Source organism: Sediminibacterium sp., assembly GCF_051861365.1.
GTDB lineage: Bacteria > Bacteroidota > Bacteroidia > Chitinophagales > Chitinophagaceae > Sediminibacterium.
Window position 1 is genome coordinate 1 of record NZ_JBHYCW010000013.1, and the last position, 57,671, is coordinate 57,671.

The following is a 57,671-nucleotide window of genomic DNA, read 5'->3' on the forward strand; positions in this document are numbered from 1 at the left end:
TCAATTCATTGGGTATTCCTGTGGAATTTGGGTTTGTGCCAGGCTGTGAAAGTGATGTGCAGGCTTTAAAAAAGCTCCCATTAGCAGTAGCTGCAGAAAGTCGAATTTATGGAGATTCAGCCTATACCGATTATCAGTTAGAGGAAGATATGAAAGAAGCTGATCTGGTCGAGCTAATGATTCAACGTAAAAGTAACTCGAAAAGACCAGATCAGCCATGGGTGAGATTTATCAAAGAACAAATGAGGAAAGGAATTGAAACAACTTTCAGTGAGATTAAGGCATTGTTTCTTAGAAAGATACATGCCGTAACCTTTAAAGGGTTTTTATTGAAATTGGTGATGTTTATTCTGGCTTTTACACTGAACAAACTCACGCCTTAACTAGCAACTTGAATTAATTAAAGGTAATCGTATGAAACTTACACAACTCAGTCTAATATTATTGTTACCATTGATTTTCTCTGCTTGTGGTAAATCTTCAAGTGAGTTACAAGATCAATGCTTTGAAGTAAAAATTTTGAATGAAATCTGTGGCACTGCTGTGGTACAAATACTGGATCCAAAGCTTTTTGAATACGGAGAAAATAGTTATCAACTAGATGGCGTTTCTTATGATCATGTTTTTACGACTAGATTTAGCTGTGCCGATATGTCAGAAATGTCTGCTACTGCTTCTTCATTAAAAGGCTTACAAATTAAGGTTAAAGCTACTGACAGACATGAAGATGATGCCTATTGTACCAGGTGTGCTGCTACAATAGCGAATGCACCACAAAAATTTGCGCTACTGAAAATAGCCTCAGATTGTAAATAGATCAATCACTTTGTTCCATGTGCAGTTTCTGGTGATGTGCGCCGGCAGCAATATGCAGCGCAAATCCGGCAATGGCAGTATCTTTTAAAAGATTTACAAATGCAATTGCCTTCATTTCTTTATCACCTGCGTTCAAATAGTTAGGCACATGTAACGTAAGAATAAACACGAAAAGAATAAAAGCAAGTAAATACGCCGATGTCTTCACCATTCTATTGGTAATAAATGAAATGGCTACCAAAATGAATGCGGCACCGGTAAGATATACCCACCATATTCCTCCAGGTAAAGAGGAAGGAATATAAACGACCAGATCCCTAGCATTTTGAAAATGATACAATCCGAAACTGATCATTACTACCGATAATAGATAGATCGCGATTTTAGATACGATGTGATAGTTTTTCATGGCCGGCTGTTTTGTTGTACTCAAAAATTACAAAACGAAATCGGTACTTGCAAGTAAACTTCCTTAAAATTCATGCTGCACCAGAGAAGTCCCCTCTGAAATCGTTACAGGATAAGCGCCCGGCAGTATACCAAACACCTCTAAATAAGCCTCTGAAGCCCTGTCGATGAAATCACTGACTCCCTCATTTTTAATCAAATTGAGGGTACAACCACCAAAACCTCCGCCCATCATTCTTGCGCCTAATACATCTTTATGTTTTGCAGCAAATTGCACCAGAAAATCTAACTCTGCACAACTTACCTGATACATCTCACTTAATCCCTTGTGTGTTTCAAACATTTTTTTTCCAAATGCCGTATAATTTTCGTTTGATAAATCAGTACAAGCTTCCTGTACCCTTTTAATCTCCTGAACAGCATACAAACAATGATGATAAACATCATTACTTAATCCTTTTAAGTGTTGTTCGATCATATCTTCTGTTGCATCTCTTAAACTCATTATTTCAGGAAATATTCTTTGAAGATGTGCTACTCCTGCCTCACAATCCAATCTGCGAAGATTATATTCCGAATCTGCCAAAGAATGTTTCACTTTTGTATTGAGTAGTAAGAGTTCATATTCTTTTGGTTGAAAATTGAAGTAAGTATAATCAAGTGAGCGACAATCTAACTGAATCACCTGATCCTGTTTGCCAAACATACTTGCAAACTGATCCATGATACCACATTTCACTCCAATAAACTCATTTTCGGCTTGCTGTGCCAATTTTACCATTTGCATTTTGGCAAGGCCTAATTCAAACAACTCATTCAATCCAAAGATGACTGCACATTCTACTGCTGCTGATGAAGACAAACCTGAACCAATCGGAATATCACCTCGCACTACGGCATTAAACCCACTCAATACATAACCTGACGCCTGTAAAGTCACAACTACGGATAATACATAATTCGCCCAGTGCACTTGTGTTTTTTGAAGACCAGACAATTCTATTTCAAAATGTTTCTGATAGTCTACTGAATACAAAGCGATTTTACCATCTATTCTCTTTCCGATAGATACATATACTGCATTGTCGATGGCAGCAGGTAATACAAAACCTCCGTTATAATCTGTATGTTCTCCAATCAGATTGATTCTTCCGGGTGACCGAACGATGAATTCCGGTTCCCCAAACTGCTCTCTGTAATAACGACCTGCATCCTGTATCAGTAAGTTCATGATTAGAGTTTTGTCTGATAATGTATTTCTGGAATCACAACTTCCCGGAATCCTTTTCGCAATAACCGATGTGCAAAATCTTGCTGTACATCATATTCGCCATGCACTAAAAATAAAGTGCGTATTTGTTTTGAATCCTGACAAGCCAGAAACTGACACAAATCATCATAATCGCCATGAGCACTCATGCTACGCATTTGTCCAACTTCCGCTTTCACCTCATACATTTCTCCGAAAATTTTTACTTGTTCAGCACCGTTCGCTAATCGACCCCCTAAAGAACGAGGCTCACAATATCCTACCAGTAGAATGGTATTTTTTTCGTCACTGATATTATTCATGATATGATGCTTCACCCTACCGGCATCTGCCATGCCACTGGCTGATATGATGACACAAGGTTGCGGTAACACATTCAGGTATTTACTTTCATCCACTGTTTTAATAAATTTCAACCCGGGAAAATCAAAAGGATCCTCATCCTTTTCCATCACTTTTCTGATGCGCTTATTAAAGTATTGAGGATAAGCTTTCAGCATTTCTGTTGCTTCTCTGCTCAATGGACTGTCTACATAAATCGGCACGTTGGGTAATCGATTTTCAAGATCCAATTGATTTAAAGCATAAAGCAATTCCTGTGTACGCCCAACACTAAATGCGGGAATGATCAGTTTACCTTTCTTTTGAATACAGGTTTTATCAATCCATTCATATAAAGTATCCGGAGTGCCATGTACTTCATCATGCAATTTATTTCCGTAAGTACTCTCAAGAATGATATAATCAGCCTGCGGAAAAACAGCAGGTGAACGAAGAATGGCATCATTGTATCTTCCTACATCTCCACTGAAAGTAAGTTGACGAGTAACTCCATTCTCTGAGATACGTAAATGAACAGCTGCACTTCCAATAATATGCCCCGCATCCGTAAACAGCAGTTCAACTCCTTTTGAGATATTGGTCCATTCATCGTAATTCACTTCAACAAAGAGGTCCAAAGCTTTTGCAGCATCATCCAGATCATACAAGGGTTCATAAGGCGGCAAGCCTTGTTTAGCTCTTCGTTTGTTGATGAATTTGGTATCATCTCTTTGAATAACAGCTGAATCTTCCAGTAAAATGGCACCTAACTCTTTGGTAGCAGGTGTTGCATAAATTTTGCCTTCAAATCCTTCTTTCACCAATTTAGGAATCAATCCGGAGTGATCGATATGTGCATGTGATAATACGAGCATATCAATTGACCGAGCATCAAAACCAAAATCTGCATTCAACAGATCCGTTTCTTTTCCCATGCCCTGAAACAATCCACAGTCTAAGAGAATTTTTGTACCATCATCTAAAGTTAGTAAGTGTTTAGATCCTGTTACTGTTCTTGCCGCTCCATGAAATGCTATTTTCATATGACTATTTTATAAGATTGCTTGTTTTGCTTTGAATGTCCATGTCACCCAAAACTCTGCTACCACTTCTTGTTGTTCATTGGTTCCGATTGAATGACAAATAACAGTTTGCCCTTCGCCGGTTTGTATTGTTTTTTCCACTGCTTCTTCAATCATTTGTCCATCCTTACAAATAAAACTGATAAATCCGGTTGCCTTTTTTGTAAAATGGCCTTCTACTTTTAATACCAGCATACTCACAGATGGCTTTCGCTGATAAATTTGTGCGAATCCCAAAATACCCGTACTCATTTCTGCAGCCATAGATTGCACCGCAAAATACATGGAACGAAAAGGGTTTTGAGAGAACCAGCTATAACGTACTCCAATCACAGATTGATTCTGATCGAAGGACCTGATTTTTAATCCGGAGAAAAAAGCAGATGGCAATCGTTGCAATAAAAAGAAACGAAACTTGAGCGGATTAGAAATCTGCTTTCGGAATGCGTTAAAAGATGAATTCATACAGCAAATACTTGTACTATAAATGTACCAAGAGCTGTTGGATTGACACCAAAAAGAATTTTAATTTCTCATTATAAAAGCAAAGATGCCAGCAGGTAGTCTGCGCAAAGAATCAAAATACAGCTTACCACTACTGCACTGGTACTAGCCCGACCTATTTCGAGAGCCCCACCCTTTACATTATAACCATAATAAGCTGAGATACTACTCACGATAAAAGCAAATGTGTAAGATTTATAGAGAGCAAAATTGATATTGTACAAATTCAAATTTTGTCTTAATCCGATATCAAAAATATCCGGTGCTAAAATACCGGTAAGATTACCGGCTGTTCTTCCGCCCCAAATACCCAATACTGCGGAAATAGTGATCAAACAAGGAATCACTAATAAAGAACCTAGTATCTTAGGCATTACGAGATAGCTTTTTGTATTGATACCCATGATCTCCAGAGCATCGATCTGTTCACTGATCCGCATATTTCCCAATTCACTGGCAATCTTACTACCCACTACACCCGCCAATACAATACTTACCACAGTAGGAGATAATTCCAGTATCATACTATCTCTAACAATTTGCGCAATGGTTGCCTGAGGTACCAATGGACTCACCAATTGATAAGCAGTTTGAACAGTTGTTACAGCACCTAGGAACAAAGAAATAATCACCACAATCGGCAAAGCACCCAATCCTATTTCCACACACTGATGCATAAACTCTTTCCAATACATGCGCCAATTCTCGGGCTTGGTAAACATGCCTTTTAACATGAGCAGGTAGGAACCTAAGTGGGTGAAGAATGACATGGTACGATTTTTTGCTTGCTGTGATTATGTCCATAGACCATGGTCCATGGACTATGGTCTATTTTTTTCTCTTCTTCAAACGCTTCCACCAACTGCTGCGTTGAACAACTTCGTTGGTGTCCATTCTGCATTTGAGTTGTGCATCAACCACAGCTACAAGCGCCATATTGATGATACTTCTAACTGTACTTCCCAATTGCAATACATGCACCGGCTTTTTCAATCCCAATAAAATGGGGCCGATAGCATCTGCGCCACCTACTTCTTTTAACAGATTGTACGCCACATTACCAGCAGTCAAATTAGGGAACATTAACACATTCACATCCTCATCTACTAGTTCACTGAATGGATAATTATCTCTCAATATTTCTTTGTTGAAAGCCATACTACCCTGCATTTCACCATCAACAATCAAAGATGGATTGCGTTGTTTTAAAATTCGGGTTGCATCTGCCACCAGTTTAGCTTCTCCTGAATCACTGCTGCCAAAATTGCTATAACTCAACATGGCAATGCGTGGTGTTAGATTGAAGTTGCGTACTTCTTTTGCAACCATCATCGTAATGTCTGCAAGCTCTTCTGCCGTTGGATTAAAATTCACGGTAGTATCAGCCAGGAATAAAGGTCCTTTTTTGGTTAACAACAGATACATACCCGCAATTTTCTTCACTCCTTCTTCGGTACCAATGATCTGTAATGCCGGACGAATGGCTTCTGCATAATTTTTAGTAAGTCCTGATAACATCGCATCCGCATCTCCTGTCTCCACCATCATACAACCAAAATGATTGCGATCCTTCATGATCTTAATGCTTTCATAATGGTTGAATCCTTTACGTTGTCTTTTCTTAAAGAATAGTTCACCGTAGAACTCTCGTTTAGACTCCATTTCATCACTACGTGGATCAATGATGGGTAAATCAGTAATATCAATATTGTGTTCTTCTGCAATTCGATTGATCTTAACAGGATCTCCCAATAAAATTGGATAAGCCACACCCTCATCATAAATGATACTGGCCGCTTTTAATATTTTTTGATTATCGGCTTCAGCAAATACCAATCGCTTAGGATCGCGACGGGCTTTGTTACCGATGACACGAATAAGTTGGTTATCTAAACCTAAGCGTCTGTTGAGTTCCAATACATACGCATCCCAATTATGGATCTTTTTCTGAGCTACACCACTTTCTACAGCAGCTTTAGCAACAGCAGGTGCTACAGTAGACAATAATCTTGGATCAAGCGGTTTGGGAATGATGTATTCCGGACCAAAAGACATATTGGTTTGGTTATAAGCCATATTCACAATATCCGGAACAGGGGTTTTCGCTAATTCAGCCAAAGCTTTTACTGCTGCCAGTTTCATCGCTTCATTGATCTGTTTAGCTCGTACATCTAAAGCACCTCTGAAGATATAAGGGAACCCTAATACATTATTGACCTGATTGGGATAATCGGTTCTTCCGGTTGCCATGATGATATCTTTACGAACCGCAATTGCGTCTTCGTAAGTAATTTCCGGATCAGGATTGGCCATTGCAAAAACAATAGGATTCTTCGCCATGCTTTTTACCATCTCTTGTGTAACCACATTACCTACACTCAAGCCTAAAAACACATCCGCATCTTTCATGGCTTTATCAAGGGTAATGTCAGATCGTTTTACCGCAAATTTTCTGCGTGTTACATCCAGATCTGTTCTTCCTTCATGGAGAACTCCATCTTTATCAAACAGAATAAAATTTTCATAACGTGCTCCTAATGCAACATAAAGTTGTGTACAAGCCATAGCAGCAGCACCGGCACCATTCACAACAAAACGAACTTTTTCAATTCTTTTTTTCTGCAATTCCAATGCATTCAACAATGCAGCCCCACTAATGATGGCTGTTCCGTGCTGATCATCATGCATTACGGGGATATTCATCTGTTGTTTGAGCTGTTGTTCAATGTAAAAACATTCCGGAGCCTTGATATCTTCTAAGTTGATACCTCCAAATGTGGGTTCAAGGGCTTTTACAATCTGAACGAACTTCTCCGGATCTTTTTCATTGATCTCAATATCAAATACATCGATGTCTGCAAATATTTTGAATAATACCCCCTTCCCTTCCATCACAGGCTTACTGGCTTCCGGACCAATATCACCCAATCCCAATACTGCTGTTCCATTACTAATTACCGCTACCAAATTTCCTTTTGCAGTATACTTATATACTTCTTCTACATTGTTATGAATCTCTTTGCAGGGCTCTGCCACACCCGGACTATACGCTAAGGAAAGGTCTCTTTGGGTTTTGGCTTCTTTAGTGGGAATTACTTCAATTTTACCGGGTCTGCCACTGGAATGATATTCTAGTGCCTGTTCTTTCCGCAGATCATTATTTTTAGCCATATTGTTTTTTTACGTTACCAGCAACAGATCCCTATTCAGCTGCTGTTGTGTCACTCACTTCAAGTTTCGGTTCGCTGGCCGGACTTGGGAGGAAATTGGGGTGCAAAATACAATATAAATAAAAAACAGAGGCTTATTTCATAAAGCCTATCCTGTTACGGTTTTGTAGTGCTTTATACTCAGCTTGTTCATCCAGAATGTTTTCAATGGCTTCATAGATTAACCCCAGTTGCTCTCCATGATTGGAAACTGATGTTCTGATTAGTTCTACCTCGGCAGCCAGTTCACTATACTGCATCATCATTTTACGAACCGCAATAAATGCCCGCATAATGGCTATGTTCATTTGAATAGCATGCTCAGAGCTTAGAACGCCACTAAGCATAGCAATACCTTGTTCGGTGAATGCAAATGGAGGGTATTTGCTATGCTTTCCCTTACCATTTTCTAAGGACGCAAATTGCGTCCTTAGAAAATGGTATTCTTGTTGGGTTAACTCAAACATGAAATCAGGAGGAAAACGATCGATATTACGTCTAACAGATTCTTTCAAGCGCTTTGTTTGTACTCCATACAATAATGCCAGATCAAAATCAAGCATGACTTTCTGTTCTCGTAGAGTATAGATTTTATGTTGGATATGTATAGCGTCCAAAATAAATTTTTTGCTAAACTACCAACACCTACTATACCCACCATCATTGGTTTTGTATTCACGTATTAATTCACGAAAAACAACTGTATTTACCGCAGATTTAAGTAACAGTCGCTCCCAACCAGGCCATATTGCCTATACCGATTTCTATGGCTCGCTCATCAATATCGAAAAGTGGGGTATGAACATTATGAACAATTCCCTTGGCTTCATTGCGCACACCCAATCTAAAAAAGCAACCCGGAATTACTTGTGTGTAATAACCAAAATCTTCAGCTCCCATTCTCATTTCTGTTTCCAGCACATTTTCTTTACCCATGAACATATCAGCCTGTTTCCAGGCTGTTTCTGTGAAAACAGGATCATTATCAACTGTAGGATATCCAATATCAATATGCAAATCAATTTCTCCTCCCATGGATTCCACCAAACCAATTGCATTTTTACGAATCAAATCATGCGCTTTAAAACGCCACTCTTCATCCATTGCCCTAAATGTTCCCATCAGTTTCACTTCACTTGGAATAACATTGGTGGTATGTCCACCCTGAATAGAGCAGATGGATAAGACAGATGGAGACAATGGATTTTTATTCCGTGATATGATCTGTTGCAAACTCACAATTAAATGTGATGCAATCAATACGGTATCAGCTGTTAAATTCGGAGAAGCGGCATGTCCGCCTTTACCTTTAATGGTGATATAGATCTCATCTGCACTCGCCATTACCCTACCCTTTCGAAAACTCAACTTGCCCGTGTCCAATCCCGGATGCACATGTAATCCAATGATACCTTGTGGTATTGGATTTTGTAAAGCACCATCACGTATCATATAGCTGGCGCCACCCGGATTTTTTTCTTCTCCCGGCTGGAACAACAGTTTTACAGTTCCTTCCCAGCTATCACGCAACTCATATAAAATTTTAGCTGCCCCCAATAAAATGGAGGTATGGACATCGTGACCACAAGCATGCATGACACCCGTCTTTTGTGAACGATAGGGTACGTCATTTTCTTCTTGTATCGGTAATGCATCCATATCCGCACGCAAGGCAATGACACGGCTATCAGGATTTTTACCACGAATAATGCCAAGCACCCCTGTTGTGGCCATTACTTCAAATTCAATTCCGATTTCCTGCAGTTTCGACTGTACAAATTTGGATGTCTCGAATTCCTGATAACTCAGTTCAGGGTTTGCATGCAGATACGAACGAATGGCTACGGTATCTGCTGCATATTTGGACGCTAAATTTTTTATCTGTTGTAATAACATAATCCTATTTATTGTGTCAGTTCCTCCTCTACAGCATTGTATTCAATCACATCCTCTACTACATACACACCTTGAGGATAGAACCTGCTCAATGTTTTCCGGAACTGTTCTGCATCTTCTTTTCTGATAAAATTTCCTATACGCACTTTGAATAAGGGCGATTGATAGGATGTATAGGTTTTATGATCGGGGAAACGACTTAATAATTCTGTTTTAATACTTAAAGCTCGGTCGCGGCTATTTGTGCTGATAACTTGTATGCGATACCCTTTATACTGCCCACTACTGGTCATCATAGCAGACCGCTTATTGATCTGTGCTTGTTTCGCAGTAAGCAAGTCCAAACGAGGATCTTTTCTTACAATGATAGAATCAGAAGCCTGCAGGAAATGCATACACCCTATTCCCATCAAAAACAAAACGATACGCATAGTGGATGTTTTCAGAAAGTTAGTGAAATTCTTTTGCAAAGATACAAAGGTCCGTCTGTTGGTAAGAAGTTCATGGTTCGTTTAACAAATCAATAGCCACCTTCAGCTTTTGCGCCTTGCAAAATAGCTACACTGGCACTACAGCCCAATCTGGTAGCTCCTGCATCGATCAATTGCTGTGCAAAAACATGATCTCGAATTCCTCCTGATGCCTTGATTTGTACCTGTTCCGGAAGATGTAAACGAAATAACTTCACCGCTTCAATTGTCGCCCCTTTTTCCGCATAACCGGTTGAGGTCTTAAGATAATCAATACCTGCAACACCATACAATTCGCAACACTTAATGATCTCATCATCAGTCAGCACACCACTTTCTATGATCACTTTGATGACTCTATTTTTGCTTTTTATTACCGGCATGATATGATTGATCTCATTTGCAAGATATACCCAGTCTCCATTTTTAATCGCCGAGATATTAATGACAAGATCTAATTCGTCTGCCCCATCTACCATCGCCAAAACAATCTCAGCAATTTTAGCTTCTACTGCAGCGTAACCAAAAGGAAAGCCGATCACAGTAGCTACTTTAACACCTGAGCCTTCCACTAATGATTTTGCTTTTTTTACAAAATTCGGTGGTACACATACAGCAGCAAATGCATATTGTTTTGCTTCAGCACAAAGTTTTTCAATATCCGAAATTAGTGTTGTAGGCTTAAGAATCGTATGATCGATGTATGTATTAATCTTTCTCATATGCTTTAAGAACTTGATAGTCTTTTAATAAACGGAAGATCGCAATGAATACCATAAAAGCTGATAATAGAAGCACACTCCAATACAAGATGATTTTGGTTTTGGTTCTTTCCAATGACCATTTTCCAATAACAATATCATATACAAGGACTTGACTACCAGTTCTCGTTATTCTCACTTTATCGTAATAAACATAGACAAATGGTTTTACACTCAATTCCTGTCTCAATTGATCACTTTCTTTTTTTGTAAGATCCTCAATATTAAATGTATGTATCTCCTCTTCCAGCTTGAATTTATATCCATAACGAGTAGTAATGCCTCCGAATTTGCCTGATTTCTTTTTTTTATAAGATCCGTAAGAAAAATCAGCGATACGACCAGTAATAAATGGAAAAGATGAAAGCGGTCGATTGCTTTGCTTTCGAAAAATTACCAACACTAATAAGAACATGATTCCAAAAAAAATAAACTCCAGTTTATATAATGTTGTCTGAAAAAATTCGGTTGCATAATCAAATATAAAAGAAAAACCTCCCGTATTTGGGAGGTTTTTCTTTATAGATCTTTTCCGTGACAGGCTTTGTACTTCTTGCCGCTTCCACAAGGACAAGGGTCATTACGTCCTATTTTGGGCCCTGCAACGATCGGCTGTTGTTTCACTGGTGTAGGATCATAATAATCGTTCTCTGTAGGTGGAGCATCAATATCTTCTTTGCTCGTACTCAGCTTACTAAGATCAGTTTTTTGTTGACGTCCTTCACGAACTTCTTCGCCATCATTCAAAGGAATGCCTGCATGACAAAGGAACTGAACGATATTTACGTTCACTTCACTATCCATTTTTTTGAAGATGTTATAGGCTTCCATTTTATAAATCACCAATGGATCTTTCTGCTCATAAGTAGCTGTTTGAACACTTTGTTTCAGATCATCCATCGCGCGTAAATGCTCTTTCCATGCATCATCAATCAATGCCAGTGTTACTGTTTTTTCCAAAGCATTTACCAATTCAGCACCACTACTGTTAAGCGTCTTTTCCATATTCGCCAGCACCTGCATACCTTTTCTTCCATCTGTAAATGGCACGATCACATTTTCAATATGATTACCTTGTTGTTGACGAATATTTTTGAACACCGGAATGGCCTGAGCCATAATATCCTGCTTTTTTCTATCGTAATTGTTAACGGCTTCGAGGTACAACTTTTCAGACAACTGCTGTTCAGATAATTTCGATAATTCTTCCGCAGAAATAGAAGGATCAATTCCAAAATTCACAATCACTGCTAATCTAAAGCCTTCATGATCATTTTGTTCTTTGAATGAATTCACGAGATCTTCTGCCACTGCATAAAAAGCATTATCCAGATCCAATGCAAGCCTATCTCCAAACAATGCATGACTTCTCTTCGTATAAACAACTGTTCTTTGTTTATTCATCACATCATCATACTCCAATAATCGCTTACGTATACCGAAGTTATTTTCTTCTACTTTTTTCTGAGCACGCTCAATGGATTTAGTGATCATGCTATGCTGTATCACTTCCCCCTCTTTATATCCGGCAAAATCCATGATCTTGGCGATACGATCACTTCCAAACATACGCATCAAATCATCTTCCAATGACACAAAAAATTGAGAAGAACCCGGATCACCCTGACGACCCGCACGACCTCTCAACTGTCTGTCTACACGACGAGACTCATGTCGCTCTGTACCCAAAATCGCCAAACCACCCGCTTCTTTTACACCAGGTCCCAACTTGATATCTGTACCACGACCCGCCATATTGGTGGCAATGGTAATAGCACCCGCCAAACCGGCTTCTGCTACTACTTGTGCTTCACGAGCGTGTTGTTTTGCGTTCAAGACATTGTGTGGGATTTGTTTTTGACGCAACATTCTGCTCAACAATTCACTCACTTCCACCGATGTAGTACCTACCAGTACCGGACGACCTGCATCGCGCAGTTTTACAACCTCATCGATTACTGCACCAAATTTTTCACGTTTAGTTTTGTATACCAGGTCTTGTTCGTCTTTTCTGATGGCCGTTACATTGGTTGGAATCGCTACCACATCCAACTTATAGATATCCCAGAATTCTGCTGCTTCTGTTTCAGCTGTACCGGTCATACCACCTAACTTATGGTACATCCTGAAATAATTCTGGAGTGTAACTGTTGCATAAGTTTGTGTGGCTGCTTCAATCTTTACATTTTCTTTTGCTTCAATGGCCTGATGTAAACCATCTGAATAACGACGTCCATCGAGGATACGACCTGTTTGTTCATCTACAATTTTCACAGCACCATCCATTACCACATACTCCACATCTTTATCAAATAGAGTATAAGCTTTTAACAATTGATGAACTGTATGAATACGATCCGCCTTTACAGAATAATCATTGATTACCTGTTCTTTCTGGTGAAGCTTTTCTTCTGCTGCAATACTTTCATTCTTGTCGATCGATGAAAGAGATACACTGATATCAGGAAGCACAAAGAATTGTGTGTCTTCACCAGCCTTGGTGATCAGTTGAATACCTTTATCTGTTAATTCAACTGAATTGTTTTTTTCATCGATATAGAAATACAGTTCCTCATCTGCTTTTGGCATTTCTCTTTGCTGGTCAGCTAGATAATAGTTTTCTGCTTTCTGTAATTTCACACGCATACCCGGCTCACTTAAGAATTTAATCAGGGCACTGTTTTTAGGCAAACCGCGGTGTGCACGAAACAAAGCCAGCCCACCATCTTTCGGATCATCATTTCCTTCTGCAATTTTCTTTTTGGCTTCATTCAGGAACTGGTTCACTGCTCTCTTTTGAGCTTCTACCAGTTTTTCAATTCTTGGCTTGAGTTCAAAAAACTGCTGTTCGCCGGTGTTGTGTCCGATCGGACCTGAAATGATCAATGGCGTACGTGCATCATCAATCAATACGGAATCGACCTCATCCACCATCGCAAAATGATGTTTACGTTGTACCATTTCCTGTGGAGAATGCACCATGTTATCACGCAAGTAATCAAAACCAAATTCATTATTGGTACCATAAGTGATATCTGCTAAATATGCATTACGTCTGGATTCGGTACTAGGCTCATGTTTATCAATACAATCTACTTTCAGACCCAACCATTCAAAGATGGGACCATTCCATTCACTATCACGACGAGCCAGGTAATCATTCACAGTTACAATGTGAACGCCCTCTCCCGCAAGTGCATTGAGATAAGCAGGTAAGGTAGACACCAATGTTTTACCCTCACCTGTAGCCATTTCAGCGATCTTTCCCTGATGTAATACACTACCCCCAATCAACTGAACATCATAATGCACCATGTTCCAAGTAACACTACCACCGGCTGCTATCCAGGTATTTTTGAAAATGCTTTTATCGCCTTCAATACGGATATGTTCTTTCTTTACACTCAGCTCTCTATCCAATGCAGTGGCCGTAGATACCATTTCCGGATTCTCTTTAAAACGTCTGGATGTTTCTTTGACTACCGCAAAAGCTTCCGGCTGAATCTGAGCTAAAATCTCTTCGATCTTTTTATCTCTTTCCTTTTTCAGTTTATCTACTTGCTGATAAATGATATCCCGATCATGGATTTCATTTTCAGGCAAGCTTTCAGCTTCTTGTTTTTTAGCTGCGATTTCCTGATCAATATCTGTTAGATAAGATTGAATACGCTGTTTGAACTCTTGTGTTTTGTTACGCAGTTCATCATTGGTCAACTGCTGGTATTGTTCGTAGAACTGATTTATTTTCTGGATGATGGGCATGATCTGCTGCACATCCTTCTCACTCTTACTACTTCCGAATAATTTTGAAAAAAGTTTCAACATATATAATGCGTCTGGTGTATTAGAAAAAAGTTAACAGTCAAAAACGGTGCGCAAAAAGTTTTTGAGTCAATTTGGCATTTTTAACTGAGGCCGCCAAAGGTAAAGAATTTGATCAGAGCATTTGCTCCGCTTATCAACTGGCGATCATTTATACAAATACTTAACGAATTGAAGATGATCCAACTACGTGTCGTATTGCTGATTACAGCGTTTTTTTCCGCCTTTATGGCACAGTCGCAAGTGAATGAACAGGATTCCCTTGCCCATCAACGCATCAAATTGGTACAAAATAATATGTATGTGCTTGGAGCTTGGGCAAGTGCCAATATCATCCAGGGAACCATCTCTGCCAGTAATACCCAAGGCAGTGAAAAAGCCTTTCACCAAATGAATGCTTACTGGAATACCGTCAATTTTGCGATTGCCGGGGTTGGTTTGTTGGGAATTAGAAAGCAGATGAAGAGAGCATATGGACTTGCTTCCAACCTGAAAGAACAGCAAAAACTGGAAAAAATACTTTTGCTGAACAGTGGACTGGATCTGGCTTATATAGCCAGTGGATTGTATCTTAAAGAGAAGGGCATTCGCCTGAATAATACGCGTAATGAAGGATTTGGCAACAGTCTGTTGCTTCAAGGCGCATTTTTACTGGTATTTGACCTGATTCAATATGGACAACACCGGAAAAACACCAAATGGCTGGAAAATAAGATGGACCATCTACAAATGGGCGTTTCGGCCAATGGATTGGGGCTTAGTTATCGTTTTTGAGGGATGTATGGAAACCGTGGGCAAAAAACCAAAGTTTTGATGGAATTTCAGGGTGATTCTGCTACTTTTGCAGCCAAATTGGAAAAGGGAGTTCAAGACATACTTGAACCCTTGTTTCTTGAAAATTGAAACTTTTTTACCCATGGCAGGTCAGTTAAAAGAAGTACGTAACAGGATCAAGAGTGTTCAGAGTACCCAGCAGATTACAAAAGCAATGAAAATGGTGAGTGCGGCAAAATTGCGTCGTGCACAGGATGCCATTACTCAGATGCGTCCATACGCTCAAAAATTGCAGGAAATGCTGAGTAATATTGTTAGCAACACAGAAGGTGATACCCATATTAAACTGGCAGAAGAAAGAGCGGTAGAAAAAGTATTATTGATTGTTATCACCAGCGATCGAGGACTTTGTGGCGGTTACAATGCCAACTTGATTAAACTGGCGAAGCAAACCATTGCGGATAAGTATGCAGCTCAACACCAAAAAGGAAATGTTGCGATCTGGAATATTGGTAAGAAAGGATATGAGAGCTTACAAAAAGCCGGTTATAAAGTAGACGCTACTTATAAAGATATTTTCCTGAATCTAAGTTTTGAATCTGTTCAAGCTGCTGCACAAGCTGCTATGAAAGCTTTTGAGAGTAAAGAATTTGATGCAGTTGAAATTATTTACAGCGAATTTAAAAACGCTGCTACACAACAGTATAAAGCTGAACAGTTCCTGCCAATTCCTAAAGTGACCAATAGCTCGTCTAGCAAGAAATCTGATTTTATTTTCGAGCCGGCAAAAGAAGAGCTGATCGCTGAACTGATGCCTAAAATCCTGAATACACAGCTATTTAAAGCCGTTCTTGATTGTAATGCCAGTGAACATGGTGCACGTATGACTGCGATGGATAAGGCGAGTGAAAATGCAAACGAATTGCTGAAATCACTGAAGATAAGCTATAACAGAGCCCGTCAGGCTGCTATTACCACTGAATTGACCGAGATTGTGAGTGGTGCAGCTGCTCTACAGGGATAGCAGATTCTAATTTGAAAATTTGAAAATGTGGTAATTTGAAAATGATTGTTATGTTTGATTGAACATGATAATCAAAATCATCACTATTTGATTTTCAAATTTTCATCCGCCGCGGCGGACAAATTTTCAAATGTAATATGGAAATAAGCCAGATCATACCACACATTGAAGTGTTGATTTTTGCCAGTGAGAAACCTCTCACTTCATTAGATATCGTTGAACTCATCAATAATACTTTTGGATTTCTGGAAGAGCGTGTAACGCTTGATCAGGTAGAAGCTGCCATTCAGGGCATCTGTGAAAAATACCAATCAGAGTTTTATCCATTTGAAGTACGTGAAAGTGGCGGCGGATGGCAATTCCTGACAAAAAAAGATTACCACAAGACCATTGCACAACTGAATGGTGATAAATTCCTCAAGCGCTTATCCAATGCTGCACTGGAAACACTCGCTATCATAGCTTATAAACAGCCCATCACCAAGGGAGAGATTGAATCCATCCGTGGTGTAAACAGTGATTATAGTATCCAAAAATTATTGGAAAAAGAACTGATCCTCATCAGTGGACGTAACGAACAAATGCCCGGGAAACCGCTGGTATACGCTACTTCTAAGAATTTTATGGACTATTTCGGCATCAACTCTCCGGAAGATCTGCCAAAGATCAAAGAAGTACTGGCAGAGCAAATCGTTGAGGGAACCGTTATTCGTCCGGAAGATTTTACCGATCAACCCGTAGCGGATGCCCTTACTGAAGAGACCAACCATGAAGAACCGGTTATTGACGGAGACACTTCTCTCTTAACCGTGAATGAAGATGGTGAATTGATCATTCAGGGAGAAGAAACAGAGGAAAACAACGAATCTTCTGATTCAGATCATGATTCTACTACCGACGAAGAAAACCCTTCCGACGAAAATCAACAATAAGATGGAACAGCGGTGACATGAATATCTGTGAGACAATTATCTTCGCAGTATGTCATCTTTTTTATCCAACGAGCAATTAAGAAATATTGCAACTGAGTTTGGTACACCTGTATACGTGTACAATGCCAATCGCATTACTGAACAATTCCAACAATTAAAGCAGGCTTTTAACAGTGATAAAGTCAGTTTTTTTTATGCTTGTAAAGCACTGACCAATGTTAGCATCCTTAAACATATCAAGTCTATTGGTTGTAAAGTAGACTGTAGCTCCATTAATGAAGCTAAACTGGCAGTACATGCCGGTTTTCCTTCTGGCGATATCTTATATACCAGTAACGGTATTGCTTTTGATGAAATCGAAGAAGCAGTTACACTGGGAATCAATATCAATATTGATAGTCTTTCCAATCTGGAAAAATTTGGAAAGAAATATGGCCATAGTTATCCGGTTGGTATTCGTTTACGCCCGAATATCATGGCGGGTGGTAACTTAAAAATTTCTACCGGACATGATACCAGCAAATTTGGTATCCCTATTGAGCAGTTGAATGACATCGTTCGCATCATGCAGCAATATCAAATTCATATTGCCGGATTGCATGTGCATACAGGAAGCGAGATTAAAGATGTAGCGGTATTCATGAAAGTGACCGATGTATTTTTTGAATTGGTTCCGCATTTTCCGGAATTGCAGTTTCTTGATTTAGGCGGAGGATTCAAAGTACCTTATCAGGATGGTGAAGAAGGCACCGATATCCAACTTTTGGCAAAAGAGATACTGGCTTTTGAACAAAAAATAGAGCAGACCTATCAACGCAGCTTTCAAGTTTGGTTTGAGCCCGGTAAATATTTGGTAAGTGAGGCTGGTTATTTGATCACCAGTGTAAATGTGTTGAAAGAAACCAGCGCTACCATTTTCGTTGGTGTGAACAGTGGGTTCAATCATTTGATCAGACCTATGTTCTATGAAGCTTATCATCGCATTCGAAACATAAGTAATGAAAAGGGTACTGAAAAGAACTATACCATTACGGGTAATATATGCGAAACAGACACTTTTGCATGGGAGCGTCCGATGAATGAAATTAGAGAAGGAGATATATTGGTATTCGATAATGCAGGTGCTTACGGGTTTGAAATGGCGAGTAATTTCAACTCACGTTATCGTCCGGCAGAAGTCATGGTAAAAGATGGTAAACCATACTTGATCCGAAAAAGAGAGGTTTTTGAGGATTTATTAAGGAATCTGGTGGAGCCATTCTAAAACAAAAGAGTAGTTTGCAGTCACATGATCGAGATCAAAAACATAAAAAAGATTTTTGGCGAGCGCACCATCCTGGAAGATATCAGTGCTGTGATGGAAGCGGGTAAATGTAACCTGATCATTGGCACCAGTGGCAGTGGTAAAACTGTATTGACCAAATGTATGGTTGGACTTTTTCGTCCGGAAATAGGTGAAATCCTGTATGATGGTACTGATATGCTGTTGATGAATAATGACGAAAGAAAGTTGTTACGCCAGCAAATTGGGATGCTATTTCAGGGTACTGCCCTATTTGACTCTATGACCGTGGAACAAAATGTTTTGTTCCCACTTGATATGTTCACCAACTGGTCATTAGCAGAGAAGAAAAAAAGAGTTAACGAAGTATTGGATCGTGTGAACTTGAAAGATGCTCATAAGCGTTATCCTTCAGAGATCAGTGGTGGAATGAAAAAAAGAGTGGGTATTGCCAGAGCGATCGTGCTTAATCCGAAATATCTATTTTGTGATGAGCCCAACTCAGGATTGGATCCACAAACATCAATGGTGATCGATCGTTTGATCAAAGAAATCACTGTTGAATATAATATCACCACCATTGTTGTAACACATGACATGAACAGTGTGATGGAAATTGGCGATCATATTGTGTATTTGCATCAAGGTAGAAAACAATGGGAAGGAACCAATAAAGACATCATTTTCAGTAAAGACGAGTTGCTGAATAAATTCATTTTTGCATCCGAATTCTTACAGGACGCTAAAGAAATGAGAATGATGGAAGCGAACGCAGCTAATAAGAAAAACGGTTAATAAGATTGGTTATGAAAAAGTTCCTCTTTGTTGTATTGTTATCACTCATTGGCACCCTATCCTATACACAGGATGTCGGTGCGGATATGCCTCCTTTTCTCAAAACCAAGAAATTGCCTGAGTTCACCATCTTACAAACAGATAGCACCTGGTTTACCAAACAACAATTACCTGCTTCAGATTTTACCATCATTGTGTACTTCAGTCCGGATTGTGGGCATTGTCAATATGAAGCCAAAGAGATGATGAGTGTAATGGACAGCCTGAAGAACAGTTTTATTCTTTGGGTAAGCTATCGTGATATGGCGGATATCAAAGGGTTTGCGCAGGAGTATGGTTTTTTCAACCATAAAAATTTGAAAGTGGGGAGAGATCCCAATTATGGTATTCCATCTTTCTTTCAGGTGAAATATACCCCGTATGTAGCTGTGTATGATAAAAAAGGCAACTACATAAAAGCTTATGAGGGAGGTGTAGAAATGCCTGACTTATTGACTCTTCTGAAAGGTTATCAGCAATAATTCCTACTCTCCGGGAAACTTTGTTAAACCACTATCCACAGGAGTATCAAAAAGCCTGAAACCTCGTGTACAAACGGTTGTCAACCCTTACCTTTGCAGCGGAAAAAATTCCTCACTTAAATAATCATTGTTTATGAAAGTAACCGTAGTAGGTGCCGGAGCCGTTGGAGCTACTTGTGCCGACAATATTGCACGCGCCGCATTGGCCGAAGAATTGGTATTACTGGATATTAAAGAAGGTCTGGCCGAAGGTAAGGCACAAGACATGATGCAAACTGCTGCATTGCTGGGTTTTGATACCCGCATTACAGGTAGCACCAATGATTATTCAAAGACCGCAGGTTCTGATGTTGTAGTGATTACTTCAGGTTTGCCTCGTAAACCGGGTATGACTCGTGAGGAATTGATCGGCACCAACGCCGGTATTGTAAAAGGTGTATGTGAAAATATTCTCAAATATTCTCCAAACGCTATCATCATCGTGATCAGTAATCCGATGGATACCATGACTTATCTGGCATTGCAGTCTACGGGACTACCCAAGAACAGAATCATTGGTATGGGTGGTACTTTGGATAGCGCTCGTTTTAAGTACCAACTGAGCCAACACTTGGGTTGCAGTCCTGCAGACCTGAATGCAGTGGTGGTGGGTGGACATGGTGATACCACCATGATTCCTTTGATTCGTTTAGCAACTTGGAACAGTGCGCCTGTTACCAACTTCCTGACTGAAGAACAACAAAAACAAATTGTAGCTGATACCATGGTAGGTGGTGCTACATTAACTAAACTGATCGGTACATCTGCATGGTATGCGCCAGGAGCTGCCGGAGCTGCATTGGTGGAAAGCATTCTGCGTGATGAAAAGAAATTATTTACCTGCTGTGTAAGCCTGGAAGGTGAATACGGACAGAAAGATATCTGTTTAGGTGTTCCTGTTGTGATTGGCAAGAATGGCTGGGAAAAAATCATTGACTTCAAATTGAATGAAGAAGAACAAACGCTGTTCAACAAGAGTGCGGAAGCAGTTAGAAGTATGAATGATGTATTGAAGACTTTATAAGCTACTGTTCATCCTTTAACAGAACCGTTTATACATAGGTCCCTGTCTGTAAAAAACAGACAGGGATTTTTTTATCTCTACCTGCGACCGCTTGTCATGACTTTGTCACTGCTCGTCCCGAAACAACCAATTCTGCTGTAACATTCTTAAGTGCTTTGCGTCTGATTGAGCAACCTAAACAACAATAAAATGAGAAGGATTTTAACTGCGGCTGTGATCGGATTGAGTTCATTATTGAATACCGCTATCGCGCAAACCGGCAGTACGATTAAGGGAAAGATCAGTGATAACAATGGTAAGGCTTTACAGTCTGTTACTGTATCCTTATTAAAATCTACAGACAGTTCCCTTGTTAAAGCAGATGTTACAGATGCCAACGGTGCATTTGAAATGGTATATGGCAAAGATGGAAAATACCTGCTGAGCTATATCATGATTGGTTTTGAAAGAACCTACTCACCTGTCTTTGAAGTAAAAAACGGTCAAGGATTTGATGCAGGCAGTATCACATTACAACCGGCAGCCACTAAACTGCAAGATGTAACTGTTACTTCTCGCAAACCCATGATCGAAATCAAAGCAGATAAAACAGTTTTCAATGTAGAGAACAGCATCAATGCAACTGGTAGCAACGCCTTAGAATTATTACAGAAAAGTCCGGGTATTCAGGTGGATAACAATGAGAACATTTCTATGAAGGGTAAAACCGGTGTTCGCATTTATGTGGATGGAAAGATGACCCAACTAGGTAGTCAGGATTTGGCCGCTTATTTAAAGAGTATTAATAGCAATGACGTTGAGGCCATCGAAATGATCAGCAATCCAAGTGCACGTTATGATGCCAGTGGTAATGCAGGTATCATCAATATCCGACTGAAGAAGAATAAAAGATATGGCACCAATGGTTCTGTGAATATGGGCTTGGTACAAGGTGTTACACCGAAAGGTAATGGTTCTGTAAGCTTAAACTATCGTGATAAAAAAGTGAACCTATTTAGTAATGTGGGTACCAATATTGGTCGATATGAAAATACGTTGGATTTGTACCGCATACAATTGGATTCTCTCTACGATCAGAAAAGTACCAACTGGAGTAACAATAAAAGTGTGAATGCAAAACTGGGTGCAGACCTGTTCCTGAATAGTAAAAACACATTGGGCTTTTTAGTGACTACGAATTTCAGTGATAATGACTGGACAAGCGAAAGCAATACCAATATCTCTTATAACCCCACAAAGCAGTTTGTAAAAAAACTGGTAGCATTGAATACCATTCCGGGTAGCAGAACGAATATGAATTCGAATATCAACTACCGTTATGCGGATACCAGTGGTAAGGAGATCAACTTTGATGCTGACTATGGTTTATTCCGTGGTACCGGCAGAAGTTTTCAACCCAACAATTACCTCGATAATTCAGGTAATATGTTATCTCAGGTAATTAACCGTAACTATACGCCTACGGATATTGATATCTACACGGCTAAAGTAGATGTAGATCAACCCAAATGGAAAGGTAAATTGGGATATGGTGCTAAGTTCTCTTATGTAAAGACAAAAAATACTTTTGATTTCTTCAATGACATCAATGGTGTACCGGTGAAAGTGTTAAGTAGAAGCAACAGCTTTACCTATAAAGAGAATGTAAATGCAGCTTATGTCAACTATCAGCGCCAGTTCAGTCCGAAATGGAGTTTACAGACAGGCTTACGTATGGAGCAAACAAATAGTGAAGGTGTATTGACCAGAGCAGATGGTATTGTTCAATCTGATAATACAGTGAAGCGTAGTTATTTAGATTTCTTCCCTAGTGCGGCTTTAACCTGGACTGTTAATCAGAAGAATACTTTGAATTTAACTTTCAGTCGTCGTATCGATCGTCCGACTTATCAGGATCTGAATCCATTTGAGAATAAGCTGGATGAGTTGACTTATGAAAAAGGAAACGCGTTCTTACGTCCGCAGTATACAAATACAGTTGAATTGTCGCACACATTCAAATACATGTTGAACACCACCATCGGCTATAGCCATGTAAAAGATTTTGCAACACAAACAACTGATACTACTAACAATGCTACTTATGTACAACAAAGAAACCTGGCAACACAACGTATCCTGAGTTTCAGTATTGGTTCTCCATTACCGATTGCAAAGTGGTGGAATGGCTATGCGAATGTTTGGTACAACTATCAGATGTTCAAAGGAAAAATTGGTGCCAATGAGATCAAAACAGATATCCCAATATTTGGAGCCTATATGCAACACACGTTTACTTTAGGTAAAGGATATACCGGAGAACTGAGTGGTTGGTTCAGTGGACCGAATGTTTGGGGTGCCACTTGGAGAACACGTTCACAAGGTGGTATTGACCTCGGTGTACAAAAACAGATTTTGAAAAAACAAGGAACCGTGAAACTGAGTGTAACGGATATTTTCCTCACCAATCCATGGACCGCTACCAGCAATTTTGGCGGTCTCTATATCAAAGGTGGTGGACGTTGGGAGAGTCAAACAGTTCGTATGAGCTTTACTTGGAGATTTGGTAACAATCAGGTAAAAGCTGCCCGTCAGCGTCAGACAGGATTGGAGAGTGAGGCAAAACGTATCAAAGGATAGTAGTTGGTTTTGGTAATAAAGAAAGAGCTCCGAAATTTCGGGGCTTTTTTATTGTTACAATAGTAAACAGATTTTAAAAGTACGTATTACTATGTCAGATTATAATCATACTGAATAGACTAGCCACTTACTAAATATAGGTTAATGCATAGCCAATTACAGCAAAAATACACGATGTAATTATCATAATAATTATTGAATAAATCCCAACGAGTTCTTTCTTTTCCTCATTTGTAATTTCCATTTTAGCCTTTAATTTAAAAGATAACCACAAGCCGACAGTTGCATCGTATAGTCCAACAAATATTGCCACTGATATAGCACTATTTGGATCCAGAATTTTCGAACCAAAAAAACCGATTAAAAGATATATTGAAAAAGAAAAAAGGGCTAAAATTTCGTATTTAAAATTAAACTTCCGAGACGCAATCGCTCCTAAAGTATCAATAAGTGTAACTGCAGAAATTCCAGAAAAGAACAGTAACAATAAATTCTTACTTAATATCATTGCTTATAAATATTCATTTACTTTTCTAACAATTAAATTCACATCCTGCTCCTGCATACATTTAAAATGCGCTCTCGGACAAGTCTTGGTTCCATAATTAGAACAAGGTTGACAAGCCAATCCTTTTACAATAAAGTTGTGATAAGCAGGCTTATCGTGATGAAGTAATTGTTCTGTACCGTAATAGGGTTCTACATCCAATGCCGGTGAAGTGCCTCCCCAAATCGCAAGTACGGGTTTATTGAGTGCACAGGCAATGTATTGCATACCGGTATCATGCGAAATTACCAGTTTGGATTGTCTAATGATATCGGCTGATTCATGTAAACTGAATTTGCCACAAGCATTGTAAATCTTGACCGAATCTATTTTTGCGATCTCCTCTCCTTCTTTCACATCCTCTTTTCCACCCACTAGTACAATCGGGTATTGCAATTTGGCACAGAGTTCTCTTAATTTATAAACAGGTAGTTTTTTGGTATAATAACTGGCGCCAATAACAATGGCTACAAAACCTGCACTATGCGACAATGGGAGATCTTCTGCTTTCACCCTCACATGAGGAGGAATAAAATAATCCATTCCCTTCCCATCATTCTGAACACCTAGTGGCGCCAGTGTATCCAAACAACGGTCTACAATATGTCTGCCTGCCATTTTATTGATGTGCAACCTTGTGAGTAGTACTTTTTCTATGACTTCTTTATTGTAAGCCAGCACCGGTACTTTGAGCGCTTTTTTGATACGCCAGGTTCTGAAATTTTTATGTAGATCAATGATATAATCGTATTGCTCTGCTTGTAAATCTTTGATCAGCGCATCGAGGTTGTGAGAGAAATAATAAAACTTATCGATGTAAGGATTCGCTTCCGTAACTGCTTTCATCGATTGTTTGGTCAGAAAATGTACTTCAGCATCGGGTACTTGTAATTTCAAACAACGGATGGCCGGTGTTGTCAAAACAATGTCTCCAATAGAAGAAAAACGAATGACCAAAAATTTCATAGCTGCAAGATAAGAAGTATAACTATCTCCTCTCCGTGCAACTCTGTGCTCAACTCCGTTACCTCTGTGGTTAACCACAGTGTTACACAGAGTCAGGCACAGAGTTTCACAGAGTATGATTATTCTTCAACGTAGTTGAGGTCTTTATGGAAAGTTTCTTCGGTGAAGTAGTAGGCGATAAGTGTAATCGTCATGACTACTATTCCGGTGATGATACCACTGTACACCAAACTCCATCCCCATGATTTTTGAAACAGATCGAGGAACATCATATTGATCAATGGCAATGCTCCGCGTACCATATTCGGGATGGTAGTAGCTGCCGTACCTCGAAGATTCGTACCAAACTGCTCGGCACCCATGGTTACAAAAATGGCCCAGAAACCGGTGCTGAAACCTAAGAGTGTACAAATAGCATACATCGTAGAGTCTGATCGATTATAACCACTAAAGAAGAGGATTAGTCCAATAATGGTGAGCATATAATAGATCAACAATGCTTTCTTTCGACTTTTAAAATATTGACTCACCAAGCCGACTAACATATCACCAATGGCGATGGCGGCATAGGCAAACATGATGGACCTTCCTGAATCAATGGTAGTACTCCCAAACATAGTATTCCCAAAACGATCACTCTGGTTCACGAGAATACCAATCACATACCAAGTAGGTAATCCGATCAGAATTGCAAAAATGTATTTCTTGAGTCGCTTGCCATTATTAATGAGCATGAAGAAATTTCCACGTACTACTTTTTGTTCTTTCGCCTCTTTAAACATTCCTGATTCTGCCACACTCACTCTTAATAAAAGCAACGCTATGCCAAGTCCACCACCAATCTTATAACACAAACGCCAATCATCGGTAAACTGATAGGTAAAGTAAGCTGCTACTGCTCCACTCAATCCGATACCCGCTACCAGAGACGTTCCAATACCTCTTTTGTTCTTAGGTAATAATTCACTCACCAAAGTGATACCTGCACCGAGTTCACCTGCAAGACCCAATCCACCTACGAATCTACATGCAGCATATTGATCAACTGTTTGAACAAAACCGGTTGCGAAATTGGCAATAGAATACAAAATGATGGAACCGAATAAAACACTCAATCTTCCTTTCTTGTCGGCCAGCATACCCCAGATAATTCCTCCCAATAATAAACCCGTCATCTGCCAATTGATCACACGTGTACTATCCACTAACATGGTTGCATCTGTTGATCCAACACCTAACATGCTGGGCTTTTTAACGATGGTAAATAAGAGAAGATCGTAGATATCAACAAAATAACCCAATGCAGCAACAATAACGGGGAGCGAAAGGACACCGTATTTTTTTTCGGTCATGACAGGCAATTTGGATAGTGAATGATTGCTTCCTTTGTCTATATGATAAGTTAAAAGAAAGCGCTATTATTTTGTTACGCGTCTTTTTTATCTTTCTTTTTTCCTGTAAATAATTTAATGAAGACCGGAGCAGTCGTTACCAGTACAATACCCAGCACAATTACTTCCAAATGGTCTTTTAAATCAAATCCGAATTGATTCAATATCCATTTCTGCAGAAAATGTCCGGCAAACAACATACTGAATACCCAGGCAAAACACCCAACAATATTGAAGAATACAAATTTCTTCTTATCCATCTGTACAATACCTGCTACAATAGGTGCAAAGGTTCTGACGATGGGGATGAAACGTGCTACAATAATAGCACCACCACCATGCTTTTCATAAAACTCGTGCGCTTGTTCTAAGTATCTTCTTTTAAAGAGCATATTCTCTTTCCAGTTATACATGGCTGGACCCACTTTTCGTCCAAACCAATAACCAACGGTATTGCCTGCGATACCTGCTGCGGATATGAGTAGCATCAATAATAACAGATCCAGGTATTCATTACCGGTAGGTATGAATTCATTCGCCAAATTGCTGCTGTAAATACCTGCTACAAATAAGAGACTATCGCCCGGTAAAAAAAATCCTACAAACAAACCTGTTTCTGCGAAGACCACAAAAAGTATGAGCCAAAGTCCTCCATGTTCAATATAAAACTGAGGTTGCAATAACTGACTCCAGTGAAAATCGGATAATAATATTTGTAACATGGAATTGTTCTTAGGTTAAGCTGAAACAGAAATATCGGTAGGCTCATCCAATGCACCTTCCCATTTACTTACAACACTTGTTGCCAATGCATTTCCTACCACATTGGTGGCAGTTCGGAACATATCACAGAAGTGATCGATGGGTAAGATGAGTGCAATACCTTCCGGTGGAATATTAAACATGGCACAAGTAGCGGTAACTACTACCAATGATGCACGTGGTACACCTGCAATACCTTTACTGGTAAGCATCAGTACTATTAGCATGGTCAATTGTGTACCAATATCCAATTGTATTCCATAAGCCTGTGCAATAGCAATACTGGCAAAAGTCATATACATCATACTACCATCCAGGTTAAAAGAGTAACCCAATGGAAGAATAAAGGATACAATCTTATCCTTACAACCAAATCTTTCGAGTTCTTCTGTAAGTTTTGGAAAAACGGCTTCACTACTAGTAGTACTGAATGCAATAATAAGTGGCGGAAAAATACGGCGTAACAGATCCGGTAAACGTTTTCCTAAAATGATAAAACCTACCGTTAATAAGATAGCCCACAATGCAGCGATGCCGATCAGAAAATATAAAAGATATTTTCCGTAGAAAATAAATACATCCAATCCTTTGGTGGCAATCACAGCAGCAATTGCGCCGAATACACCAATGGGTGCAAAGTTCATTACATAACCTACCATTTTCAAGATCACATGAGCAACGGCGTCCAATCCTTTTACAACGATTTTCGCCTTTTCGCCTAGTGCAGCTGTTGCCACACCAAAGAAAATACTGAATACTACCAGTTGTAAAATTTCATTGGTAGCCATGGCATCAATCACGCTTTTAGGAAACACATGTTCCACAAATTTCTGGATGCTGAATTCCTGTGTTTTACCAACAAGATCCTGTGCACCCGAAATATCCGCATTACTCAAATCAATTCCTTTCCCGGGTTGGAAAATATTCACGAGCAGCATCCCTAATAACAAACTCACCAATGAGGCGGAAATAAACCACAATAATGCTTTGCCGCCCACGCGACCTACCGTTTTTAAGTCACCCAGTTTAGCAATACCTACCACCAAGGTTGAAAATACCAAGGGAGCTATGATCATCTGAACGAGACGTAAAAAGATGGTGGTAAACAGCTTCAGGTTCTTAGAAAAACTCTGAATGGTTTCAGCAGATGCGTTATCATGTACAAAATAGCCAAGAATAACGCCTGCAATCATGGCTATAACAATATAAAGCGTAAGCCTATTCGATTTCTTCATTGGGGCCTTGTTAGTGACGCAATATAATACTTCTGGTGAAATGGTCTTTGCGAACGGCGAAATGACCGATTCATAAAAGTTTTAGGGCACGAAAGCCAGAAATCCCTATTTTGCCAAATCTTTCTAATTCAGAAACTTAACCAAACTGTACTATGAGTTTATTTGTAAAGAAACCATTGGGTCAATTACTGGCTCAGGCTGATGAGGGCGAAAAAGGATTAAAACGTACGCTCGGAGCCGGCAACCTGGTTGCTTTGGGTATTGGCGCCATCATTGGTGCCGGACTTTTCGTAAGAACAGCTGCTGCTGCCGGACAGGCTGCTGGTCCTGCTGTTACGATCTCTTTTATTATTGCTGCGATCGGTTGTGCTTTTGCAGGTCTGTGTTACGCAGAATTTGCAGCCATGATTCCAATTGCCGGTAGTGCTTATGCTTACAGTTATGTAACCATGGGTGAATTGGTAGCATGGATCATCGGTTGGGCATTGATCATGGAATATGCATTGGGTGCAGCTACTGTATCTATTGCATGGAGTGAATACCTGAATAAATTATTCGATGGAAGCATTCCATATGAATGGTGCCATAGTCCATTTGAGAGTTTTACCGACTCTGCCGGGGTATTGCATAAAGGAATCATCAATGCTCCTGCATTGGTTATTCTTTTATTGTTGACACTATTATTGATCAAAGGAACGCAGGAATCTGCTATGGTGAATGCTGTGATCGTATTCATTAAAGTAGCCATTGTGATTCTCTTTATTGTTTTAGGTTGGCAGTATATCCGTCCTGAAAACCATACACCTTACATGATCCCTGAAGGAACTGCTGCTGTTACAGATAGTGCAGGAAAAGTGATCGCTGATTATACAGGCGTGTTCAAACATGGATGGGGTGGTGTTTTAGGTGGCGCAGCCATCGTATTCTTTGCCTTTATTGGTTTTGATGCGGTAAGTACTGCAGCACAGGAAGCTAAAAACCCCAAAAGAGACATGCCAATCGGTATCCTCGGTTCATTGGTAGTATGTACGATTCTTTATATTCTTTTCGGTCACGTGTTAACAGGTGTTGCCAACTGGCAAGAGTTTGTTGATCCTGAAAAAGGACGTGAAGCTTCTGTAGCATATGCCATTTCTACCTATATGGTGAAGTACAGTTGGTTATCTACCGCTGTAACAGTTGCCATCCTTGCCGGTTTCTCTTCTGTGATTCTGGTAATGTTGATGGGACAAAGCCGTATTTTCTATACCATGAGTAATGATGGTTTGATCCCTAAAGCATTTGGTGTATTACATCCTAAATTCAAAACACCTTATAAAGCCAACTGGATATTATTTGTGTTCGTAGGACTGTTTGCAGCATTTGTACCAGGCCACGTAGCGGGTGATTTAACCAGCTTTGGTACCTTATTCGCCTTCGTATTGGTGAGTGCAGGTGTTTGGATTCTACGTGTAAAATCGCCAGAGATCGAAAGACCATTCAAAACCCCATTGGTTCCATTGGTTCCTATTTTGGGCGTGATCGTTTGTACCGCAATGATCTTTGCTTTGGATGCACAAACCCTAAAAGTAGCTTTCGGATGGATGGCTTTGGGTCTGGTTGTATACTTTGTATATAGCAGACATCATAGCAAACTCCGTAATGGACAATAAAACAACCCAACTAACTGCTAAAAAAGCCTGCCCCGGTGGCGGGCTTTTTTATGTCCAATACACTTATTTTTGCAACCCGTTCACCTAAACAGATCATTATGGGAAGGATTTTTGAAGTACGTAAAGCAACCATGTTCGCCCGCTGGGACAGAATGGCCAAACAGTTTACCCGTATCGGTAAAGAGATCGTGATAGCAGTAAAAGCCGGCGGACCAGATCCTGCCACCAATCCGGCATTACGTCGTTGCTTTCAGAATGCGAGAAGCGTGGGTATGCCCAAAGATCGTGTAGAAGCTGCCATCAAAAGAGCACAGGGTAAAGACACTTCGAATTATGAAGAGATCCTGTATGAAGGATATGCACCACATGGAGTAGCATTGTTGGTAGAAACTGCTACTGATAACCATGTAAGAACCGTAGCAAATGTTAAGAGTCATTTCAATAAAGGAAATGGCGCATTAGGCAATAGCGGTAGTGTAAGTTTCCAATTCAAAAAAATGGGCGTATTCAAATTAAAGCCCGAAGGATTGAATATTGATGATCTTGAATTGGAGTTGATTGATTTTGGTTTGGAAGAATTGGGAGAAAGTAATGACGATAACGGAAATCCAATCATTGTATTACGTTGCGCATTTGTAGATTTTGGTAGTCTGCAAAAAGCACTGGAAGATAAAGGCCTCAACCCCATCAGCGCCGAACTTGAATGGATTCCTACCACCACCGTTCCTGTTACAGATGAACAAGCTGAAGACGTGAGTAAACTGATCGAAAGATTAGAACAGGATGATGATGTGAATAAGGTGTTTCATAATATGGGTTAAGAAAGCTACAAGCTACAGGCTTCAAGCTACACGGTTCAAAACAAAAAAGATTGATATTTTCAACAGCCATTTCCAGTTTGGAAATGGCTGCTTTGTTAAAAAACTTGCGGCTTGCGGCTTGCAGCTTGAAGCTTGAAGCCTGCACTAATGCTCTTACCTTTACATAATGAACTCCGCTTTCAATACCCCCCCTCACCCAGTCATTCTCTTCGATGGGGTATGTAATTTGTGTAATGCGAGTGTTCAGAAAGTGATCAAATATGATCCGAAAAGAAAATTTCGGTTTGCTTCCTTACAAGGTTCTTTCGGACAAGAGGTGCTGAAGCAATTTCATTTATCGGGTACAGATTTCAATACGTTTATTTTATTGAAAGAAGATCAGATCTATACCAAATCTACTGCAGCATTGAAAGTGGCTAAAGAGATGAGTGGATTATGGTCGCTGTTATATGTGTTCATCATCGTCCCTCCTTTCATCCGAAACTTTTTTTATGATTTAGTTGCCAAGAACAGGTACAAATGGTTTGGCAAACAAGATGCTTGCTGGCTTCCTACTCCTGATTTGAAAGAATTATTTTATGAATAAATAAGCCACAGATTCACAGATTAATGAATAATCCTTGAATCTATGGCCAAAAAATAATCACTTGCAGCTTGACTTGCAGCTTGCAGCGTGAAGCTTGTAGCTTGATGCCTGTAGCTTTTCACTCAATCACTCTGCCATTAAAGATCTCACTGCATCCATTACATCTTCTGCATTCGGCTTGGCAAAATAATCACCATCACTTCCGTATCCGGGACGATGGGCTTTTGCGGTTAAGGTTCTTGGACTTGCATCCAACCATTTATAACCGCCTTGCTCTTCCATCACTTTATTAAACATATAGGCTGCTGCTCCTCCAGGAACATCTTCATCGATGAAAATGATACGACTTGTTTTTTTCAGTGACTGCAAAATCACATGATTCAAATCAAACGGTAATAGTGTTTGTACATCTACAATCTCACAATCAATTCCTTCAGCAGCAAGTCTATCTGTAGCATCCTGAATAATGCGTAATGTAGAACCATAAGAAACCAATGTAACATCAGTACCCTCACGAATAATTTCAGGTACACCCAAAGGAACTGTATACTCTAATAAATTATCAGGTAATTTTTCTTTTAATCGATAGCCATTCAAACACTCCACAATAATTGCAGGATCATTGGATTGTAACATGGTATTATACATACCTACTGCTTGCACCATATTTCTTGGCACACACACATACATACCACGTAGCGCATTGATCACCACACCCATCGGAGAACCACTATGCCAAATGCCTTCCAAACGATGTCCGCGTGTACGGATGATTACGGGACAACTTTGCTGTCCCTTGGTTCTGAAATGCGTTGTGGATACATCGTCACTCAAAGGTTGTAAACCATAGAGTAAATAATCGAGGTATTGAATTTCAGCAATGGGTCTTAATCCACGCAATGCCATACCAATGGCTTGTCCAACAATGGTCAATTCACGAATACCGGTATCCAGTATTCTATCTTTTCCATGTTTCTCTTGTAACCCTGCAAATCCTTGATTCACATCCCCAATATAACCAACATCTTCTCCAAAAGCATATACTTTCGGATTGGCAGCGAATAAGGCATCAAAATATTTGTTCAATACTTCATACCCATTTACAGTTGGTGCATCAAAAGCAACAAGGGGTTTTACTTCCGGTACATTGAGTGCACTTTTGGCGCCTTCATTATAAAGATGGCTGTTGTACAAGGATGTATTTTCTTCCAACATCTGCACTCTTAATGCTTTTAATTCTTCAGCAGATGGTGAAAAAGGTGCAGTTTCAATGGCAACAGCTATTGCTCGTAAAATATCTCTGCGTAAAGGTTCTTTATTCGATGCCAACTCATTCGCCATTTGTTGGATGGCATTGTACTTATCAATATCATTCACCATCACCTGACGAATCAATGTTGCAGCTTGCTCTGCTTGTTCTTTGATGGGTGTAACATATTTTTCCCAGGCACGGTTACGTGCTTCTTTCACCGTTTCTTTTGCTGCCGCTTCTACTTCTGTCAGCTCTTCAATGGAAGCGAGTCCATTTTCAATCATCCACTCTTTCATCTTCTTGATACAATCCCATTCTTTTTCCCATTCCAATCGCTCCGGACTTTTATAACGCTCATGGCTACCGCTGGTAGAATGTCCTTGTGGTTGGGTAACTTCTTCTACATGGAATAAAGCGGGTTGATGTGTTTCGCGTACTTTTTGTAAGGCTTCTTCAAATACTTCACACATGCCGGCATAATCCCAGGCTTTCACTTTATAAATATGGATACCGTTGGTATCCGCTTGTTTTTGAAATCCTTTTAATGCGGCGGAGATAGAACCCTTTGTTGTTTGAAAATTTTTCGGAACGGAAATGCCATAACCATCATCCCAAACAAATACTGCCAGTGGCACTTGTAAAACACCGGCGGCATTAATGGTTTCCCAGAAATGTCCTTCACTGGTACTGGCATCACCAATAGTGGTAAAACAAATTTCATTTCCATGATGACTCAATTGCTCAAATGCTTCCGGATTTTTATTGGATCGAAAACAACGTGAGGCAAAAGCAAGACCTAATCCGCGGGGCATTTGTCCGGCAGTAGGCGCTATATCAGAAGAAACATTTTTTCTATTAGCAAGATCCAACCAATTACCATTCTCATCCACAAAACGTGTAGAGAAATGCGCGTTCATTTGACGACCTGCACTGAAAGGTTCATTCTTTACATCAGGGTCGGCATACAATTGTGCAAAATATTGTTCAACACTTGCCAAGCCTGTTGCAAACATGAATGTCTGATCACGGTAATAACCACTTCTGAAATCGCCCGGCTGAAAAAATTTAGCCATGGCAATCTGAGCGATTTCTTTTCCATCACCAAAAATTCCAAACTTGGCTTTCCCGGTCAGTACTTCTCTTCTACCCAACAAACTCACTTCACGACTGATCATAGCGATACGATAATCTTCGATCACCGCATTGCGAAATCCGTCGAAAGACAACATGTCGTTTTTATATCCCAAAGATGAACTTGATTCCATGCGGCAAAAATAACATTACCAACGGAATAGGCTAACGGAAATTAGTTTTCTGTAAAAATTGTAATAACCCGCAAAAAACGGCATGATATTAGCTTTATTTATCTTGGAATGGCGGTATAAGACCTTTTCTAATAAAAAATTGGCAAATCCTAGTCTTGCCGCTATTATTTCTGTTGTAACTTTGAGAAAAGCATAATAAATACCTATTGATATGAAGAAGTTTTTGTTTTTAACCGTACTAGGTTTAGTTGCCAGTTTCGGAGTGATGGCACAGGATGTAAAGTTTTCTGAAGGCTCATTTAAGTTTGGGAAAATTGAACAGAACAAACCTGTTACCCATGTTTTCACTTTTACCAATAATGGTGCTAAACCGGCTGTTATTGAATTTGCAACTGCAGAATGTGGTTGTACAACACCTGAATACAGTAAAGAGCCTGTTTTAAAAGGTAAAAACAGCACTGTTAAAGTGACTTACAATGCAGCAGCATTGGGTACTTTCAGTAAGCGTGTTACCATTAAGTTTGCGGGTGTAAACGATCCGATCATACTCACCATTGAAGGTGAAGTGGTAGCTGCAAAACCCACTGCAAAAGCCAGTAAATAGTAGTCACTAAATATATTTAGTGGAAGAGCGGTCCTGACAAAGGATCGCTTTTCTTTTGTACAAAACTGTAACCCTATCTTTGCGGCATGTTACAGATCAGTCAACGTGGACAGGCCATGCCTGCATCCCCCATCAGAAAACTTGTTCCTTATGCAGAAGCTGCCAAAAAGAAAGGAACCAAAGTATATCATTTGAATATCGGACAACCGGATATTGAAACCCCTAAAATGGTTCTTGATGCGGTTCGTCACAGTGATTTTAAGGTATTGGAATACAGTCACAGTGCCGGTAACGAGAGTTACCGAAAGAAGCTGGTTGGATATTATCAATCGGTGGGTATTGAGGTAACGCCTCAACAGATCATCATTACTACCGGTGGAAGTGAAGCCATTTTATTTGGTTTCATGTCTTGTTTGGATGCCGGTGATGAAGTAATTATTCCTGAACCTTTTTATGCCAATTACAATGGCTTTGCAGTTGCAGCGGGTGTAACCGTAGTTCCGGTTACTTCTCATATTGAAAATGGCTTTGCATTACCTCCTATTGAAGAGATTGAAAAAAAGATCAGTTCGCGAACCAAGGCTATTGTAATCTGCAATCCGAATAATCCTACAGGATATTTGTACAGCGCAGCCGAAATGGAGCAATTGAAAGATATCATCTTACGCCACAATCTTTATTTGTTTTCTGATGAAGCTTATCGTGAATTCTGTTATGAAGGTCATCAGGTAAGTGCTTTGCATTTGAAGGGGGTAGATGATCATGTGATCATTATGGATACCATCAGTAAAAGATACAGTGCTTGTGGAGGTAGAATTGGTGCTTTCATTACACGCAACCAACAGGTATTAGATGCCGCCATGAAGTTTGCTCAGGCGCGACTCAGTCCGCCGAGCTTTGCACAAATTGCGGGAGAAGCGGCTATTGATTTACCTGCAGATTATTTTGATACTACAAAAGCTGAGTATAAATCACGCCGCGATCTGATCGTAAAGCGTCTCAATGCAATGGAAGGGGTATTTTGCCCCAATCCGGGTGGTGCATTTTATGCGATGGCTCAATTACCGATTGATGATGCGGATATTTTCTGTCAGTGGCTACTAGAATCCTTCGAATATGAAAAGCAAACGGTAATGTTAGCTCCTGCTACCGGATTTTATGGTACACCCGGATTGGGAAAAAAGGAAGTAAGACTTGCTTATGTATTAAATCTACAAGATATCAATGCTGCAATGGATTGTCTGGAAAAGGCTTTAAAGGCATATCCTGGTCGACAATAGATTGATTTTCAATGATTATTATATAAAAATAGCTTGATGCAAATGCATCAAGCTATTTTTATATAATACATTATAATATTTTTAATGTTTATTAAATAATTAATTTTTCTGAAAAAATGCTCATTTTTTCAGAATTAATAAACATGATTTTAATAACTATATGAAAAATTGACAAAATTATTTATCTTTATACCATGCTTATGAATCGTAGCATCCAATCGTGAAATGACTTTTTTTCTTATATGGCAAGCAATCGAAGACCGTCCTCTGTTTCTACAGAGGACTTTTCATTTGTGCCACATTTAGCACCTGTCTACTTAACAATGAGGAAGCTTGTTTATCCATTGCTCAGCAATTACAAGAACATGCCCACTAACAAGTTCATCTGCCTCAAAAAGCATACATTTTGATTACTTTATATCTGGCTTTCATCATAGCGATTCTCGTCTAAATCCTTGATATTTGTTTAACACTGCTGAGAGATGATCAGAGCAACAATACTCGCTTAATAAGTATCTCGCTGTTTATGAGACCATTCGCTTTTATACTTACGGTTGGGCTATTTACTTGTTCACAGGTAAATGGACAAAGTTATACTTCTACCTATGGATCTGCCTATGCCGGAAGTACCGGTATTAGAAATAATCCGTCGGCATCAGTAAATTCTGCCTATAAATGGGACCTCACTTTTTTTACTGTTCAGGCTAAAGTGAGTACGAACTCCTTGTTCATGCGGAATGACTCCGTTTTCCTTACACATCCCTTTAAAAACAGATTCTTACACAATAACATCGATATCAGTTTATTCAATTTTTTATACAAGCCGAATAATAAACACGCTTTTGCCATTAATCTAAGAGCAAGATCCTATAACCATATCAGAACCGAACCACTTACAGCAAGTGATTCCATTTATAGTATCCATGATTTCCTTGTACAAAACCGATCTACACCTTACTTAGAAGGCTTTGCAACACATACCGGTTGGCTGGAAGCAGATTTGAATTATTCGCGTGTTTTATATGAATCCTACAACAGTAAATTAACAGGTGGTATTACACTTCAAATCATGAGAGGTATTTCCGGAGCTTTTGCAAGGATTAATAAACTCAGCTATCTGGAAACAAAAACATCAACAGATACCATCTATAATTTTATTACGGGTGGCAGTGCGTTTGGCTATTCTTCCAATTATGATGAATCACCATCAGGAACAACCACTGGATCCGAATTTGTAAAAAATAGTTTAATCGGATTGGGGTTAAGCATTGGTGCAGAATATTTATTGTACGGCGAAAACAATAACAGCTATCAACAAAACAACGCCATCAACTATCAATGGAAAATAGGCGTTGCTTTAATGGACCTGGGTGCTAATAAATTCAAATCAGGAGAGTTTGGCGGACAATACAGAAATATTGATCCTACGATTACAGATATGGATGTAGATAGAAAATTCACCAATGTAGAGTCGGGAAGAGATTTAAGAGATTCATTAGCCACCATTTTTACTACTTCAGAAAATATCAGTAATCGTTTTAAAGTAGGAAATCCAACCAGACTTGTTCTTAATGTCGACAGATCTTTTGGCAATAACTTGTATTTGAATACAGACCTGAGTATCAATTTACATGGAACATCCGGTTTCAGAAGACTATTATCGAGAGAAGCTAACTTGCTGACTGTGACTCCAAGATGGGAGACTTTGAACTGGGGTTTTTATTTACCGATTCAATACAATAGTCAAAATCAGTTTCATATTGGTGCTGCTTTCAAAGCCGGCCCCTTGGTATTGGGACTTCATAATCTACAGTGGGTAAAACAAATTAAAAACCTGAGTGGCGGTGGCTACTTAATGTTAAGCATTCATCCTTTTAATAAACGAAAGGTCATCAGTAAGCTGGACTGTCCGGAATAAAAATGGGGGGTAATGAATTTCGAGAATACAATCGCTGTGTTAATCCGCTCCACTGCAATCAGGTATTTGGATTCACTACCCACCCGATTATCTTAAGCAATCATTTGCGTGGCTATATTCTGCTGATGATTGACGAGTGGGAATTTGAAATTCATTTTTTGATATTTCAACTTCAACTCATTCAATATTTCAAAACTGATCGGATTGCGAATCAAATCGATCACTGTTGAAAAACGATCGAGCTTGGCAATATCATCCGGATCAATAGAAGAAGAAAGAATCACAAAACGTACCGATGGAAATATGTACGCATATTTTTCTGAGAATACTTCCAGAAACTCCCATCCATCCATCACCGGCATGTGAAGATCCAGAAACACCAATTCCGGCACATCCGAAGGGGTTCTACTGTTGAGTAATAACTGATCAAATACTTGTAAGGCTTTTAAACCATTACCTGCGGTAATGACATCTGCAGCAAAAGCTGTTTTGCTGATCATTTTGCTGGATACAAACAAAGAAATCTCATCATCGTTCACAACCATTACTTTCCTGAACATATACTTTGTTTTTAGGTTATCGAATCCCTTTCCACTGCTGTTAACAGTGAATTTCATTAGGGGGGTGGATATTGGATTTGAAACCTCTGAATGGATGCATTTACTTACGAGAAATACATTCAATCAGTTTAACAAAGTAAGTTTCATTCACCGCCTTCTACAATAACATTTCCCTTCAAAAAACAGTAGATGATCGTATACATTCGGTAGTAATTACACTACATAAAATGAGGCTTTAGGGGTATGGGTTATAGCTGATGGCCTATAGTCCATAGTCCATGGTAAGAGAGAGGGAGTTTTGAAAGTGGAGTATAGAAAATGAGATTGGGGTGATGGGGTATAGCTTATGGACTATGGTCTATGGTCCATGGTCTATGGTAAAGAAAGAGGCTGTATCAAAAGTCTGATACAACCTCTTGTCTTAAAAGAACAATAGTATTAGTTCAATCCGCCTTTACGGGTAGCTTTTGTGGGCGTTGGCCACTGACCCGGTTGACCGGTTCTAGGATTGATGGGTAATACGATTTTTTCACGTGATGTTTTGGTATTGTCTTCACTGGCCATGTATGCTAAAATAGCGGTAAGGATGGCATTGTTTCTTACATCATCGAATACAATTTTATCATACGTGTCGCGATTGGTGTGCCAGGTATAATTACCATAAGACCAGCCGAGTGAACTCAGTGAAAATGCGGGTGCTCCTGCTGCAAGGAAAGAGGCATAATCAGATCCACCCCCACCCGGAGAACCCGGGAAATTAGTAGTGATATGCTGACGGATATCGCTCGGAACACGTGTAAGCCAACGACTGATGTATTCATAAGCGTTCAGAAAACCTTGTCCGGAAATATTGGCAACACGTCCGGTACCATTGTCTTGATTGAAGAGTGCTTGCATATTTTGTACAATCTCAGGATGATCTTCTACAAAAGCGCGAGATCCATTTAAACCTTGCTCTTCACTACCCCAATGTCCAACCAAAATCGTTCTCTTCGGATTGGGTAATATTTTTTTGAGGATACGCATGGCTTCCATCATGGTGAGTGTACCGGTACCATTATCTGTTGCACCTGTACCACCATCCCATGAATCAAAATGTGCTGAAAGGATTACATACTCATCCGGTTTTTCTGAACCTTTGATTTCTGCGATCGTATTGAAAGTAGGCTGAACACCTGTTTCTTTTGAATCAGCACGAACACTGATCTGTGGTTTGCTACCTGATTCCGTTAAACGAAATAACAAACTATAATCTTCCAGAGAAAGATCAATGGTGGGCGTTTTTTTAGTATTCGCACTAAAGATCTTGTTCACACCAAAACCTTGTGACCAATTAGACTGAATAACACCCAATGCACCCGCTTCTTCCAAAGCAACTGCCAGTGTACGAGCATTGTAACCGGATTTAGAGATTCTTCTTTGCCATGCTTGGGTTAACTCAGCACGGTTTTTCTTCATCTTCTCAATAGACTCTTTTGTTCCAAACTCTTCCCAGTTGTAATCAGGTCTACCGGTAGGTTGTGCCATAGAAACAAGTACAAATTTTCCTTTGACATTAGGTAACCATTGCTGAAAAGCGATGGAATCTGCTGCATCTGCGAGAACAATGGTTTCGCCCGTAACCGTCTTACCACCTGTGCTTGGACTCCAAGCCAATTGCATACCTTCTAATGATTTTACCCATGGTGAAATCATATCAACATGTGTAATACCACGATCCCATCCACGCCATTCACCCCATTTTTCATTCCTGGCCGGAATACCCCATGCGGTATATTTTGCAACAGCCCAATCATTGGCTTGCTTCATTTTTGGACTTCCCACCAAACGTGGTCCGATACCATCCATCAATTCGTGTGCAAGTTTCTCCAACTGAGAATTTTCTGTGGCTTCTTTTACAATAGCATCTACAATAGGGTCTTTGATTGCCTGCGTTTGTGCGGATCCTGGACGCTGGGCGTTAGAAATATTACCCAAGAGTAAAAGGGTAACGATAAAAAGCGAGGCTACATAACTGAAATGGCTTCGCTGCCTTAAGTTGATTTTGGTTTTCATTGACGGAAGTTAATAAAAGCATCCGCTAATCAATTATCATCCTACCATTATTAGATAAACGGATGAATGCGGAGCCGCATAAGTTGAACATGCCTCTAATTAAAACTATCCCTATTGTTGTATCCTTAAACCAATACCGGTAATATATGCAGAATTTTTACTATAATATTGGTTTTGCATGAAGTTGAGAAAATCGCTTAATGCCTGCTGAATCGCCTGCATATTTTTGGGACGTGCCTTTCGAATGTCTTCATGTGAAACCCTTACCGTTTTTGTATAGGCTACCAAGCTATCCCAGGTTACCGGTTTTGGAAAGCTGACAACACAACTGGTACTTTCCATTTTTTTATAGGGCCAATAATGCCAGCCGATATTATTTTTCTCCAGCAATTTTCTAAACGAAAGAATCCATGCATCATTATTTTCTCCTGTTTCGCCTACATAAATGGGGACATTGTATCGACTTCGAAAGTCTACATATTCCTGTATTACTTCTTGCGTGGTATCGGTCCAGTATTTATGAAAACTGTAGACCAATTTATCGTCAAAAGGTTTTGAGAAAATATGGAACTTCGAAGCCCATTGTGCGCCTTCCAAAAAAATAAGATGGTTTTTGTCTACTTCTCTGATCCCACCCACTATTTTTCGATACAGTGGTTCCAGTAAAGGATTCAATTGATCCTGATCAAAGAAATGAGCGATGGGTTCATTGAGCAAATCATAGCCAAGAATAATCGTTTCATTTTTATACCTGTTTGCGATGCGTTTCCAGATATTAATGGTTTGCGCTTGGCAACCACTGTCGGTATACAGAAAAGGATAACCATAACTATTGTCAATATTATCTCCCGTTTGACCACCCGGTGCTCCATGCATATCGAGCAATAGATAAAGCTGGTATTTTTTACACCAGTTTACTACCTGATCCATATAATAAAATCCGCGGGTACTATCATTTGCTCCTAAGTACGATTCATTGGTAAAGAGCCGATAATCGAATGGAAGACGAACACTATTGGATCCCATTTCTTTCAAGAGGCGGATATCCGCTTCGGTGATATAGCTATCCAGGTACTGTTTCCAAAAACGGGTATTGGCTGATGGACCGATGAGTTCAAGCAACACCTGCTCAATCATCCAGGGTGCGTTAACTTTGTCGAATTTGAACATATAGCCTTCAGGCAATAACCAATTCCCAAGATTGGTTCCTTTCATGAGGAAAGGTTTTCCTTCGGGAGTATAAATTTGTTGACCCTTTGTATGAACAAATTTTTGTTGTGCCCCTACCAATACAGGCATCAGTAAAAAGAAATAGATCAGTAGCTTTTTCATGATAGTCATCAAATTACTACAATTTGAGGGTATTGGAAAAATGATTACGGATAACTTTCAATCGGCTAATGATGGGTCTTTCTTCTTTATATAATTGCTTCTGAACTATGGATGTAATGACAGTAGTTTGTAAACACAAGAAAGCCCATAGAATCAAGTTCTATGGGCTCTAATTTGATGTTAAGTCCTACTACGCTAAAGCTTCGTAGGACAAGTAGCGGGATACCAACGATGCTGTTGTTACAAGTCGGGAGTTGAATCCCGACGATCTTGTCGGCACCGAGATATCAGCTTCGCTGATCGTCTCGGCCCGAGACCTTGGGTTATGGGCAAAAAAAAGAGCCTTCAATGAAGACTCCGTATCGTAGCGGGATCGGGAGTTGAACCCGAGACCTTTGGGTTATGAATCCAACGCTCTAACCACCTGAGCTACCCCGCCATTTGTAAATTTTCATTTACGGGGTGCAAATATAGGGGTTCAAGCTTAGTATGCCAACAATTTGGCGATTCGTTCTTTAACGGTTTGGGCATTGGGTAACATAGCAGCTTCCAATACCAGATTGATGGGCACCGCAGGTAAATTCAATGATCCCATTACCTCTACCCTCGCATCCAAAAAGTGATAACAATGATTGGTAATACGTAATGCCAATGCTTCTGCAAAAGAGTTATTTTGCTGTTCCTCACTCAAAACCAACACTTTTCCATGTTTTTTGACCTGATTAAAGATCATTTCTTCGTCTAAAGGATATAGGGTCCGTAAATCAACGATTTCAACTTGTCCGGGTAAATGAGCTGCTGCTGCTTTTGCCCAATACACCCCCATTCCATAGGTGATCACACAAACGGTTTCCCCTTTTTTCACACGTGCAGTATCAGCAGCTAGTACAATATTGGCTTTACCCAATGGCAACAGATAATCCTTCGAAGGTTCTACCATCTTCGCATCTTCCGTTCCGGGCACTTTGCTCCAATATAATCCCTTGTGCTCCAGTATGACTACCGGATTGGGGTCATGAAATGCAGCTTTGAGCAAGCCTTTCATATCTGCAGTATTGGACGGGTACACTACTTTAATACCCTTGATGGTCAACAAAGTACTTTCAACGCTTCCGCTATGATAAGGTCCGCCCCCACCATAAGCACCTGTGGGTACGCGTAATACCATCCCTACCGGGAATTTTCCATTGGAGAGATAGCAGGACTTCGATAATTCTGTTACGAGTTGATTAAACCCGGGATAGATATAATCTGCAAACTGCACTTCTACCATGGGTTTGATACCGAGTGCAGAAAGACCTGCGGTTGAACCTACAATATAGGCTTCCTGAATAGCCGTATTAAACACACGGTGTTCTCCAAACTTTTCACCCAATGTTGCCGCTTCTCTGAATACACCACCCAAACGAGCTCCAACATCCTGACCATATAAAATAGCTTCCGGATGTTCTTCCATTAGTTCTTCAATGGCATGCAGTGCAGCATCTACCATCAATACTTTCTCCCCATTCTTTGGACTACGTTGACCTTTTTCTTCTGTTACCGGCGTGGGTGCAAAAACATGTGCTGTTACTGAACGTGGATCAGGATCAGGTGCTGCTTGCGCACGCTGAAAATCTGCCAGTACTTTTTCTTCTGCCTGCTTTTCAATATCTGTGATGACATGTTCAGCGATTCCTACATCGGTAAGTAATAATCTTAATTTAGGAAGTGGATCATACAATCCATGCTTCAATAAGTCTTCTCTACTTCTATAAAACTCTCTTCGAACGCCACTGGTGTGATGCCCCAACAAGGGCACTTTAGCATGTACCAATGCAGGTTTTCTCTCCGCACGTGTATAGGCGATGGCTTCTGACATGGTTTCATAACTGCGAATAAAATCGCTACCATCACATTGCCATCTTCTCAATCCTTTAAAACCTTGTGCATAATCATACGCATTCATGGCTCTTACTTCTTCAGCAGAAGCACTGATGCTCCATTGATTATCCTGCACCAAATAAATAATGGGTAATTGTTTAAGCGCTGCAAATTGTAAAGCTTCACTCACTTCTCCCTCAGTAACACTCCCATCTCCTAATGAACATAGGACAATGGGTAATTGTCCATCAACTCTGCGCAACTTATCACTCTGTATTCTTTCCAGATATTGTATACCCTGTGCCAATCCAGTAGTAGGAATGGTTTGCATACCGGTGGCACTACTTTGATGGATGATAGATGGACGATTGTCATCTCTACTGCTGGGGTGACAGTAATACGATCGTCCACCGGAAAAAGGGTCTTCTTTTTTTGCTAACAATTGCAATATCAACTCATAAGGCTGAAACCCGATGGATAACATGATACTATCATCCCTGTAATAAGGACTTACCCAATCGCAAGGCAACAATTGCATACCGGTTGCCAGTTGAATGGCTTCATGTCCACGAGAAGTCGAATGTACATATTTACAGATCTGTCTATTCGCATCATAGGTATCACACATGGACTTTGCAGTGACCATGAGTTGATATGCTTTCAGTAATAATTCCGGAGTTAACATGAATAAGACGATCTTCTTTTCCTAATGATTATTTGATCTCGAGTTCAAACATTTTTTCTTCTTTTAGATAGCCTTCCAATACATCTCCAACTACACATTCACCTACACCCGAAGGCGTTCCTGTAAAAATCAGATCCCCAATATTGAGTGAAAAATATTGAGAAACATGTGCTATGATGTAATCACAAGAAAAGATCATATCAGCGGTATTACCATTTTGAACCAGTTCCTTATTTTTCTTCATGGAAAACTGAATAGGTGAGCGCATGAATTCAGGCTGAATAGGCATCCATTTTCCTACAACTGCGGATTGATCCCAAGCTTTTGCTTTTTCCCAAGGCAATCCTTTCTTTTTAAGTTCTGCCTGAATATCTCTAGCGGTAAAATCAATTCCTACCGTAATGGCATCATAATATTTCGATGCCTGATGCTCTTGAACATATTTACCATTCTTAGAAACCCTGAGCACCAATTCTGCTTCGTAGTGAAGCTCATTGGTAAATTCAGGATAATAAAAAGGGGCATTGGGTTGAAGCAATGCAGATTTGGGCTTCATGAAAATAACGGGCTCCTCTGGAACTGCATTTCCCAATTCCTTAGCATGATCTGCATAATTCCTGCCCACACAAAAAAATTTCATACGTGTAAGTTTATCATGTTAACCAGACATCTTTTCACATCTGTTCCTGAAAAGGAAAGATGTTTTTCACGGGATTATGGTAATGATAATGTCTTATTAAGATATAATAACGTCTAAAACAGACTAATATTATAAGAAATTGAGGTTATTTACCTGGCTCATCGTTTTCTCCAACCCAATGGTAGCAAATGACTCTATAATCTCAATAGATTTCTCAATCTTAGACTGGATAATTTTTTGTTCATCCGGCAACCACTTTCCCAGTACAAACTCAACCTGACGACCTTTGGGGAACTGATTACCAATACCAAAACGAAGTTTGGGGTATTGGTCCGTACCCAATGTCAGTTGAATATCTTTTAATCCATTATGCCCTGCATCAGAGCCCGAACCTCGTAACCTTAATTTGCTCAATGGTAAAGCCAAATCATCAACAATGGTGAGCGTGCGACTGATATCAACCCCTTCTTTATCCATCCAGTATTTCATCGCTTTTCCACTCAGGTTCATATAAGTAGTGGGTTTGATACAAATAAATACACGTCCCTTCCATTTCACTTCAGCAACTTCTGCTAAACGATCTAGTTTGAAAAATGCGCCATGCTTTAACACAAATGCACTCACCACATCAAACCCAATGTTATGACGAGTATGCTTGTATTCATCTCCAATATTACCTAGCCCGACGATTAAAAATTTATTCATAGAGGGGCAAAAATAAAAAAGAGTTTTCTCAGTAGATGACTTAATTTTCATGGGCGTAATTGATGAATTGAGACATGTACATTCCCCAGAGAATCAGAAACATATTAGATTTTGGTATTCACGCCACTTTAGACCCCATTGAATTAAAGAAAACAAGGGTTTTGAATCTTTGTGTTTTGTTGGGAATGCTTCATAATTTGGTTTTTATACCTATTAATCTGTATGAAGGACATTTCTGGAACGTTGGATTACTGCTATTGAATTTTACGGGTGGATTGATCTTTTTACTCATCAACTTTTATTCATATATTCAAACAGCTCGTATTATCTTAAATCTATTATCCACTGCGAGTATTTGTTTAAGTGCAATTAAGTTTCAAAATGGGAATGAATACTTCTTAATTACAAATCTGGTAATCATCAATATTATTTTTAAAAAACCATTACTTATCAGTATTCTTTCCGGAATCACTATTTTTTGTTTTATTTTTATACGAATCACTGATACTAGTGTCTGGATGTACGAAGCTTTCCCTAAAAACAGGATAAGCATTAATATGACCACCTCTTTGATTCTGGCTTTTCTTGGGCTTCTTTATTATCGATATGAACAAATTTTTTACGAGAAGGAATTACAAGACAGTCAACTTAAGCTGGAGAAAAAAAATGCAGAACTAGAAGAGTTGAATACCACCAAAGAGAAACTCTTTTCCATCATCGCCCATGACCTACGTTCTCCTATTGCACAACTACGCAATACATTGGACTTAGTGAACAGGAAACTATTAACCCCGGAAGAATTTAATAAGCTTACTGAACATGTTTCCATACAAGTAAAACAATTACAAGGTGGACTTGACAATTTGTTGAAATGGAGTAATAGTCAGCTTGAAGGTATTGAGGCGAAACCGGAAAAAGTTGATTTCAAATATCTGATGGGTCTGGTATTATCCATGATGGAAGCTGAGCTTGAAAACAAAGAGATCAAGGTGAATGTACAATCTGAAGGGGGGCCGATTTGGGCAGATCCTGATCATTTACAACTGGTTTTGAGGAATCTACTTTCCAATGCTATCAAATACAGTTATAAAAATCACTCCATTGATATTCATCATTATACCCGTAACCATGAAGTAATGATTTCGATAGCAGATCAGGGAGATGGAATGGATAAGTTGCTCGGTGAACATGTATTCTCTTCTGCCAATATTATTTCAAAGAGAGGAACATTGAACGAAAAAGGAACAGGACTGGGTTTAAAACTCTGCAAAGAATTTGTTGAAAAGAATAGAGGGAGAATTTGGGTAGAAGAAAATCAACCCAAGGGCACCATTTTCTTTGTTTCATTTCCTGCTACGATATAAAAGAGAGGATGTCTCAAGAGAAAATAAGCAGCTTGGGGTTTGTTGGATAGCTTATGGTTCATGGCTTATAGTCCATGGACCATAGATTATGGACTAGGTAAAAGAAAGAGGCTGCATCAAACTTTTGACACAGCCTCTTATTTTCATAAGTATGTTAAACTTATTTTTTCTTCTCTTCTTTTGCAGCAGTTGCTTCCTCTTGTTTCAGCTGACGAGTCATAACTACTGAAGCGATTGGAATACGTGGAGAGTTCAAAATTTCCATATTATCTGCTTTTACATCTTCAACGCGGACGTTACCATTCAGTTCGAGATTGGTAATGTCTACTGAAATGTTTTCTTTCAGATCTTTAGGGAAAGCTTTTACTTTCAACGCTTTCATTTTCGTAACCAGCTTACCACCTTCTTTCACACCTACAGAAGCACCTGTAAATTTGAGTGGCAGTGTAGCAACTACTTTTTTGTCATCAACTAACTCTAATAAATCAACATGGATCAGTGAGTCTTCTACTTTATCAAACTGAAGATCTTTCAGAATGCATTTGTAGGTTTTACCATCCACTTTAACCTCGGCCAGTTGAAATTCACTTGTGTAAACCAAAGGCTTGAAAGCCTTTGCAGGAGCAAAGAAATTGATCTCCTGTGCACCCCCGTAAATTACACCTGGCACGTTTTCCTGAGAGCGAATCTGGCGGGCGGCTTTTTTGCCATGTTCGGTCCTCAGTTGTCCTTCGATTGTAATTGTTTTCATGTGTTTATTTTTTGTTTATTTTTTGCCACATGGAATTCGCCAATTATGATTACTGGTTTTATCAGTATTTATTATGGCTCATTTCATGTTTAAAATTTTGGACGGCAAAGGTAGGGAAAATCTGACGATTTTTGGCTACAAGTTTCACGCTTCAAGCTACAAGGAGATAAAGACTATTAATATAGCTGTAAATAATTGATTTACAGCTATATTAATAACCTTGTAGCTTGAAGCGTAAAGCTTGCAGCTTTTTCAGCCTCTCCCTTTCAATTGAGAGTGAATGAAAAGGCTGGTGATGCTTTTATTTTCATAGGCATTGCGGATGGCAATGGCGAAAAGGTCTGCAACGGAAATCACTTTGATCTTGGGAGAATCCTTTTTTAAAGGAATGGTATCACATACGACCAACTCCTCCAACACACTATCCTCAATGTTTTCGTAGGCTTTACCGCTGAGTACGGGGTGAGTGATCAGTGCACGTACACTTCTGGCGCCCTTTTCTTTTAATAATCCTGCAGCCTTAGCGAGGGTACCCCCGGTATCACAGATATCATCTACCAATACAATATCACGATCTGTTACATCGCCGATCACAACCATGCTGGCAATTTCATTGGCACGTTTACGATGTTTATCACAAATCACCATTTCTGCGTTGAAGTAACTCGCAATTTCTCTCACACGGTTGGTACTTCCTACATCGGGAGCCGCAAATGTGAGGTTTTGCAATTTCAGTTGCTCGATATATGGAATGAAAATGGCTGAACTATCTAGATGATCCACCGGCACATCAAAAAACGCCTGAATTTGAGCGGCGTGGAGATCCATGGTTATCACCCTGTCCGCTCCGGCTGCTTCCAATAAAGTTGCTATAAGTTTGGAGCCAATTGCGACCCTGGGTTTATCCTTTCGGTCTTGGCGGGCAAAACCATAATAAGGTATTACCGCAATGATTTTATAAGCACTGGCACGCTTGGCAGCATCGATCATCAAGAGTAATTCCATCAGGTTATCGGTGGGTGCATAAGTGCTTTGAACAAGGAAAACATAATCGCCGCGAATACTTTCCAGAAAGATGGGCTGAAATTCACCGTCACTGAATTTCTGAATATTGATTTTTCCGATGGGGGCGCCGAAACGCTGTGCTATTTTTTCTGCCAGCACTTGAGATCCTGTACCGGAGAAAATCTTGACAGATGGATTCATAATTGCAGGAATGAGCGGCGAAGATAGAGATTAGGTTCACAAATTTTCATTTGAAATTTTCAATTTTTTTACAATGCAAAAAAATACCATCAAAGATTGGGCTACCGATGACCAACCACGTCAGAAACTGCTTCATAAAGGAGCTGAAAACCTCAGTGATTCTGAATTATTAGCCATTCTTATCAACAATGGCATACCCGGGAAATCGGCATTAGAGCTTGCGAAAGACCTGCTGCGTCAATGTAACCATGATCTGAATACCATGGGTAGACTTTCTGTTCAATCGCTTTGTAAGCTGAAGATTAAAGGATTAGGACAGGCAAAAGCCATTCATATTACTGCCGCACTTGAACTGGGTTTGCGCAGACATTTGAGTCATGTAAAGAAAGAAGTGATCAAAAGTAGCAGAGATATTGCTGATTACCTGAGGGCAAAATTGGGTCACAAATCCAAAGAAGTATTTGGTGTACTTTTTTTGAACCGCAGCAATAAAGTAATCGCATTCGAACACATGAGTGAAGGTGGCATCACCGGCACTGTAGTTGATATCCGTGTCATCTTAAAAAAAGCATTGCTGCATGAGTCGGTATCGATGGTGATATGTCACAATCATCCCAGCGGCAACTTGGATCCCAGTACCGCAGATGAACTCATCACCAAAAAAATCAAGGAAGCGAGTTTGTTACTCGATATCAGATTATTGGATCATATCATTGTAAGTAATGAAGGACATTACAGCTTTGCAGATCATGGCAAACTCTGAATCCTTCTTCAGGCCTGCGCTGTTGGGCCACCAAAATTCATGGGAATTTCGATGTGCTCCAAATCCTGAATAGAACCATTAGCGGCTTCAAAACGAGCGATATTTTCTTCTAACGCTTTCATGAAACGCTTGGCATGCATGGGTGTAAAGATGATGCGTGATTTTACGCGGCTCTTTGGAGTGCCGGGCATTACGTTTACAAAATCTATCACAAACTCGGCATTACTATGTGTGATGATGGCAAGATTCGCATATTCACCTTCCGCCATTTCTTCACTGATCTCAATATTCAACTGATTGGGTTGCTGTTCCATTGTAATGATTTAAGGGAGCAAAAATAAGCTATTAATGTTGTGTACTTTATAAAAAGGAGAAGGCCGGTAAAACTACCGGCCATTCTCATGTGCATGATAAACTATAAAAACTGAAAACGAGTGAAAAGTTTAATAACTGGTAATGAATTTAGCGTTTTTTTTCCTTTCCTAAAAAATTATAGCCTTTTTATTCAATTTTTTTTATCCGGTATCTATCCCTCTCCGAGAAACGAACAGCTATTGATTCATTAAAAGTTTAAACATTAAAAAAATCAACATGTATCAATAAAGAATTTACATACCAGCTTTTAAATACTTTTGCGCCATGTTAGTATTAGATGGTAAAATAGCTGCCGCCGCAGTCAAGGAATCCCTCAAAATCAAAACCGCTCAATTGGCGGCTGAAGGAAAAAGAAAACCACATTTGGCAGCCATTTTAGTGGGTAATAACGGAGCCAGTGAAACCTATGTGGCCAGTAAAGTAAAAAACTGTGAAGAAACCGGCTTTGCATCGACCCTCATCAGACTAGCAGATACGATTGATGAAGCTTCCTTATTATCAACCATACACGAACTCAATACCAACCCTTCTATTGATGGCATTTTGGTTCAGTTACCATTGCCCAAACAAATCAGTGAGCAAAAAGTCATTGAAGCCATTGATCCTTTAAAAGATGTAGATGGTTTTCATCCCATCAATGTCGGAAAACTGGTTCAGGGTCTTTCTACCTTCATACCGGCTACTCCCTACGGCATCATGTTGATGCTGGAACATTATCAAATTGAAACAAAAGGAAAACATGCGATCGTAATAGGCCGAAGCAATATTGTAGGCAGACCAATGAGTATTCTTTTAAGTAGCAATCTCAAACAAGGCAACTGTACCGTTACGATTTGTCATTCACATACCCCGAACCTGAAAGAACTTTGTCTGCAAGCTGATATTATCGTTGCGGCTTTAGGCAGACCCGGATTTGTGACTGCAGATATGGTAAAACCCGGTGCAGTAATCATTGATGTAGGCATCACCCGCGTAGACGACAGTACCGCCAAGAAAGGATTTCGGATCAAAGGAGATGTTGCTTATGAAGAAGTAGCTGCCAAGGCATCTGCTATTACCCCGGTTCCGGGAGGAGTAGGATTGATGACCATTGCAGGATTGTTGAAGAATACGATGCAGGCTTACGAGCAGAGAGCCCATAGTCTATAGTCCATAGACCATGGTCCATGGACTATGGTCAAAAAATAAACATATCACCAATAAAGAAACACATATCAACTCTTTACCCGTCATGGAAGCTTTCTACACCCTCCAAGGTGAAGGTTTTCATCAGGGTCGTGCAGCTTACTTTATTCGTTTGGGTGGTTGTGATGTGGGTTGTGTGTGGTGTGATGTAAAAGATAGTTGGGATGCTTCCAAACATCCGCTGCAATCGGTTACCGATATTGTAACAGAAGCCAAAAAATATCCCGGTAAACTCGCTGTTATCACCGGAGGTGAGCCACTGATGCACAATTTGCATGAACTCACCCATGCATTAAAAGCTGCAGGATTCGAAACCAATATTGAAACATCCGGCTCCTCACCATTGAGCGGAGATTGGGATTGGATATGTCTATCACCCAAAAAGTTCAAAGCACCTTTGCCTGAGATCATACCATTAGCGCATGAATTGAAAGTGGTGATTTTTAATAAACATGATTTTGAATGGGCAGAAACCTATGCTGCACAAGTAAACCCTAACTGCAAACTATACCTGCAACCGGAATGGGATAAAGCAGAAAAAGTATTACCCCTGATCATCGATTATATCAAAGCACATCCTCAATGGGAATTGAGTTTACAAACACATAAATACATCAACGTTCCCTGATTGTTGGAATTTTAACAAGATACACTTCCCTTTTTTCCGAACTTTCAGCAGTGAAAAAATCGATCCTCTTTTTAAGTTGTATAGTATTAGTTACTGGTCTATACGCGCAAACGTATGATGCAGATAAAGTAAAGCCCAAAGCATTGGCACGCTATGAAAATGCCATTCAATTATTAAAAGACGGGCTTACACGAGAGGCAGTTCCCGTTTTGTTAGAGTGCATCAATATTGATTCTAATTTTTTAGATGCATACTTATCATTGGCAGGAGCATTCGGTGAACTAAAACAATACCAACGCTCAGTAAATCTATATGAGAAAGTACAAATAAAAGACCCTGTATACTTTTCCATCTATACACTCCCCTATTCCATCAACCTTGCCGGATTGGGAAGATTTGAAGAGGCATTGAAAGCAGTGAATATTTTCTTATCGATTCCGAATATCAGTGAACGTGGACAAAAAAGCGCTGCATATCGTAAACAATCGTATCAGTTTGCGATTGATTATGCATCCAAACATCCGGTAACCGATTACCAGTTTGCACCAATCAATCTCGGAGATAGTGTCAATGGCCCGCGTTCTGAATATTATCCATCGGTTACGGTCACAGATAGTTTATTGGTATTCACCAGAAGAACCGGTGATCAACGTGAAGACTTTATGCAGAGCACCATCACCAACAAAAAATTTGGTAAAGCACAACTCATAGATGGTGATATCAATCTAGAACCCAGAAAAGGTGCTATCACTGTTTCGCAGGATGGAGAATGGTTATTGTTTGCGGGTGATTTCTCCGGAAGAGGTTTGGGCTGGTATGATATTTATCTCTCTCAATACACACCACAAGGCTGGAGCGAACCTGAAAACTTGGGTCCAACCATCAATACTGAATTTTGGGAGAGCTCTCCTTCTATCAGTCCCGATAAACGGGTGCTCTATTTCAGTAGTAACCGTCCGGGTGGTTATGGCGGAAGAGATTTATACATGTCCATCAGACAACCCAATGGCAAGTGGGGTAAAGCCATCAATATGGGACCTACTATCAACTCTACAGGTGATGAATTTTCACCTTTCATTCATGCAGACAATCAAACATTATTTTATACTTCGGATGGACTACCCGGTTATGGCAACTCAGATCTTTTTGTATTGCGCAAAAATGAAAAAGGAGAATGGGGGAATCCGGAAAATCTTGGCTACCCCATCAACACCATTGAAAATGAAGGTAGTCTTGCGGTTTCAGCAGATGGACTCACAGCATACTATGCAAGTGACAGAAGTGATAGCAGGGGTAATCTTGATCTGTATGCATTTCAGTTAAGACCAAATATCAGACCCAATAGAACTTTGTATGTAAAAGGAAAAGTAACAGATGTCAATACCCAAAAAGGAGTACCGGCTACTGTTGAATTAACAGACAACAATAATGATGTGGTATTGATGCGTGTACAGACTGATGAGCTGGGTGAATATTTTATTACACTTCCTACCGGAAAAGATTACACATTTACAGTGAATCGAAAAGGTTATTTGTTTTATAGTGAATTGTATGCATTGAGTAAAAAAGAAGCCGATAGTGTATATAAAAAAGATATTGCGCTGAAACCGGTGAAACTGAATGAGAGCTTTGTATTTAATAATATCTTGTTTGCATCCAATAGTTATGCATTACCGGAGAATGGTTTGGCAGAGCTGGCACAATTGACACAGGTCTTGAATGATAATCCAACATTGAAAGTAGAGATCAGTGGTCATACAGATAATATCGGTAATACAAAAGATAACCTGACACTTTCTACCAACCGTGCAAAATCTATTGTTGATTATTTGGTGAGTAAAGGAATTAACTTAGAAAGATTATCATTCAAAGGTTATGGCGATACACAACCGGTTGCAGACAATACTACCGAAGAAGGCAGGGCTAAAAACAGAAGAACGAGCTTTACCATTACTGGTTTGTAAAAGCAGCTCTTACATTTTCCGGAATCACTTTATTCATCATTTCAACATACTCTTTTCCGGAAATAGGATAACCTTTAGTAGGTTTCTTTGGAATTCTACTTTCGGGTCTGATAGAGGAAGCAATAGACACATACCTGATTCCATGTGAGAAACTTTCTATGGCTAAAATCGCACCGGGTAACCCCGTAAACCCATGTTTAGATACCGGATAAGGAATTTGCGGTGTATACCATACCACTGCATTCAGATAATTATTCTTGGCAGGCATTGCCTTATAGCAAGTATATCCGAGAATTTTTATAGAATCCTGGTACATATCAAATTGTAATGCAGGGAAATTACGTTCCACTAAAAGTCTCTGATTATTTAATTCATGCCTTTGGATTTGATGATATTCTTTCTGTTGACTAAAATCAGTATAGGTATTATTATTTCGAAAATTTGCACCTAGCTTTTTCGCATTTCGATCTCTTGTGGATTCGAAAAAATTTACAAATGCTATATCACCTGTTACAATGATTTCAAAGTCTTTCAAGGGATGATATTTTTTAGGCTTTGTTAATAGGTTTACCTGAAGTGAATCTGTTAATGTCAGATACCCCGATTTATATTCAATCACAAATGGCTTTTCTATTCGCTGCGCATCCACACTTGTGTAGATCATTAAGAAAAATAACCAAGCAATAACCCTACGCATTCTAAAATTTTAGAATTTGAATTTAGTGACTAATTAGGTAATTCCCTATGTATAAATACCTGTTTTATCCATTATTTTTTTGCTGACATTGTCGGCATGATCACAGAAGAAAGTATTTATCAATTATCACTCACCCAAATACCGGATATCGGAAGCATTCTCACCAAACAACTGGTCGACTATTTCGGATCTGCTTCCGCTATTTTCAAAGCCAGAAAAAAAGAATTGGCTGCTGTGGAAGGAATTGGAGAAGTAAGAGCTGCACAGATCAAGAAATTTACAAATCATCTTAATTCCGAACAGGAGCTGAAAAAGATAGAGCAACATCAACTTAAATTAATTTTTTTGACAGATGAACAATATCCTCAACGATTGAAGAACTGTTCAGATCCACCACTGGTGCTTTTTTTCAAAGGAAATAAACCTTTGAATCCTTCCAGAATCATCAGCGTGATTGGTAGCAGAAATGCAACCGATTATGGCAGAATGGTTACCGAGCAATTGATCAAAGCATTACAACCTTATGATGTGATGATCGTAAGTGGGTTGGCACATGGTATTGATGCCATCGCACATCGAGCGGCATTACAGCAACAATTACCCACCATTGGTGTGATGGCACATGGATTCAAAACGATATATCCATATGTACATCGATCATTGGCAAAAGAAATGATCGATCAAGGTGGCTTACTCACAGAGTTTTGGTTTGATGCATTACCCGACAGACATCATTTTCCACAACGCAACAGAATCGTTGCCGGTATTTCAGATGCGACTGTTGTCATAGAGACTGCAGTGAAAGGTGGAAGTATGATCACAGCAGATCTGGCTTTTGAATATAACCGTGATGTTTTTGCAGTACCGGGACGTATTTATGATCAGCGTAGCAGTGGCTGCCTACAATTGATCGCTCAAAACAAAGCCACAGCTTTTACCAGTCCTGAACAAATTATCAGCGCATTGGGTTGGTTAGAATCCAAAAAGAAAAAAAGTCTACAAAAAAAATTATTCCCGGAACTTTCACGCGAAGAACAAATCATTGTATCAATACTCACCGAATATCATCAAATACATGTAGATGAGCTCTACCTCAAAACTAAACTCCCCAGCTCAGCCATGGCCTCAGCCATTCTCAATCTCGAATTACAGAATATTATTATTCAGTTGCCGGGGAAGAGGTACGAATTGAGTTCATAGTCGATAGTCCATAGTCCATGGTAGAACCTGTTTGACATTACCATGGACCATGGACTATGAACCATGGACCAAAATCATTTTTTGGAACCAATATTCCCATTGAACTATCTTTGCACATGGCAACAAGAAAATCTTCTCCCCGCAACAATGCTGCTGCATCCAGGTTATTTGGCGAAGGGCTTACCTTCGATGATGTTCTGTTGATGCCCGCTTACAGTGAAATCCTTCCCCGCGAAGTTGATATCCGTTCACAACTTACCAAAGCCATCACATTGAATGTTCCGATCCTATCCGCTGCGATGGATACCGTAACAGAAGCAGGTTTGGCCATTGCATTGGCACGTGAAGGCGGATTGGGCATTCTTCATAAAAACATGACGATTGAAAAGCAAGCTGAACAAGTGCGTAAGGTAAAACGGAGTGAAAGTGGTATGATCATTGACCCTGTTACCTTATTAGTAGATGCTACCATTGGCGATGCGTTGAAGTTGATGAAAGAAAATAAAATCGGCGGTATTCCTATCATCGATGGCGGACAAAAACTCGTGGGTATTCTTACCAACCGTGACCTTCGTTTTGAGACGGATAAAAAAAGAAAGGTGAAAGAAGTGATGACCAAAGAAAATCTCATCACCGCTCCTGAAGGTACTGATCTAAAAAAAGCAGAGAAGATCTTACGTCAATATAAAATTGAAAAACTCCCTGTTGTCAATAAACAAGGCAAGCTTATTGGATTGATTACTTACCGTGACATCATGCAACTAAGTAATTTCCCCAATGGTGTGAAAGATAACTTAGGTAGATTATTGGTAGGTGCTGCATTAGGTATTACTCGTGATCTGATGGATCGTGCTGCTGCCTTACAACAAGTTGGTGTAGATGTGGTAACGCTTGATAGTGCACATGGACATAGCAAAGGGGTGATTGAAGCATTGAAAGCGCTGAGAAAAAATTTCAAAAATTTACAGATCATAGCAGGTAATGTAGGCACAGCTGCAGGAGCCAAAGCTTTAGCAGATGCTGGTGCCGATGCAGTGAAAGTAGGTATTGGTCCGGGCTCTATTTGTACTACTCGTATTGTTGCCGGTGCAGGTGTTCCACAACTGACTGCCATTATGGAAGCCAGTCACGCTTTGAAAACAAAAGGTACTCCTATTATTGCCGATGGTGGTATTCGCTATACCGGTGATATGGTAAAAGCATTAGCAGCAGGTGCAAACTTGGTGATGATGGGTAGCGTTTTTGCAGGCGTACAGGAAAGTCCCGGAGACACCATCATCTATGAAGGACGTAAGTTCAAAGAATACAGAGGCATGGGAAGTTTAGGTGCTATGAGTCAGGGTAGCGGCGATCGTTATTTTCAGGATGTTGAAGATGATATTAAAAAGTTTGTACCGGAAGGCATTGAAGGTCGTGTGGCGTATAAAGGAAGTTTGAGTGAGATTATTTATCAATACGTAGGTGGATTAAGGGCCGGTATGGGTTATTGTGGGGCTAAAAATATCAAAGCTTTACAACAAGCCACTTTTGTAAAGATCACCAATGCAGGGATGAAAGAAAGCCATGCACATGATATTGATATTACAAAAGAGGCGCCGAATTATAGTAGGAAATAAAGTTGATCGCATTTGTCGAAAAGCTCCGGAACATTTCGGAGCTTTTTTATTTTTTATACCGAACTTGGGGCAATAAATATCTTTTGTGAAAACACCTTCTTTGTATCTCGTCATTTTATCAGGGTTATTATTATACTTGGCATGGCCTGCTTCTTCATTAATGCCATTGATATTCATTGCTTGGATACCATTATTGATGGTAGCAGATAGAAATATGACAGCTGCTCGTTTTTT

52 protein-coding genes and 1 tRNA gene (1 of these 53 running past the window's edge) are annotated in these 57,671 nt (G+C 39.7%); 24 read left to right on the forward strand and 29 right to left on the reverse strand.

Annotation, left to right across the window (positions count from 1 at the left end; translation table 11 throughout):
* On the forward strand, positions 1 to 383 hold a 383-nt coding region (locus tag ACTIEV_RS07655; RefSeq protein ID WP_439516314.1), incomplete at its 5' end, for a transposase.
* Positions 384 to 414: 31 nt separating this feature from the next.
* Positions 415 to 816, forward strand: a complete 402-nt coding sequence (locus ACTIEV_RS07660) for a hypothetical protein (protein WP_322194986.1) — start codon at positions 415 to 417, stop codon at positions 814 to 816.
* Position 817: 1 nt separating this feature from the next.
* Here the strand turns inward: ACTIEV_RS07660 and ACTIEV_RS07665 are convergent, their stop codons facing one another.
* From ACTIEV_RS07665 to secA, 12 genes are all read right to left on the reverse strand, one after another.
* Positions 818 to 1,225, reverse strand: coding sequence for a hypothetical protein (locus tag ACTIEV_RS07665; protein WP_322194988.1), 408 nt, complete (start codon positions 1,223 to 1,225; stop codon positions 818 to 820).
* Positions 1,226 to 1,288: 63 nt separating this feature from the next.
* Complete coding sequence (gene galK / locus ACTIEV_RS07670; RefSeq protein ID WP_322194990.1) at positions 1,289 to 2,455, reverse strand: galactokinase; 1,167 nt, start codon at positions 2,453 to 2,455, stop codon at positions 1,289 to 1,291.
* Between the two features lie 2 nt (positions 2,456 to 2,457).
* Positions 2,458 to 3,858, reverse strand: coding sequence for an MBL fold metallo-hydrolase (locus ACTIEV_RS07675; RefSeq protein ID WP_322194992.1), 1,401 nt, complete (start codon positions 3,856 to 3,858; stop codon positions 2,458 to 2,460).
* A gap of 9 nt (positions 3,859 to 3,867) precedes the next feature.
* Positions 3,868 to 4,362 (reverse strand): thioesterase, encoded by a 495-nt coding sequence (locus tag ACTIEV_RS07680; protein WP_322194994.1) that lies wholly within the window; start codon positions 4,360 to 4,362, stop codon positions 3,868 to 3,870.
* 71 nt (positions 4,363 to 4,433) lie between these two features.
* Complete coding sequence (locus ACTIEV_RS07685; protein WP_178887688.1) at positions 4,434 to 5,171, reverse strand: MlaE family ABC transporter permease; 738 nt, start codon at positions 5,169 to 5,171, stop codon at positions 4,434 to 4,436.
* Between the two features lie 58 nt (positions 5,172 to 5,229).
* Positions 5,230 to 7,572 carry an NADP-dependent malic enzyme gene (locus tag ACTIEV_RS07690; protein WP_322194997.1) on the reverse strand — a complete coding sequence of 781 codons (2,343 nt, stop codon included), beginning with the start codon at positions 7,570 to 7,572 and terminating at the stop codon, positions 5,230 to 5,232.
* A gap of 133 nt (positions 7,573 to 7,705) precedes the next feature.
* Positions 7,706 to 8,227, reverse strand: a complete 522-nt coding sequence (locus tag ACTIEV_RS07695; RefSeq protein WP_322194999.1) for an ORF6N domain-containing protein — start codon at positions 8,225 to 8,227, stop codon at positions 7,706 to 7,708.
* Positions 8,228 to 8,327: 100 nt separating this feature from the next.
* A complete protein-coding gene (locus tag ACTIEV_RS07700) occupies positions 8,328 to 9,506 on the reverse strand; it encodes a M20 metallopeptidase family protein (RefSeq protein WP_322195002.1) in 1,179 nt (392 codons plus the stop codon).
* 8 nt (positions 9,507 to 9,514) lie between these two features.
* Positions 9,515 to 9,937, reverse strand: a complete 423-nt coding sequence (locus ACTIEV_RS07705; RefSeq protein ID WP_322195003.1) for an SPOR domain-containing protein — start codon at positions 9,935 to 9,937, stop codon at positions 9,515 to 9,517.
* 89 nt (positions 9,938 to 10,026) lie between these two features.
* Positions 10,027 to 10,698 carry a deoxyribose-phosphate aldolase gene (gene deoC / locus ACTIEV_RS07710; RefSeq protein WP_322195005.1) on the reverse strand — a complete coding sequence of 224 codons (672 nt, stop codon included), beginning with the start codon at positions 10,696 to 10,698 and terminating at the stop codon, positions 10,027 to 10,029.
* Complete coding sequence (locus tag ACTIEV_RS07715; protein WP_322195007.1) at positions 10,685 to 11,152, reverse strand: hypothetical protein; 468 nt, start codon at positions 11,150 to 11,152, stop codon at positions 10,685 to 10,687. The genes deoC and ACTIEV_RS07715 overlap by 14 nt, the downstream gene beginning before the upstream one ends.
* 104 nt (positions 11,153 to 11,256) lie before the next feature.
* On the reverse strand, positions 11,257 to 14,562 hold the full coding sequence (gene secA / locus ACTIEV_RS07720) for a preprotein translocase subunit SecA (protein ID WP_322195009.1): 3,306 nt from the start codon (positions 14,560 to 14,562) through the stop codon (positions 11,257 to 11,259).
* A 174-nt stretch (positions 14,563 to 14,736) separates the two neighbouring features.
* On the opposite strand from secA, the gene ACTIEV_RS07725 reads away from it, so the two are divergent.
* The 8 genes from ACTIEV_RS07725 to ACTIEV_RS07760 all read left to right on the forward strand — a co-directional run bounded on the left by ACTIEV_RS07725 (position 14,737) and on the right by ACTIEV_RS07760 (position 23,569).
* Entirely contained in the window at positions 14,737 to 15,333 is a 597-nt protein-coding gene (locus ACTIEV_RS07725) for a DUF6992 family protein (RefSeq protein WP_322195011.1), read from the forward strand.
* A gap of 118 nt (positions 15,334 to 15,451) precedes the next feature.
* On the forward strand, positions 15,452 to 16,357 hold the full coding sequence (gene atpG / locus ACTIEV_RS07730; protein ID WP_322195013.1) for an ATP synthase F1 subunit gamma: 906 nt from the start codon (positions 15,452 to 15,454) through the stop codon (positions 16,355 to 16,357).
* Positions 16,358 to 16,494: 137 nt separating this feature from the next.
* The gene (gene scpB, locus ACTIEV_RS07735; RefSeq protein WP_322195015.1) at positions 16,495 to 17,289 is read left to right on the forward strand and encodes an SMC-Scp complex subunit ScpB; all 795 of its coding nucleotides are present in this window, start codon (positions 16,495 to 16,497) and stop codon (positions 17,287 to 17,289) included.
* A 49-nt stretch (positions 17,290 to 17,338) separates the two neighbouring features.
* A complete protein-coding gene (lysA, locus tag ACTIEV_RS07740; protein WP_322195018.1) occupies positions 17,339 to 18,553 on the forward strand; it encodes a diaminopimelate decarboxylase in 1,215 nt (404 codons plus the stop codon).
* A 24-nt stretch (positions 18,554 to 18,577) separates the two neighbouring features.
* Positions 18,578 to 19,366 carry an ABC transporter ATP-binding protein gene (locus ACTIEV_RS07745; protein ID WP_322195020.1) on the forward strand — a complete coding sequence of 263 codons (789 nt, stop codon included), beginning with the start codon at positions 18,578 to 18,580 and terminating at the stop codon, positions 19,364 to 19,366.
* A gap of 11 nt (positions 19,367 to 19,377) precedes the next feature.
* The gene (locus tag ACTIEV_RS07750; protein WP_439516315.1) at positions 19,378 to 19,887 is read left to right on the forward strand and encodes a TlpA family protein disulfide reductase; all 510 of its coding nucleotides are present in this window, start codon (positions 19,378 to 19,380) and stop codon (positions 19,885 to 19,887) included.
* Positions 19,888 to 20,020: 133 nt separating this feature from the next.
* On the forward strand, positions 20,021 to 20,950 hold the full coding sequence (mdh, locus tag ACTIEV_RS07755) for a malate dehydrogenase (RefSeq protein WP_439516316.1): 930 nt from the start codon (positions 20,021 to 20,023) through the stop codon (positions 20,948 to 20,950).
* A 189-nt stretch (positions 20,951 to 21,139) separates the two neighbouring features.
* Complete coding sequence (locus tag ACTIEV_RS07760) at positions 21,140 to 23,569, forward strand: outer membrane beta-barrel family protein (protein WP_250687500.1); 2,430 nt, start codon at positions 21,140 to 21,142, stop codon at positions 23,567 to 23,569.
* Between the two features lie 130 nt (positions 23,570 to 23,699).
* On the opposite strand, the gene ACTIEV_RS07765 is transcribed toward ACTIEV_RS07760, so the two are convergent.
* From ACTIEV_RS07765 to ACTIEV_RS07785, 5 genes are all read right to left on the reverse strand, one after another.
* Positions 23,700 to 24,077, reverse strand: a complete 378-nt coding sequence (locus tag ACTIEV_RS07765) for a hypothetical protein (protein ID WP_178887712.1) — start codon at positions 24,075 to 24,077, stop codon at positions 23,700 to 23,702.
* Between the two features lie 3 nt (positions 24,078 to 24,080).
* Positions 24,081 to 25,082 (reverse strand): glycosyltransferase family 9 protein, encoded by a 1,002-nt coding sequence (locus tag ACTIEV_RS07770; RefSeq protein ID WP_439516317.1) that lies wholly within the window; start codon positions 25,080 to 25,082, stop codon positions 24,081 to 24,083.
* A gap of 119 nt (positions 25,083 to 25,201) precedes the next feature.
* The gene (locus tag ACTIEV_RS07775) at positions 25,202 to 26,434 is read right to left on the reverse strand and encodes an MFS transporter (protein WP_178887716.1); all 1,233 of its coding nucleotides are present in this window, start codon (positions 26,432 to 26,434) and stop codon (positions 25,202 to 25,204) included.
* A 74-nt stretch (positions 26,435 to 26,508) separates the two neighbouring features.
* Positions 26,509 to 27,195: a VTT domain-containing protein gene (locus ACTIEV_RS07780; protein ID WP_250687498.1), complete on the reverse strand. Its 687-nt coding sequence runs from the start codon at positions 27,193 to 27,195 to the stop codon at positions 26,509 to 26,511.
* A gap of 15 nt (positions 27,196 to 27,210) precedes the next feature.
* Positions 27,211 to 28,470, reverse strand: a complete 1,260-nt coding sequence (locus ACTIEV_RS07785) for a dicarboxylate/amino acid:cation symporter (protein ID WP_178887720.1) — start codon at positions 28,468 to 28,470, stop codon at positions 27,211 to 27,213.
* A 152-nt stretch (positions 28,471 to 28,622) separates the two neighbouring features.
* Here ACTIEV_RS07785 and ACTIEV_RS07790 point away from each other — a divergent pair, with 152 nt between their 5' ends.
* From ACTIEV_RS07790 to ACTIEV_RS07800, 3 genes are all read left to right on the forward strand, one after another.
* Positions 28,623 to 30,122: an amino acid permease gene (locus ACTIEV_RS07790; RefSeq protein ID WP_178887722.1), complete on the forward strand. Its 1,500-nt coding sequence runs from the start codon at positions 28,623 to 28,625 to the stop codon at positions 30,120 to 30,122.
* A gap of 98 nt (positions 30,123 to 30,220) precedes the next feature.
* The gene (locus ACTIEV_RS07795; protein ID WP_178887724.1) at positions 30,221 to 30,943 is read left to right on the forward strand and encodes a YebC/PmpR family DNA-binding transcriptional regulator; all 723 of its coding nucleotides are present in this window, start codon (positions 30,221 to 30,223) and stop codon (positions 30,941 to 30,943) included.
* Between the two features lie 166 nt (positions 30,944 to 31,109).
* Entirely contained in the window at positions 31,110 to 31,529 is a 420-nt protein-coding gene (locus tag ACTIEV_RS07800) for a thiol-disulfide oxidoreductase DCC family protein (RefSeq protein ID WP_322195036.1), read from the forward strand.
* Between the two features lie 126 nt (positions 31,530 to 31,655).
* Here ACTIEV_RS07800 and ACTIEV_RS07805 read toward each other — a convergent pair whose 3' ends face one another.
* A complete protein-coding gene (locus ACTIEV_RS07805) occupies positions 31,656 to 34,046 on the reverse strand; it encodes an alpha-ketoacid dehydrogenase subunit alpha/beta (RefSeq protein WP_322195038.1) in 2,391 nt (796 codons plus the stop codon).
* A 211-nt stretch (positions 34,047 to 34,257) separates the two neighbouring features.
* On the opposite strand from ACTIEV_RS07805, the gene ACTIEV_RS07810 reads away from it, so the two are divergent.
* From ACTIEV_RS07810 to ACTIEV_RS07820, 3 genes are all read left to right on the forward strand, one after another.
* Positions 34,258 to 34,650, forward strand: coding sequence for a DUF1573 domain-containing protein (locus ACTIEV_RS07810; RefSeq protein WP_322195040.1), 393 nt, complete (start codon positions 34,258 to 34,260; stop codon positions 34,648 to 34,650).
* Between the two features lie 86 nt (positions 34,651 to 34,736).
* Positions 34,737 to 35,930, forward strand: coding sequence for a pyridoxal phosphate-dependent aminotransferase (locus ACTIEV_RS07815; protein ID WP_322195042.1), 1,194 nt, complete (start codon positions 34,737 to 34,739; stop codon positions 35,928 to 35,930).
* Between the two features lie 526 nt (positions 35,931 to 36,456).
* Positions 36,457 to 37,848, forward strand: coding sequence for a hypothetical protein (locus ACTIEV_RS07820; protein WP_439516318.1), 1,392 nt, complete (start codon positions 36,457 to 36,459; stop codon positions 37,846 to 37,848).
* 92 nt (positions 37,849 to 37,940) lie between these two features.
* Here the strand turns inward: ACTIEV_RS07820 and ACTIEV_RS07825 are convergent, their stop codons facing one another.
* The 7 genes from ACTIEV_RS07825 to pth form a co-directional block, all read right to left on the reverse strand.
* A complete protein-coding gene (locus ACTIEV_RS07825; RefSeq protein ID WP_322195046.1) occupies positions 37,941 to 38,408 on the reverse strand; it encodes a response regulator in 468 nt (155 codons plus the stop codon).
* Positions 38,409 to 38,846: 438 nt separating this feature from the next.
* Positions 38,847 to 40,463, reverse strand: coding sequence for a M20/M25/M40 family metallo-hydrolase (locus ACTIEV_RS07830; protein ID WP_322195049.1), 1,617 nt, complete (start codon positions 40,461 to 40,463; stop codon positions 38,847 to 38,849).
* A 111-nt stretch (positions 40,464 to 40,574) separates the two neighbouring features.
* Positions 40,575 to 41,795, reverse strand: coding sequence for a glycoside hydrolase family 5 protein (locus ACTIEV_RS07835; RefSeq protein ID WP_322195051.1), 1,221 nt, complete (start codon positions 41,793 to 41,795; stop codon positions 40,575 to 40,577).
* Between the two features lie 365 nt (positions 41,796 to 42,160).
* Positions 42,161 to 42,234: transfer RNA gene (locus tag ACTIEV_RS07840), tRNA-Met, on the reverse strand.
* A gap of 45 nt (positions 42,235 to 42,279) precedes the next feature.
* On the reverse strand, positions 42,280 to 44,343 hold the full coding sequence (locus tag ACTIEV_RS07845; RefSeq protein ID WP_322195053.1) for an alpha-ketoacid dehydrogenase subunit alpha/beta: 2,064 nt from the start codon (positions 44,341 to 44,343) through the stop codon (positions 42,280 to 42,282).
* Positions 44,344 to 44,371: 28 nt separating this feature from the next.
* Complete coding sequence (locus ACTIEV_RS07850) at positions 44,372 to 44,983, reverse strand: fumarylacetoacetate hydrolase family protein (RefSeq protein ID WP_322195055.1); 612 nt, start codon at positions 44,981 to 44,983, stop codon at positions 44,372 to 44,374.
* Positions 44,984 to 45,112: 129 nt separating this feature from the next.
* The gene (gene pth / locus ACTIEV_RS07855) at positions 45,113 to 45,688 is read right to left on the reverse strand and encodes an aminoacyl-tRNA hydrolase (RefSeq protein WP_322195057.1); all 576 of its coding nucleotides are present in this window, start codon (positions 45,686 to 45,688) and stop codon (positions 45,113 to 45,115) included.
* Between the two features lie 74 nt (positions 45,689 to 45,762).
* On the opposite strand from pth, the gene ACTIEV_RS07860 reads away from it, so the two are divergent.
* Positions 45,763 to 47,052 (forward strand): sensor histidine kinase, encoded by a 1,290-nt coding sequence (locus ACTIEV_RS07860; RefSeq protein ID WP_322195060.1) that lies wholly within the window; start codon positions 45,763 to 45,765, stop codon positions 47,050 to 47,052.
* A 160-nt stretch (positions 47,053 to 47,212) separates the two neighbouring features.
* On the opposite strand, the gene ACTIEV_RS07865 is transcribed toward ACTIEV_RS07860, so the two are convergent.
* Positions 47,213 to 47,803 carry a 50S ribosomal protein L25 gene (locus ACTIEV_RS07865; RefSeq protein WP_322195062.1) on the reverse strand — a complete coding sequence of 197 codons (591 nt, stop codon included), beginning with the start codon at positions 47,801 to 47,803 and terminating at the stop codon, positions 47,213 to 47,215.
* Positions 47,804 to 48,055: 252 nt separating this feature from the next.
* Entirely contained in the window at positions 48,056 to 49,009 is a 954-nt protein-coding gene (locus ACTIEV_RS07870; protein ID WP_178887757.1) for a ribose-phosphate pyrophosphokinase, read from the reverse strand.
* 73 nt (positions 49,010 to 49,082) lie between these two features.
* On the opposite strand from ACTIEV_RS07870, the gene radC reads away from it, so the two are divergent.
* Positions 49,083 to 49,772 carry a RadC family protein gene (gene radC, locus ACTIEV_RS07875; RefSeq protein WP_322195064.1) on the forward strand — a complete coding sequence of 230 codons (690 nt, stop codon included), beginning with the start codon at positions 49,083 to 49,085 and terminating at the stop codon, positions 49,770 to 49,772.
* A gap of 8 nt (positions 49,773 to 49,780) precedes the next feature.
* Here radC and ACTIEV_RS07880 read toward each other — a convergent pair whose 3' ends face one another.
* Positions 49,781 to 50,086, reverse strand: a complete 306-nt coding sequence (locus ACTIEV_RS07880) for a DUF3467 domain-containing protein (RefSeq protein WP_178887761.1) — start codon at positions 50,084 to 50,086, stop codon at positions 49,781 to 49,783.
* Between the two features lie 325 nt (positions 50,087 to 50,411).
* Here ACTIEV_RS07880 and ACTIEV_RS07885 point away from each other — a divergent pair, with 325 nt between their 5' ends.
* The 3 genes from ACTIEV_RS07885 to ACTIEV_RS07895 are packed head-to-tail and all read left to right on the forward strand — an operon-like array spanning position 50,412 to position 53,924.
* Complete coding sequence (locus ACTIEV_RS07885) at positions 50,412 to 51,296, forward strand: bifunctional 5,10-methylenetetrahydrofolate dehydrogenase/5,10-methenyltetrahydrofolate cyclohydrolase (RefSeq protein ID WP_322195066.1); 885 nt, start codon at positions 50,412 to 50,414, stop codon at positions 51,294 to 51,296.
* A 10-nt stretch (positions 51,297 to 51,306) separates the two neighbouring features.
* The gene (locus ACTIEV_RS07890) at positions 51,307 to 51,960 is read left to right on the forward strand and encodes a 7-carboxy-7-deazaguanine synthase QueE (RefSeq protein ID WP_322195068.1); all 654 of its coding nucleotides are present in this window, start codon (positions 51,307 to 51,309) and stop codon (positions 51,958 to 51,960) included.
* A 50-nt stretch (positions 51,961 to 52,010) separates the two neighbouring features.
* Entirely contained in the window at positions 52,011 to 53,924 is a 1,914-nt protein-coding gene (locus ACTIEV_RS07895; protein WP_322195070.1) for an OmpA family protein, read from the forward strand.
* Here the strand turns inward: ACTIEV_RS07895 and ACTIEV_RS07900 are convergent.
* Positions 53,911 to 54,621 carry a GLPGLI family protein gene (locus ACTIEV_RS07900; protein ID WP_322195072.1) on the reverse strand — a complete coding sequence of 237 codons (711 nt, stop codon included), beginning with the start codon at positions 54,619 to 54,621 and terminating at the stop codon, positions 53,911 to 53,913. The two genes, ACTIEV_RS07895 and ACTIEV_RS07900, sit on opposite strands and share 14 nt — an antisense overlap.
* A gap of 96 nt (positions 54,622 to 54,717) precedes the next feature.
* Here ACTIEV_RS07900 and dprA point away from each other — a divergent pair, with 96 nt between their 5' ends.
* From dprA to lnt, 3 genes are all read left to right on the forward strand, one after another.
* Complete coding sequence (gene dprA, locus ACTIEV_RS07905; RefSeq protein WP_322195074.1) at positions 54,718 to 55,821, forward strand: DNA-processing protein DprA; 1,104 nt, start codon at positions 54,718 to 54,720, stop codon at positions 55,819 to 55,821.
* A gap of 116 nt (positions 55,822 to 55,937) precedes the next feature.
* Positions 55,938 to 57,437, forward strand: coding sequence for an IMP dehydrogenase (guaB, locus tag ACTIEV_RS07910; RefSeq protein WP_178887767.1), 1,500 nt, complete (start codon positions 55,938 to 55,940; stop codon positions 57,435 to 57,437).
* Between the two features lie 85 nt (positions 57,438 to 57,522).
* On the forward strand, positions 57,523 to 57,671 hold the 5' portion of the coding sequence (lnt, locus tag ACTIEV_RS07915) for an apolipoprotein N-acyltransferase (protein WP_322195077.1). The gene runs 1,405 nt beyond the window's last position; the window shows 149 of its 1,554 coding nt (coding positions 1-149); the start codon lies at positions 57,523 to 57,525; its stop codon lies beyond the right edge, outside the window.

Bases quoted from the DNA above. Each gene is read 5' to 3' on its own strand.
- ACTIEV_RS07660 (WP_322194986.1), top strand. From the start codon at position 415: ATGAAACTTACACAACTCAGTCTAATATTATTGTTACCATTGATTTTC.
- ACTIEV_RS07665 (WP_322194988.1), bottom strand. From the start codon at position 1,225: ATGAAAAACTATCACATCGTATCTAAAATCGCGATCTATCTATTATCG.
- galK (WP_322194990.1), bottom strand. From the start codon at position 2,455: ATGAACTTACTGATACAGGATGCAGGTCGTTATTACAGAGAGCAGTTT.
- ACTIEV_RS07675 (WP_322194992.1), bottom strand. From the start codon at position 3,858: ATGAAAATAGCATTTCATGGAGCGGCAAGAACAGTAACAGGATCTAAA.
- ACTIEV_RS07680 (WP_322194994.1), bottom strand. From the start codon at position 4,362: ATGAATTCATCTTTTAACGCATTCCGAAAGCAGATTTCTAATCCGCTC.
- ACTIEV_RS07685 (WP_178887688.1), bottom strand. From the start codon at position 5,171: ATGTCATTCTTCACCCACTTAGGTTCCTACCTGCTCATGTTAAAAGGC.
- ACTIEV_RS07690 (WP_322194997.1), bottom strand. From the start codon at position 7,572: ATGGCTAAAAATAATGATCTGCGGAAAGAACAGGCACTAGAATATCAT.
- ACTIEV_RS07700 (WP_322195002.1), bottom strand. From the start codon at position 9,506: ATGTTATTACAACAGATAAAAAATTTAGCGTCCAAATATGCAGCAGAT.
- ACTIEV_RS07705 (WP_322195003.1), bottom strand. From the start codon at position 9,937: ATGCGTATCGTTTTGTTTTTGATGGGAATAGGGTGTATGCATTTCCTG.
- deoC (WP_322195005.1), bottom strand. From the start codon at position 10,698: ATGAGAAAGATTAATACATACATCGATCATACGATTCTTAAGCCTACA.
- ACTIEV_RS07715 (WP_322195007.1), bottom strand. From the start codon at position 11,152: ATGTTCTTATTAGTGTTGGTAATTTTTCGAAAGCAAAGCAATCGACCG.
- secA (WP_322195009.1), bottom strand. From the start codon at position 14,562: ATGTTGAAACTTTTTTCAAAATTATTCGGAAGTAGTAAGAGTGAGAAG.
- ACTIEV_RS07725 (WP_322195011.1), top strand. From the start codon at position 14,737: ATGATCCAACTACGTGTCGTATTGCTGATTACAGCGTTTTTTTCCGCC.
- scpB (WP_322195015.1), top strand. From the start codon at position 16,495: ATGGAAATAAGCCAGATCATACCACACATTGAAGTGTTGATTTTTGCC.
- lysA (WP_322195018.1), top strand. From the start codon at position 17,339: ATGTCATCTTTTTTATCCAACGAGCAATTAAGAAATATTGCAACTGAG.
- ACTIEV_RS07745 (WP_322195020.1), top strand. From the start codon at position 18,578: ATGATCGAGATCAAAAACATAAAAAAGATTTTTGGCGAGCGCACCATC.
- ACTIEV_RS07750 (WP_439516315.1), top strand. From the start codon at position 19,378: ATGAAAAAGTTCCTCTTTGTTGTATTGTTATCACTCATTGGCACCCTA.
- mdh (WP_439516316.1), top strand. From the start codon at position 20,021: ATGAAAGTAACCGTAGTAGGTGCCGGAGCCGTTGGAGCTACTTGTGCC.
- ACTIEV_RS07760 (WP_250687500.1), top strand. From the start codon at position 21,140: ATGAGAAGGATTTTAACTGCGGCTGTGATCGGATTGAGTTCATTATTG.
- ACTIEV_RS07765 (WP_178887712.1), bottom strand. From the start codon at position 24,077: ATGATATTAAGTAAGAATTTATTGTTACTGTTCTTTTCTGGAATTTCT.
- ACTIEV_RS07770 (WP_439516317.1), bottom strand. From the start codon at position 25,082: ATGAAATTTTTGGTCATTCGTTTTTCTTCTATTGGAGACATTGTTTTG.
- ACTIEV_RS07775 (WP_178887716.1), bottom strand. From the start codon at position 26,434: ATGACCGAAAAAAAATACGGTGTCCTTTCGCTCCCCGTTATTGTTGCT.
- ACTIEV_RS07780 (WP_250687498.1), bottom strand. From the start codon at position 27,195: ATGTTACAAATATTATTATCCGATTTTCACTGGAGTCAGTTATTGCAA.
- ACTIEV_RS07785 (WP_178887720.1), bottom strand. From the start codon at position 28,470: ATGAAGAAATCGAATAGGCTTACGCTTTATATTGTTATAGCCATGATT.
- ACTIEV_RS07790 (WP_178887722.1), top strand. From the start codon at position 28,623: ATGAGTTTATTTGTAAAGAAACCATTGGGTCAATTACTGGCTCAGGCT.
- ACTIEV_RS07795 (WP_178887724.1), top strand. From the start codon at position 30,221: ATGGGAAGGATTTTTGAAGTACGTAAAGCAACCATGTTCGCCCGCTGG.
- ACTIEV_RS07800 (WP_322195036.1), top strand. From the start codon at position 31,110: ATGAACTCCGCTTTCAATACCCCCCCTCACCCAGTCATTCTCTTCGAT.
- ACTIEV_RS07805 (WP_322195038.1), bottom strand. From the start codon at position 34,046: ATGGAATCAAGTTCATCTTTGGGATATAAAAACGACATGTTGTCTTTC.
- ACTIEV_RS07810 (WP_322195040.1), top strand. From the start codon at position 34,258: ATGAAGAAGTTTTTGTTTTTAACCGTACTAGGTTTAGTTGCCAGTTTC.
- ACTIEV_RS07815 (WP_322195042.1), top strand. From the start codon at position 34,737: ATGTTACAGATCAGTCAACGTGGACAGGCCATGCCTGCATCCCCCATC.
- ACTIEV_RS07820 (WP_439516318.1), top strand. From the start codon at position 36,457: ATGAGACCATTCGCTTTTATACTTACGGTTGGGCTATTTACTTGTTCA.
- ACTIEV_RS07825 (WP_322195046.1), bottom strand. From the start codon at position 38,408: ATGTTCAGGAAAGTAATGGTTGTGAACGATGATGAGATTTCTTTGTTT.
- ACTIEV_RS07830 (WP_322195049.1), bottom strand. From the start codon at position 40,463: ATGAAAACCAAAATCAACTTAAGGCAGCGAAGCCATTTCAGTTATGTA.
- ACTIEV_RS07835 (WP_322195051.1), bottom strand. From the start codon at position 41,795: ATGAAAAAGCTACTGATCTATTTCTTTTTACTGATGCCTGTATTGGTA.
- ACTIEV_RS07845 (WP_322195053.1), bottom strand. From the start codon at position 44,343: ATGTTAACTCCGGAATTATTACTGAAAGCATATCAACTCATGGTCACT.
- ACTIEV_RS07850 (WP_322195055.1), bottom strand. From the start codon at position 44,983: ATGAAATTTTTTTGTGTGGGCAGGAATTATGCAGATCATGCTAAGGAA.
- pth (WP_322195057.1), bottom strand. From the start codon at position 45,688: ATGAATAAATTTTTAATCGTCGGGCTAGGTAATATTGGAGATGAATAC.
- ACTIEV_RS07860 (WP_322195060.1), top strand. From the start codon at position 45,763: ATGTACATTCCCCAGAGAATCAGAAACATATTAGATTTTGGTATTCAC.
- ACTIEV_RS07865 (WP_322195062.1), bottom strand. From the start codon at position 47,803: ATGAAAACAATTACAATCGAAGGACAACTGAGGACCGAACATGGCAAA.
- ACTIEV_RS07870 (WP_178887757.1), bottom strand. From the start codon at position 49,009: ATGAATCCATCTGTCAAGATTTTCTCCGGTACAGGATCTCAAGTGCTG.
- radC (WP_322195064.1), top strand. From the start codon at position 49,083: ATGCAAAAAAATACCATCAAAGATTGGGCTACCGATGACCAACCACGT.
- ACTIEV_RS07880 (WP_178887761.1), bottom strand. From the start codon at position 50,086: ATGGAACAGCAACCCAATCAGTTGAATATTGAGATCAGTGAAGAAATG.
- ACTIEV_RS07885 (WP_322195066.1), top strand. From the start codon at position 50,412: ATGTTAGTATTAGATGGTAAAATAGCTGCCGCCGCAGTCAAGGAATCC.
- ACTIEV_RS07890 (WP_322195068.1), top strand. From the start codon at position 51,307: ATGGTCCATGGACTATGGTCAAAAAATAAACATATCACCAATAAAGAA.
- ACTIEV_RS07900 (WP_322195072.1), bottom strand. From the start codon at position 54,621: ATGCGTAGGGTTATTGCTTGGTTATTTTTCTTAATGATCTACACAAGT.
- dprA (WP_322195074.1), top strand. From the start codon at position 54,718: ATGATCACAGAAGAAAGTATTTATCAATTATCACTCACCCAAATACCG.
- guaB (WP_178887767.1), top strand. From the start codon at position 55,938: ATGGCAACAAGAAAATCTTCTCCCCGCAACAATGCTGCTGCATCCAGG.